At 65.3% G+C, this 56,677-nt stretch carries 52 protein-coding genes and 1 tRNA gene (2 of these 53 cut by a window edge); 26 read left to right on the top strand and 27 right to left on the bottom strand.

Going from position 1 to position 56,677, the window contains the following annotated elements; genetic code table 11:
- The 4 genes from adh to SBI20_RS13610 form a co-directional block, all read left to right on the top strand.
- Positions 1-502: the 3' end of an aldehyde dehydrogenase gene (gene adh / locus SBI20_RS13625; protein ID WP_317975534.1), read on the top strand. Its footprint begins 1,019 nt before the window's first position; only the last 502 of its 1,521 coding nucleotides appear in the window; its start codon lies beyond the left edge, outside the window; it ends in the stop codon at positions 500-502.
- 148 nt (positions 503-650) lie between these two features.
- Complete coding sequence (locus tag SBI20_RS13620) at positions 651-1,049, top strand: DUF779 domain-containing protein (RefSeq protein WP_317976143.1); 399 nt, start codon at positions 651-653, stop codon at positions 1,047-1,049.
- A gap of 191 nt (positions 1,050-1,240) precedes the next feature.
- A complete protein-coding gene (locus tag SBI20_RS13615) occupies positions 1,241-2,422 on the top strand; it encodes an FIST N-terminal domain-containing protein (RefSeq protein ID WP_317975533.1) in 1,182 nt (393 codons plus the stop codon).
- Positions 2,419-4,707, top strand: a complete 2,289-nt coding sequence (locus tag SBI20_RS13610; RefSeq protein WP_317975532.1) for a hybrid sensor histidine kinase/response regulator — start codon at positions 2,419-2,421, stop codon at positions 4,705-4,707. The genes SBI20_RS13615 and SBI20_RS13610 overlap by 4 nt, the downstream gene beginning before the upstream one ends.
- Before the next feature lie 70 nt (positions 4,708-4,777).
- Here SBI20_RS13610 and SBI20_RS13605 read toward each other — a convergent pair whose 3' ends face one another.
- The 4 genes from SBI20_RS13605 to pedF form a co-directional block, all read right to left on the bottom strand.
- Positions 4,778-5,470 (bottom strand): response regulator, encoded by a 693-nt coding sequence (locus SBI20_RS13605; protein WP_411911563.1) that lies wholly within the window; start codon positions 5,468-5,470, stop codon positions 4,778-4,780.
- A gap of 248 nt (positions 5,471-5,718) precedes the next feature.
- The gene (locus SBI20_RS13600; protein WP_411911527.1) at positions 5,719-7,482 is read right to left on the bottom strand and encodes a methanol/ethanol family PQQ-dependent dehydrogenase; all 1,764 of its coding nucleotides are present in this window, start codon (positions 7,480-7,482) and stop codon (positions 5,719-5,721) included.
- 257 nt (positions 7,483-7,739) lie between these two features.
- Entirely contained in the window at positions 7,740-8,624 is an 885-nt protein-coding gene (locus SBI20_RS13595; RefSeq protein ID WP_317975531.1) for a substrate-binding periplasmic protein, read from the bottom strand.
- A 5-nt stretch (positions 8,625-8,629) separates the two neighbouring features.
- Positions 8,630-9,067: a cytochrome c-550 PedF gene (pedF, locus tag SBI20_RS13590; RefSeq protein ID WP_317975530.1), complete on the bottom strand. Its 438-nt coding sequence runs from the start codon at positions 9,065-9,067 to the stop codon at positions 8,630-8,632.
- 181 nt (positions 9,068-9,248) lie between these two features.
- Between pedF and SBI20_RS13585 the strand changes: the two genes are divergently transcribed.
- Together SBI20_RS13585 and SBI20_RS13580 are read left to right on the top strand one after the other, a co-directional pair.
- Complete coding sequence (locus SBI20_RS13585) at positions 9,249-10,220, top strand: PQQ-dependent catabolism-associated beta-propeller protein (RefSeq protein ID WP_317975529.1); 972 nt, start codon at positions 9,249-9,251, stop codon at positions 10,218-10,220.
- A gap of 204 nt (positions 10,221-10,424) precedes the next feature.
- On the top strand, positions 10,425-11,822 hold the full coding sequence (locus SBI20_RS13580) for a porin (RefSeq protein ID WP_317976140.1): 1,398 nt from the start codon (positions 10,425-10,427) through the stop codon (positions 11,820-11,822).
- Positions 11,823-12,030: 208 nt separating this feature from the next.
- Here SBI20_RS13580 and SBI20_RS13575 read toward each other — a convergent pair whose 3' ends face one another.
- Positions 12,031-12,414, bottom strand: a complete 384-nt coding sequence (locus SBI20_RS13575) for a c-type cytochrome (RefSeq protein ID WP_317975528.1) — start codon at positions 12,412-12,414, stop codon at positions 12,031-12,033.
- A gap of 214 nt (positions 12,415-12,628) precedes the next feature.
- Here SBI20_RS13575 and SBI20_RS13570 point away from each other — a divergent pair, with 214 nt between their 5' ends.
- Positions 12,629-13,606 carry an NAD(P)H-dependent flavin oxidoreductase gene (locus SBI20_RS13570; RefSeq protein ID WP_317975527.1) on the top strand — a complete coding sequence of 326 codons (978 nt, stop codon included), beginning with the start codon at positions 12,629-12,631 and terminating at the stop codon, positions 13,604-13,606.
- A gap of 2 nt (positions 13,607-13,608) precedes the next feature.
- Here the strand turns inward: SBI20_RS13570 and SBI20_RS13565 are convergent, their stop codons facing one another.
- The 3 genes from SBI20_RS13565 to SBI20_RS13555 all read right to left on the bottom strand — a co-directional run bounded on the left by SBI20_RS13565 (position 13,609) and on the right by SBI20_RS13555 (position 14,941).
- Positions 13,609-14,136 (bottom strand): hypothetical protein, encoded by a 528-nt coding sequence (locus SBI20_RS13565; RefSeq protein ID WP_317975526.1) that lies wholly within the window; start codon positions 14,134-14,136, stop codon positions 13,609-13,611.
- Positions 14,136-14,570 carry an N-acetylmuramoyl-L-alanine amidase gene (locus SBI20_RS13560; protein WP_317975525.1) on the bottom strand — a complete coding sequence of 145 codons (435 nt, stop codon included), beginning with the start codon at positions 14,568-14,570 and terminating at the stop codon, positions 14,136-14,138. The genes SBI20_RS13565 and SBI20_RS13560 overlap by 1 nt, the downstream gene beginning before the upstream one ends.
- Positions 14,571-14,743: 173 nt before the next feature.
- Positions 14,744-14,941, bottom strand: a complete 198-nt coding sequence (locus SBI20_RS13555; protein WP_317975524.1) for a DUF1674 domain-containing protein — start codon at positions 14,939-14,941, stop codon at positions 14,744-14,746.
- 93 nt (positions 14,942-15,034) lie between these two features.
- On the opposite strand from SBI20_RS13555, the gene SBI20_RS13550 reads away from it, so the two are divergent.
- On the top strand, positions 15,035-16,321 hold the full coding sequence (locus SBI20_RS13550) for an RsmB/NOP family class I SAM-dependent RNA methyltransferase (RefSeq protein ID WP_317975523.1): 1,287 nt from the start codon (positions 15,035-15,037) through the stop codon (positions 16,319-16,321).
- A 133-nt stretch (positions 16,322-16,454) separates the two neighbouring features.
- Here SBI20_RS13550 and msrA read toward each other — a convergent pair whose 3' ends face one another.
- A complete protein-coding gene (gene msrA / locus SBI20_RS13545; RefSeq protein ID WP_317975522.1) occupies positions 16,455-16,982 on the bottom strand; it encodes a peptide-methionine (S)-S-oxide reductase MsrA in 528 nt (175 codons plus the stop codon).
- 160 nt (positions 16,983-17,142) lie between these two features.
- Here msrA and aguB point away from each other — a divergent pair, with 160 nt between their 5' ends.
- The 3 genes from aguB to SBI20_RS13530 all read left to right on the top strand — a co-directional run bounded on the left by aguB (position 17,143) and on the right by SBI20_RS13530 (position 18,607).
- Positions 17,143-17,997 carry an N-carbamoylputrescine amidase gene (gene aguB / locus SBI20_RS13540; protein WP_317975521.1) on the top strand — a complete coding sequence of 285 codons (855 nt, stop codon included), beginning with the start codon at positions 17,143-17,145 and terminating at the stop codon, positions 17,995-17,997.
- 3 nt (positions 17,998-18,000) lie between these two features.
- Entirely contained in the window at positions 18,001-18,498 is a 498-nt protein-coding gene (gene folK, locus SBI20_RS13535; protein ID WP_317975520.1) for a 2-amino-4-hydroxy-6-hydroxymethyldihydropteridine diphosphokinase, read from the top strand.
- 33 nt (positions 18,499-18,531) lie between these two features.
- Positions 18,532-18,607: transfer RNA gene (locus tag SBI20_RS13530), tRNA-Lys, on the top strand.
- Positions 18,608-18,732: 125 nt separating this feature from the next.
- Here the strand turns inward: SBI20_RS13530 and SBI20_RS13525 are convergent.
- Both SBI20_RS13525 and SBI20_RS13520 read right to left on the bottom strand, forming a co-directional pair.
- On the bottom strand, positions 18,733-19,278 hold the full coding sequence (locus SBI20_RS13525; RefSeq protein ID WP_317975519.1) for a GIY-YIG nuclease family protein: 546 nt from the start codon (positions 19,276-19,278) through the stop codon (positions 18,733-18,735).
- The gene (locus tag SBI20_RS13520) at positions 19,278-19,853 is read right to left on the bottom strand and encodes a restriction endonuclease subunit S domain-containing protein (protein ID WP_317975518.1); all 576 of its coding nucleotides are present in this window, start codon (positions 19,851-19,853) and stop codon (positions 19,278-19,280) included. The genes SBI20_RS13525 and SBI20_RS13520 overlap by 1 nt, the downstream gene beginning before the upstream one ends.
- 158 nt (positions 19,854-20,011) lie before the next feature.
- Between SBI20_RS13520 and SBI20_RS13515 the strand changes: the two genes are divergently transcribed.
- The 3 genes from SBI20_RS13515 to SBI20_RS13505 all read left to right on the top strand — a co-directional run bounded on the left by SBI20_RS13515 (position 20,012) and on the right by SBI20_RS13505 (position 23,600).
- Positions 20,012-21,214 (top strand): IS256 family transposase, encoded by a 1,203-nt coding sequence (locus SBI20_RS13515; protein WP_317973748.1) that lies wholly within the window; start codon positions 20,012-20,014, stop codon positions 21,212-21,214.
- A gap of 1,363 nt (positions 21,215-22,577) precedes the next feature.
- Complete coding sequence (locus SBI20_RS13510; protein WP_317975517.1) at positions 22,578-22,847, top strand: hypothetical protein; 270 nt, start codon at positions 22,578-22,580, stop codon at positions 22,845-22,847.
- A gap of 135 nt (positions 22,848-22,982) precedes the next feature.
- A complete protein-coding gene (locus SBI20_RS13505; RefSeq protein ID WP_317975516.1) occupies positions 22,983-23,600 on the top strand; it encodes a recombinase family protein in 618 nt (205 codons plus the stop codon).
- On the opposite strand, the gene SBI20_RS13500 is transcribed toward SBI20_RS13505, so the two are convergent.
- Positions 23,587-23,808 (bottom strand): hypothetical protein, encoded by a 222-nt coding sequence (locus SBI20_RS13500; protein ID WP_317975515.1) that lies wholly within the window; start codon positions 23,806-23,808, stop codon positions 23,587-23,589. The genes SBI20_RS13505 and SBI20_RS13500 overlap by 14 nt on opposite strands.
- 80 nt (positions 23,809-23,888) lie before the next feature.
- Here SBI20_RS13500 and SBI20_RS13495 point away from each other — a divergent pair, with 80 nt between their 5' ends.
- Positions 23,889-24,104: a hypothetical protein gene (locus tag SBI20_RS13495; RefSeq protein WP_317975514.1), complete on the top strand. Its 216-nt coding sequence runs from the start codon at positions 23,889-23,891 to the stop codon at positions 24,102-24,104.
- Between the two features lie 714 nt (positions 24,105-24,818).
- On the opposite strand, the gene SBI20_RS13490 is transcribed toward SBI20_RS13495, so the two are convergent.
- Positions 24,819-25,805, bottom strand: coding sequence for a TauD/TfdA family dioxygenase (locus SBI20_RS13490; RefSeq protein ID WP_317975513.1), 987 nt, complete (start codon positions 25,803-25,805; stop codon positions 24,819-24,821).
- A gap of 98 nt (positions 25,806-25,903) precedes the next feature.
- Here SBI20_RS13490 and SBI20_RS13485 point away from each other — a divergent pair, with 98 nt between their 5' ends.
- Positions 25,904-26,812 carry a LysR family transcriptional regulator gene (locus SBI20_RS13485; RefSeq protein WP_317975512.1) on the top strand — a complete coding sequence of 303 codons (909 nt, stop codon included), beginning with the start codon at positions 25,904-25,906 and terminating at the stop codon, positions 26,810-26,812.
- A 32-nt stretch (positions 26,813-26,844) separates the two neighbouring features.
- Here the strand turns inward: SBI20_RS13485 and SBI20_RS13480 are convergent, their stop codons facing one another.
- The gene (locus SBI20_RS13480; protein ID WP_317975511.1) at positions 26,845-27,504 is read right to left on the bottom strand and encodes a pyridoxamine 5'-phosphate oxidase family protein; all 660 of its coding nucleotides are present in this window, start codon (positions 27,502-27,504) and stop codon (positions 26,845-26,847) included.
- A gap of 88 nt (positions 27,505-27,592) precedes the next feature.
- Here SBI20_RS13480 and pdxR point away from each other — a divergent pair, with 88 nt between their 5' ends.
- From pdxR to SBI20_RS13445, 7 genes are all read left to right on the top strand, one after another.
- Positions 27,593-29,056, top strand: a complete 1,464-nt coding sequence (gene pdxR / locus SBI20_RS13475; RefSeq protein WP_317975510.1) for a MocR-like pyridoxine biosynthesis transcription factor PdxR — start codon at positions 27,593-27,595, stop codon at positions 29,054-29,056.
- Positions 29,057-29,345: 289 nt separating this feature from the next.
- Entirely contained in the window at positions 29,346-31,073 is a 1,728-nt protein-coding gene (locus SBI20_RS13470) for an ATP-binding cassette domain-containing protein (RefSeq protein WP_317975509.1), read from the top strand.
- Positions 31,074-31,099: 26 nt separating this feature from the next.
- A complete protein-coding gene (locus SBI20_RS13465) occupies positions 31,100-32,191 on the top strand; it encodes an HlyD family secretion protein (protein ID WP_317976139.1) in 1,092 nt (363 codons plus the stop codon).
- Positions 32,191-33,657, top strand: a complete 1,467-nt coding sequence (locus SBI20_RS13460) for a TolC family protein (RefSeq protein ID WP_317975508.1) — start codon at positions 32,191-32,193, stop codon at positions 33,655-33,657. Before SBI20_RS13465 ends, SBI20_RS13460 begins: the two co-directional genes overlap by 1 nt.
- A gap of 271 nt (positions 33,658-33,928) precedes the next feature.
- The gene (locus SBI20_RS13455; protein ID WP_317975507.1) at positions 33,929-36,145 is read left to right on the top strand and encodes a TonB-dependent siderophore receptor; all 2,217 of its coding nucleotides are present in this window, start codon (positions 33,929-33,931) and stop codon (positions 36,143-36,145) included.
- Positions 36,146-36,153: 8 nt separating this feature from the next.
- Positions 36,154-37,449 carry a PepSY-associated TM helix domain-containing protein gene (locus tag SBI20_RS13450; RefSeq protein WP_317975506.1) on the top strand — a complete coding sequence of 432 codons (1,296 nt, stop codon included), beginning with the start codon at positions 36,154-36,156 and terminating at the stop codon, positions 37,447-37,449.
- Between the two features lie 323 nt (positions 37,450-37,772).
- Complete coding sequence (locus SBI20_RS13445; RefSeq protein ID WP_317975505.1) at positions 37,773-39,128, top strand: NAD(P)/FAD-dependent oxidoreductase; 1,356 nt, start codon at positions 37,773-37,775, stop codon at positions 39,126-39,128.
- 179 nt (positions 39,129-39,307) lie between these two features.
- Here SBI20_RS13445 and SBI20_RS13440 read toward each other — a convergent pair whose 3' ends face one another.
- The 3 genes from SBI20_RS13440 to SBI20_RS13430 all read right to left on the bottom strand — a co-directional run bounded on the left by SBI20_RS13440 (position 39,308) and on the right by SBI20_RS13430 (position 43,328).
- Positions 39,308-40,291, bottom strand: coding sequence for a winged helix DNA-binding protein (locus tag SBI20_RS13440; protein ID WP_317975504.1), 984 nt, complete (start codon positions 40,289-40,291; stop codon positions 39,308-39,310).
- 444 nt (positions 40,292-40,735) lie between these two features.
- Positions 40,736-42,025 (bottom strand): adenylosuccinate synthase, encoded by a 1,290-nt coding sequence (locus SBI20_RS13435; protein ID WP_317975503.1) that lies wholly within the window; start codon positions 42,023-42,025, stop codon positions 40,736-40,738.
- A 175-nt stretch (positions 42,026-42,200) separates the two neighbouring features.
- Positions 42,201-43,328 (bottom strand): ATP phosphoribosyltransferase regulatory subunit, encoded by a 1,128-nt coding sequence (locus tag SBI20_RS13430; protein WP_317975502.1) that lies wholly within the window; start codon positions 43,326-43,328, stop codon positions 42,201-42,203.
- A gap of 164 nt (positions 43,329-43,492) precedes the next feature.
- Here SBI20_RS13430 and SBI20_RS13425 point away from each other — a divergent pair, with 164 nt between their 5' ends.
- Positions 43,493-43,672 (top strand): hypothetical protein, encoded by a 180-nt coding sequence (locus tag SBI20_RS13425; protein ID WP_317975501.1) that lies wholly within the window; start codon positions 43,493-43,495, stop codon positions 43,670-43,672.
- Here the strand turns inward: SBI20_RS13425 and SBI20_RS13420 are convergent.
- From SBI20_RS13420 to SBI20_RS13405, 4 genes are all read right to left on the bottom strand, one after another.
- Entirely contained in the window at positions 43,647-44,051 is a 405-nt protein-coding gene (locus tag SBI20_RS13420; protein ID WP_317975500.1) for a hypothetical protein, read from the bottom strand. The genes SBI20_RS13425 and SBI20_RS13420 overlap by 26 nt on opposite strands.
- Before the next feature lie 177 nt (positions 44,052-44,228).
- The gene (locus SBI20_RS13415) at positions 44,229-44,579 is read right to left on the bottom strand and encodes a YigZ family protein (protein ID WP_317975499.1); all 351 of its coding nucleotides are present in this window, start codon (positions 44,577-44,579) and stop codon (positions 44,229-44,231) included.
- 148 nt (positions 44,580-44,727) lie between these two features.
- Positions 44,728-46,311 (bottom strand): phosphoglycerate dehydrogenase, encoded by a 1,584-nt coding sequence (gene serA, locus SBI20_RS13410; protein WP_317975498.1) that lies wholly within the window; start codon positions 46,309-46,311, stop codon positions 44,728-44,730.
- Positions 46,312-46,457: 146 nt separating this feature from the next.
- On the bottom strand, positions 46,458-47,594 hold the full coding sequence (locus tag SBI20_RS13405) for a phosphoserine transaminase (RefSeq protein ID WP_317975497.1): 1,137 nt from the start codon (positions 47,592-47,594) through the stop codon (positions 46,458-46,460).
- A gap of 257 nt (positions 47,595-47,851) precedes the next feature.
- On the opposite strand from SBI20_RS13405, the gene SBI20_RS13400 reads away from it, so the two are divergent.
- Entirely contained in the window at positions 47,852-48,535 is a 684-nt protein-coding gene (locus tag SBI20_RS13400; protein WP_317975496.1) for an extensin family protein, read from the top strand.
- Between the two features lie 71 nt (positions 48,536-48,606).
- Here the strand turns inward: SBI20_RS13400 and SBI20_RS13395 are convergent, their stop codons facing one another.
- From SBI20_RS13395 to SBI20_RS13370, 6 genes are all read right to left on the bottom strand, one after another.
- On the bottom strand, positions 48,607-49,224 hold the full coding sequence (locus tag SBI20_RS13395) for a response regulator transcription factor (RefSeq protein WP_317975495.1): 618 nt from the start codon (positions 49,222-49,224) through the stop codon (positions 48,607-48,609).
- A gap of 294 nt (positions 49,225-49,518) precedes the next feature.
- A complete protein-coding gene (locus tag SBI20_RS13390) occupies positions 49,519-50,256 on the bottom strand; it encodes a proteasome-type protease (RefSeq protein WP_317975494.1) in 738 nt (245 codons plus the stop codon).
- Between the two features lie 199 nt (positions 50,257-50,455).
- On the bottom strand, positions 50,456-51,280 hold the full coding sequence (locus tag SBI20_RS13385) for a transglutaminase family protein (RefSeq protein WP_317975493.1): 825 nt from the start codon (positions 51,278-51,280) through the stop codon (positions 50,456-50,458).
- 20 nt (positions 51,281-51,300) lie between these two features.
- Complete coding sequence (locus SBI20_RS13380) at positions 51,301-52,248, bottom strand: alpha-E domain-containing protein (RefSeq protein WP_317975492.1); 948 nt, start codon at positions 52,246-52,248, stop codon at positions 51,301-51,303.
- Between the two features lie 22 nt (positions 52,249-52,270).
- Positions 52,271-53,704, bottom strand: a complete 1,434-nt coding sequence (locus tag SBI20_RS13375; RefSeq protein WP_317975491.1) for a circularly permuted type 2 ATP-grasp protein — start codon at positions 53,702-53,704, stop codon at positions 52,271-52,273.
- 208 nt (positions 53,705-53,912) lie between these two features.
- Positions 53,913-54,743: an esterase/lipase family protein gene (locus SBI20_RS13370; RefSeq protein WP_317975490.1), complete on the bottom strand. Its 831-nt coding sequence runs from the start codon at positions 54,741-54,743 to the stop codon at positions 53,913-53,915.
- 165 nt (positions 54,744-54,908) lie between these two features.
- On the opposite strand from SBI20_RS13370, the gene uvrB reads away from it, so the two are divergent.
- On the top strand, positions 54,909-56,677 hold the 5' portion of the coding sequence (gene uvrB, locus SBI20_RS13365; RefSeq protein ID WP_317975489.1) for an excinuclease ABC subunit UvrB. Its footprint extends 418 nt past the window's final position; only the first 1,769 of its 2,187 coding nucleotides appear in the window; the start codon lies at positions 54,909-54,911; its stop codon lies beyond the right edge, outside the window.

The following is a 56,677-nucleotide window of genomic DNA, read 5'->3' as shown; positions in this document are numbered from 1 at the left end:
CGGCGCCCAGGCTTCGAACGAACAGCTCGAAAAGATCCTGTCCTACATCGACATCGGCAAGAACGAAGGCGCCAAGGTCCTGACCGGCGGCAGCCGCGCTTCGCTCTCCGGCGATCTGGCCAGCGGCTACTACGTGACCCCGACCGTGATGGAAGGGCACAACAAGATGCGCATCTTCCAGGAAGAAATCTTCGGCCCGGTGCTTGCCGTCACCACCTTCAAGGACGAAGCCGAAGCCCTTGCCATCGCCAACGACACCCAGTTCGGTCTGGGCGCGGGCGTGTGGACCCGCAATGGCAACCGCGCCTATCGCTTCGGCCGCGAAATCCAGGCCGGCCGCGTCTGGACCAACTGCTACCACCTCTATCCGGCCCACGCCGCGTTCGGTGGCTACAAGCAGTCGGGCATCGGGCGTGAAACCCACAAGATGATGCTCGACCACTACCAGCAGACCAAGAACCTGCTGGTCAGCTACAGCACCAAGGCTCTCGGCTTCTTCTGAGCCCGGCTCGGAAAGCAACAGCGAAACGCGCCCCTGGCGGACACCGGGGCGCATTTCCGGGGCGGGTGTTTCAGGACATCCGCCCCGTTATTTTCAGGGCCTTTGCCGGGGCTGCATTGCGCGACAGGACAATCGCGACAGGACGATGATGACTGCCAACCTCCCTGCCCGCGTTGTCGCCACCAGCGAAGCCCTCGCCCTGATCGCCCGCCTGACCGCGCAGCACGGCCCGCTGATGTTTCATATCTCGGGCGGTTGCTGCGACGGATCGGCGCCGCTGTGCTTCGCGCGGGGGGAGTTCAAGGTCGGCAGGCAGGATTTCCTGCTGGGGCTGGTGGCAGGCGATGTGCCGGTGTGGATCGGTGAAAACACGTTTGCCTATTGGCGCCACACCCGCCTGATCCTCGACGCCGCACCCGGACGCGGCGCGGGCATGTCGCTCGAAACGCCCGAAGGCATGCGTTTCCTGGCCCTTTCCGAACTGCTGGACGATGCCGAGGCGGCCACGCTCGACGCCGCTGGCGAACCCACGCGCGGCGCGGATTGATCCGCTCCGTTCCTTTATTCCCGACACAGGCCCTCCCTGATCGCCCGCAAAAGCCAGATCACCAGCAAAAGATTGCGCGGAGATTGCCCGAATATTGCATTGTCCCCGCACCCCGTTAGAGACGAAGGGCTGCACACAGACAGCGGGCGGTTTTGGAGAGGACCGTGGATATTCGCAATTGCGAGGTTGGCGTGGCATCATCCCATGCATCCGATCCCTACGACGCCTTCGAGGAGATCACCCGTGCCATCGACCCGGCCACGCTGGCCGGGGCGCTGATGTTCTGCTCACACCGCTACGACCGCGAACGGCTGGCCCGCGCGGCGCGGCTGTGGTCGATGGAACGCTTCCCGATGATCGGCTGCACGAGTTCGGGCGAACTGACCGAGGCGGGCTATGACGAGGATTCGATCAGCCTGATCGGCTTTCCTTCCGACGAATTCCACATGGTCAGCCACCTGTTCGAAGACCTCACCCAGTTCGACGCAGGGGCCGCGCGCGCAGCCGTGCGCGATCTGGTGGCCCGCGCCGAACTGGGCAGCGCGAACTTGCGCCGCAAGGGCGGCGGGCCCGTCGATGCCCCGGTCAACCACGCCGCGCTGTTCCTCGTCGACGGGCTCTCGCACAGCGAGGAATTGCTGGCGATGACCGTACAGGAAGCGCTGGGCGAAATTCCACTGGTGGGCGGTTCTTCGGGCGACGGGATGCGCTTCAAGGAGACCGGGATCTTCTCGGACGGCGATTTTCACCCTGCCGTTGCCGCAGTCGCCATCCTCTCCACACGCCGCCCGCTCCATGTCTTCCGCCGCCAGCACTACAAGCCGGGCAAGCTCAAGATGGTGGTGACCGGCGCCGATCCGGGCGCGCGCTGCGTGACCGAGATCAACGCCGAACCGGCGGCGCAGGAATACCTGCGCCTTGCCGGTTCGCCCGACGCCGATGCCGCAGTGATCGCCGGGCCACTGGCCGATCCCTCGCGTCTCGACATGACGCTTTTTGCCGCCTGTCCGCCGATGGTACGCGCCGGGGGCGACTATCACGTCCGCGCTGTCCAGGCCGCCAATCCCGACGGCAGCCTCACGTTCTATTGCGCGATCGACGAAGGCATCGTGCTGACGCTGGGCGAACCGGTCGACCAGATCGAAAGCCTCAAGGCCACCATGGAGGACATTCGCGCCGCCGTGGGCGAGGTCGACCATATCATCGCCTTCGACTGCGTGCTCAACCGCATCAATGCCGAGCGCCGCCAGATCGGTCGGCTGGTCTCCGAAATCTACCGCCGCAATGGCGTCGTCGGCTTCAACACCTATGGCGAGCAGTTCCATGCGCTCCATGTGAACCAGACCTTCAGCGGGCTGGCCATCGGGCGATGACCGGCCAGCCTGCCCCCCGGCTTTCCGCTTCCGGCGCGCCCGCGCAACACGCCGATGCCCTCGCGCGGCTGGAATACGAGAACGCCAAGCTGCGCAAGATCAACGCCGCGCTGATCGACCGCGTCGAACGCTCGACCGACCTGTCGCATTCGGCCTTCTCGATGTTCGAGCGGGCGATCGCCCTCGAACAGCTCGTGCGCGACCGCACCCGCGAGCTGGAAGAGGCCATGTCCGAACTGGCTACGGTCAACGCCAAGCTCGCCAATGCCCACGCCAATGCCGAGGCCGCCGAGACCCGCCTGCGCGACGCCATCGAATCGATCAACGAAGGCTTCGCCCTGTTCGATGCCGAAGACCGCCTCGTCCTCTACAATGAAGCCTATGTCGGCTTCTGGCCCGCCGTGGCCGACCTGCTGGGCGAGCATCCCACGTTCGAACAGATCATCAGCCAGCTGGCCGAACGGCGCAGCCCGGTCAGCGCGCTGACCGCGCCCGACCGCTGGGCCTCCGACCGTCTGGCCCGCCATGCCATCGCCACGGGCGGCCACGTTCAGGCGCTGGCCGACGGGCGCTGGATCCAGATCAACGAGTTGCGCACCAGCGAAGGCGGCATCGTCGGCATCTATACCGACATTACCGAGGCCAAGGCCGAGGATGCCCGCGCCCGCGCGCGCGATCTGGCCGAACAGAACCTCGCGCTTCAGGCCCTGCTCGACAATCTGGTCGAGGGCGTGTGCATGTTCGACGCCGAGCGCAAGCTTACCGCGTGGAACGGGGCCTTGCAGCGCCTGCTGGGCATTGCCGGCGACGCGGGCCGCGAACTGCACCATCACGACGACCTCGTGCGGCTGTGCTCCACAACACTGGGGATGGACGGGGCCGAAGTCCTCGCCTGGCGTACCGAGGACGAAGTGGCGGTGCGCAACCGCCTGTGCCAGGTGGGCGACCGGATCTGGGAAGTGCGCACGACGGCCACCGCGCTGGGCGGGATGGTGGTGGGCCTGCTCGATGTGACCGAGCCGACCACCGCGCGCCAGTTGCTCCAGAACACCGCCGAAACCCTCGAACGGCGGGTAACCGAACGCACGACCGAACTCCTCTCGCTCAACCAGCGGCTGGCCTCCGAAGTGGCCGAACGCCGCGCGATCGAGGCCCAGTTGCTCGAAGCCAAGACCCTGGCCGAAGGCGCCAACCGCTCGAAGACGAGCTTTCTGGCCGCGGCCAGCCACGACCTGCTCCAGCCGCTCAACGCCGCGCGCCTGTTCATCGCCGCGCTCACCGAACGGCGCCTCGCGCTGCCCACGCGTGCGCTCGTCAACCAGGCCTCGACCTCGCTCAATTCGGTCGAGGACCTGCTCGAAACCCTGTTCGAGATCTCGCGGCTCGATGCCGGCGCGATCACGCCGGACCTCACCGACGTGAACCTGACCGCGCTGCTGGCCACGCTCCAGACCGAATTTGCCCCCACCGCGCGCTCGGCGGGCCTCGCCTTCGTGGTCGAACCGGCCAATGTCTGGGTGCGCAGCGATGCGCGCCTGCTGCGCCGCATCCTGCAAAACCTCGTCTCCAACGCGATCCGCTACACCGGGCATGGCGAAGTGCGCGTGAAGACCGACCACCCCGCCCCCGGACAGGTGCGGATCAGCGTGTGCGACACGGGGCCAGGCATCCCGCGCGACCAGCAGGAACGCATCTTCGAGGAATTCCGCCGCCTCGACACCAGCCACCGCATTCCGGGCAAGGGGCTGGGGCTGGCCATCGTGCGCCGCGCCACGGCGATGTTGCAGCATCCGCTCGAACTCGTGTCCGATGCGGGCCAGGGCGCGTGCTTCATGGTCACTGTCCCGCAAGGGGAGAGCCGGGCCGATACCACCCCGGCGCTGAGCAAGCCCACCCGCGACCGCGCGATCCAGGGCCGCCGCATCCTCGTCGTCGACAACGAAACACAAATCCAGCTGGGCATGGAAACGCTGTTGAGCGGGTGGGGCTGTCAGGTCATGGCCGCAGGCAGCGGCGCGGCCGCGCTTGCCCGGCTGGGCGACGAGCAGCCCGGCGTGATTCCCGATGTGATCATTGCCGATTTCCACCTCGACAATGGCGAAACCGGCGATCAGGCGGTTCACGAAATCCGCACGAAGCTGGGGCGCACGGTCCCCGCGATCATCATCTCGGCCGACCGCAGCGAAGAACTCAAGGCGCGCCTGTCAGGGCAAAAGCTGCCCCTGCTGGGCAAGCCGGTCAAACCGGCGCAATTGCGCGCCCTGCTGCAAACGATGATGCACTAAAGCCGCAATCCTTCGGCGCCCCGGACACGATCCGGGGCTCCGCGCGGCAAGGCCACCAACCAAAAAACCGTCAGTCGAAATGAATCCGGTTGGCCAGAATCACCGCCTGGGTGCGGCTGAACACGCCCAGCTTTTGCAGGATCGCCGAGACATGCGCCTTGACCGTGGTGAGCGAGACATCAAGATCGTGGGCGATCTGCTTGTTGAGCCGGCCATGGACCAGATGATGCAGCACGACCTTTTGCTGCGGGGTCAGCGTGTCGATCCGGGCGCGGATCTGGGCTTCTTCCTCGCTGACCGGGCTCTCTTCGAGCGCGATGTCGGGAATGTAGATTTCGCCCGACATGACCATGTGGAGCGCATCGACGATGGCCGCGCGCTTCATCGACTTGGGCAGGAAGCCTGCCGCACCAGCCGAGAGCGCCTCCTGCACGAGGGCGCGGTCGAAGCTGCCCGAGACCATCATCACCGGCACCATCGGGAAAGTCTGGCGCAATTGCACCAGCCCCGAAAGGCGCGTGGCATCGGGCATGTTGAGATCGAGCAGCACGAGATCGCATTCGCCATGCTGCGCCAGAACCGAGCAGGCCTCGGCGACACCGGCCGCTTCGAGAATGTCGCAATCCTCGAAAGTCACGGCCAGAAGACTGCGGAGCCCGTCGCGGACCAGCGGATGATCGTCGACGACGAGAATACGTTCAGGAGTGGCAGTTGCGGCCATCCCCGCACTATCCCCAGCCTTGCCCGAAAGGCAAGCGCCCATCGTGCGCGAACGCGAGGAGCCGCCCTTGCTGCGCACAGGACTTGCAAAAACCGGAGCGGCGAAGACCGGAGCGGCAAAGACCGGAGCAGCAAAAGCCGGGTCCGGGAAAAACGAAGGGTCGGAAAGATGTGCTGAAAACATGCTCTCTTCCCGACCCTGCGCGCCATAGGGGGGCCAGGCCGAAACCTGACCCGGAGCGTGGGGGCCGGTCGGAGGGACGGCGCCCTCCCTGTTCCAGCCCCGCGCCATCACTTGGGCAGCTTGAACACCCAGAGCGCACCGCCCTGGCTGATTTCCTTGAAGGTCTTGGCGACTTCACCGCCCCACAGCGGCACGGCGCCACCCCAGCCCGACATCACGGCGACGTACTGTTCGCCATCCTGTTCCCAGGTGATGGGCGAGCCGACCACGCCCGAACCGGTGTTGAACTTCCACAGTTCCTGGCCGGTCTTGGCGTCGAAGGCCTTGAGGTAGCCTTCGGGGGTGCCGGTGAACACGAGGTTGCCGCCCGTGGTCATCACGCCGCCCCAGAGCGGAGCCTTGTTCTTGTATTCCCAGACGATCTTGCCGGTCTTGGGGTCCATCGCGCGCAGGGCGCCGATGTGATCCTCGGCGATCGGCTTGATCGTGAAGCTGGCGCCCAGATAGGCCGCGCCCTTCTTGTAGGCGATCGGCGTGTTCCAGATGTCCATGCCCCAGTCGTTCGAGGGGATGTAGAACAGGCCCGACTGGTCCGAATAGGCCATCGGCATCCAGTTCTTGCCGCCCAGGAACGAGGGGCTGGCAAACACGGTCTTGCCCTTGGCTTCCGAGCCACCGGCCATGTCGGGCGCGCCCGGACGGTTGGCGTCGATGTAGTTGGGACGGCCGGTCTTGGGGTTGATGCCGTTGGCCCAGGTCGTCTGCATGACGAACTTGTTGGCGCTGATGAACTTGCCGTTCGTGCGGTCGAGCACGAAGAAGTAGCCGTTGCGGTCGGCCTTGGCGCCCAGCTTCATCGGCTTGCCGTTGATGGTGGCGTCAAACGGGATGAACTCGTTCACGCCGTCGAAGTCCCAGCCATCGTGCGGGGTGGTCTGGTAGTGCCAGACGATCTGCCCGTTGTCGGGATTGATGGCGAGAGTCGAGGAGGTGTAGAGGTTGTCGCCGGGGCGCAGGTGGCTGTTCCACGGGGCCGGGTTGCCGGTGCCGAAGAAGAGCAGGTTGGTTTCCGGGTCATAGGTCCCGCCCAGCCAGGTGGCGCCGCCGCCGGTCTTCCACAGGTCGCCCTGCCAGGTGGCGTTGGTCTTGCCGGTGATGCCGTTGGGCTTGCCGTGGAGCGTGCCCATGTGACCTTCGATCACCGGGCGCGTCCACACCAGCTCGCCGGTGTTCACGTCGCGCGCCTCGACCGAGCCGACGACGCCGAATTCACCGCCCGACGTGCCGGTGATGACCATGCCCTTGACGATGATCGGCGCGGCCGTCTGGCTGTAGCCGGCCTGGTAGTCGGCGGCGGTCTTGTTCCAGACGACCTTGCCGGTCTTGCGGTTGAGCGCGATGACGTGGGCATCGAGCGTGCCGAAGATGATCTTGTCGCCATAGATGGCCGCGCCGCGGTTCACCACGTCGCAGCAGGGCATGATGCCGTCGGGCAGGCGGGCGTCATATTCCCACAGCTTGTCGCCGGTGTGGGCATCGAAGGCGAAAACGCGCGAGTAGGAGCCGGTGACATAGATCACGCCGTCGTAGACGATCGGCTGGGCTTCCTGGCCGCGCTGCTTTTCACCGCCGAGCGAGGCGGCGAAAGCCGGGACCAGCTTGGCGACGTTGCCGCTGTTGATCTGGTTGAGCGGGCTGAAACGGTGCGCCTGCGGGCCCATGCCATAGGTGAGCACGTCGCCCGTGGTCTTGGCGTCAGCCATGAGGTCGGCGTCCCCCGGACCGGCAGCCTGGCCATCAGCAAGGGCAGGAGCCGCTACGGCCAGAGCCAGCACACAGGCTGCCGTAGCCTTCAAAAATCCCTTCATCATCACACCTCCGATTGAACGTTCGGCCTCTTGCCGGGCCGATCACGCTGGATCGCCATCGACGGGGGGCCACAGGGGGGCATGGAAGCTGGATACGGTCGGCGCCCCCCTTGCCCGCCCACCATGCATTGCAGACTATTGCCTCACCGCGCCCCGGCAATTGGACCTTGGCACTAAGTCTGGGGCACTAAGTCCGAAGCCTTACGTTCGAAGCCGAAGCGCCCGTTCACACCTTCGCAACCCGGTTTTCCGGCCGATCCTCAGCCCGCTGCCAGCGGGGCCGTCCAGGCCACGCCATAGGGCTTGCACAAGGCGGCCATGCGGCCATCCTTCTGCATGTCGGTCACGATGGATTCGAGCGCGTCGCCCAGCGTGCGGCTGGCCTCCTTCACGGCCATGCCCACGTCCCAGCCGGGCGCATTGAGTTGGGGAAGCGGCCCCTTGCGTTGCGCGAACTCCGAACCATGGTCGCGCAGGCCGAATTCGAGCTGGGCTCGCGTCGCCAGTGCCGCATCGGCATCGCCCTTGACCAGCGCCGAAACCGCCGCCGCCCCATTGGGAAAATGCACGACATCCTTGGCCAAAGCGCCGCCGAACTGCCCCATCAGGTAGTAATCGGGCACTGTCGCCAGTTCGACCGCGAGCTTGTGCCCACGGAACGCGAGCGGGGCAGCCTCGCACTGGAGGCCCTTGCCCGTGGCACAGGCCAGGCCGAACCCCTCGCGCACATAAGGCGCCACGATCGCGACCTGATCCTGCTGCGCGGCAAAGGCCGGATCGAACGGGACATGGAGCATGACATCGGCGGCCTGGAACCCCAGCAACCCGCCGCGCCACACGGCATTGCGCAGATCGTCCTCGACGCTTTCATCGGCAGGAAAAATGGCCAGATCGGCCCTCACCCCGAGCGCCTGCGCCAGGGCCCGGCCCAGATCGGCGTCGATACCCCGGATCTGCCCGCCCTCGTCCCACGACCAGGGCGCGTTGTCCTGATAGATCGCCACGCGCAACACGCCATTGGCCTTGACCTTGGCGAGCGGCGCGGCCTGAACCCCGGCGGGGGCGAGAGCCATGGCGCCAGTCGCCAGAGCCCCGCCCAGAAGGGCACGCCGGGTTACCGCCGCCGTGCCTTCTTTACGCGCCATCGGGATCACTCCTGATGGACAGTTTCGAGCCAGGCACGGATCGCCCAGCCAGCCTTCTGGCCCAGCACCTCGCCCATCGGCGGCATGTAGACCTTGCCGTCGCGGACCGAACCGTGGTGGTAGCGCTGCACGAACCATTCGTCGCCGCTGTCGCCCAGTTCGAGATAGCGCAAGTCGGGCGCGATCCCGCCCGAGATCGCCTCGATCCCGTGGCAGCGCGCGCAGTTCTGCGCATAGGCATGTTCGCCGATCTTGATCGCCTCGGCATTGCCGCGATAGGGGTTGTGCTCGATCCAGGTGTCGTTGTTGGGCTGGATGTCGGGAAGAGCGCTCGTATCGACAGCCTGCGGCGTCACGTCGCCATGGGCAAAGAGATGAGGCGCGCCGGCCAGGGCAAGCACCCCGGCTGAGGCTGCCAGCGCCAGTCGTCCGGTGATCTTCATCGCGTAATTCCCTTTTCCTCGAATCTTCTGCTCTGGTCAGTCCCTGACCCCCTGATGGCCCACTGGTGGCACACCCGAAATTGACCTTTGGTCGAATGCCCCCAAGGATTTGTGCTTATTAGGGTGGGATTCGGGACCAGAGCACGGCGGCCGATGGCCGCGACACGAGAGGACGACGGACATGCGCTTGATCACGAAACTGGCCCTGGGCGCGCTCACGGCTCTCATGGCGCCTGCCGCCGCCGGCGCGCAGACCGTCTATGTCAGCAACGAGCGCGGCAATTCGGTCACCGTGATCGACGGCGCGGCGGGCAAGGTTCTGGCGACATGGCCGGTGGGCGAACGCCCGCGCGGGATCACCCTCACCCGCGACGGGCGCTTCGTGCTGGTCTGCGTGAGCAACGACAACGCGGTCAAGGTGATCGACCGCCAGACCGGCAAAATCCTGCGCGAGATCGGCGCCGGACAGGACCCGGAACAGTTCTTCCCGGCCATCGACGGCAAGACCGTGTTCGTCGCCAACGAGAACGATGCCGCCGTCAGCGCCATCGATCTGGAAACCGGGCGCGTGGCCTTCCAGATCCCGGTCGGCAAGGAACCCGAAGGCGTGGCGCAGAGCCCGGACGGCAAATGGCTGGTGGTGACCTCCGAGGACGACAGCACGATCGCCTGGATCGATCTGGCCACGCGGCAGGTCGTCTCGACGATGGAAACCGAAAAGCGCCCCCGCCATGTCGAATTCACCGCCGACGGACGCGAACTGTGGATCGCGGCCGAAGTGGGCGGCGTGATCCAGATCGCCGATCCGCGCACGCGCGCGATCACCGCGACCATCCCGTTCTCGATTCCCGGCGTTCAGGGCTACAAGATCCTGCCCTGCGGCATCCGTTTCACCCCCGATGGCAAGACCGCCGTGGTCGCGCTGGGCCGGGCCGACCGCATCGCGCTGATCGATGTTGCCACCCGCAAGGTCCGCGCGACGATCCCCGTGGGCAAGCGCGTGTGGCATCTGGCGCTCAGCCCCGACGGCACCCGCGCCTACACCGCCAATGGCCTGTCCAACGACGTTTCCGTGGTCGATCTGGTGGCCGGGAAGACCGTGGCGACCGTTCCGGCGGGAATCGCGCCCTGGGGCGCCGTTGCCGCGCCCTGAGCAAAATGCGCGGCCACAGGCCCCTGTTTTTGCAATAATGCGCAATCGTGCGTAGTTCCTTGGAACGAGAACCATAGTCCAATTTCGCGCATCCCCTGCCACGCGCATCGTCGCCTGAGCCTCCGCGAGGGGCATCAGAACATATCAGGGGATGGAACAATGAAGGCTCACAAGAAGCTCGTGAACACGCCGCTGTCGAGCGTGATGCTCGCGGGCATGATCACCCTGGGGATGACACTGGGCGCCACGCCCGCCATGGCCGGAACCTCGGCCGCGCTGCTCAAGCGCCTCCATGAAAAGGGCATTCTTTCCGATGAGGAATACGAACAGCTCGTCCACGAGGATGAAGCCGAAAACGCACCGCCCACCCCGGCGACTGCCGTGGAAACGCCTGCCTCGGCCCCGCCCGCCCAAGTAGCCGACTCCGAGCGCTTCGTGCGCCGCACGGCGAGCGGCGTGGGCCTTGAGGTCGGCGATGTCACGCTCAAGTTCTCGGGCTCGGTCAACGGCTTCTATGTCCACGACAACCCGCAGGCGCCCAATGCCACGTCGAGCGTGGCGGGCGGCGTCGTCAACGTGGGCGGCAATACCTCGGCGGTCCGCAACGGCCTGCTCCCCGGCTTCCTCAAGATCGAGGCGACCACCCAGCAGGGCGGTTGGGACGTGGGCGCCCACTTCGGCATGTATCCGGGCATCAACAGCGCCGCCTGGGGCGCGCTGGGCGCCAACAACGGTGGCCAGCCGACCGGCCTTGCCACCTCGGGCATCGACTTCCGCCAGACGTACCTGACCGTGGGCCGTGCCGGCTATGGCGAACTGAAGATCGGCCGCGACATCGGCCTGTTCGGGTCGGACGCCATCCTCAACGACATCACGCTGCTCTCGCCCGGCTCGCCCGGCGGCAACGTGGCCCCGGCCAACACCACGCTGGGCCGCATCGGCGTTGGCTATATCTACACCGACTTCCAGCCGCAGATCACCTACACGACGCCTGATTTCAAGGGCTTCAAGGTTGCTGGCGGCGTGTTCCAGCCGCTCCACTCGCTCACCGGCCCTGCCGAAACCAACAGCGAGCCCGGCTTCCAGGCCAAGATCACCTACGACACCAAGGTCGGCCCGGTCGGCGCCCACCTGTGGGTTTCGGGGATCACCCAGAAGCATGACACCGTCACCAGCAGCCTGTCCTACACCGGCAAGGGCATCGACTTCGGCGCCAAGCTCAACAGCGGCCCGGTCACCGTGGTCGGCTACTACTACACCGCCTCGGGCCTGGGCACGACCGCGCTCAACCTGTTCGACAGCGATGGCCTTGGCAATGCGCGTGACAGCCAGGGCTTCTATGCACAGGCCACCGCCACTTTCGGCAAGTTCACCCTGGGCGGCAGCTATGGCGAAAGCCGCCTGAGCTATGCCAACGCGCTCGACGCCTCGGCCAACCCCACGCTGGTCAAGGTGAACAGCAGCTGGGTCGGCCAGGTGCGCTATGGCCTGACCAGCTGGGTCACGCTGATCGGCGAATATGTCTCGACCAAGGCGGTCGCCCACAACGGCAACCGCGCCAAGTCCGATACCCTGGCAATCGGCGGCATCCTCTTCTTCTGAGTCAGGTTCAGTGCCCCGGCGTCCGCTCCTGACGCCGGGGCCCCTTGCCGGGCAGCCCTGCGTGGCTGTCCGGTTTTTTCATGCCCCCATCAGAAAGCTCCAACGGAAAAAGGCCGGGCAGCCACTGGGCTGTCCGGCCTTTTCCTGTCGGTTTCTGTTGGAGCCTTCGCAGCGCCCCGCAACGAACAGGGCCTGCAAACGCAGCCGCTTACTTGAGCTTGGTCAGGTAGCCGACCAGTTCGGCGCGCTTGGCCGGGTCCTTGATGCCGGGGAACGACATCATCGTGCCGGGAACGAGCGCGCGGGGGTTTTCGATCCACTTGTCGAGCGTGGCCGCATTCCAGGTCAGGGCCGACTTCTTGAGCCCGTCGGAATACTTGAAGCCCGCCGCATGGGTGCCGGCCTTCTTGCCGACCACGCCATAGAGGTTGGGGCCGATCTTGTTGGGGCCACCCTTGCTGGCATCGTGGCAGGCCGCACAGCGCGCCCAGGTCGCGGGGGCTGCGGGCGCCGCAGGCGCGGCATGAGCAGCAGCAGAGGCGGCAAAACCCGCCAGCAGGGCGGAACCGACGGCAATCAGGCGCTTCGACATAACTTCTCCACTCAACGTCTTTGTGCAAGCTCCTGCCATGCCTTCGCGCGCGAGAATATTGGACTATCGGACAGTCGGGAGCCTTGCGGAGCAACAGGGTTAATCCCCAACCGGCCCGCAAGCCGGGCAGGCCGATTGACAGCGGCAGGCCCAGCGGCGATCCTGCCTGAAAGGCCCGGAAAAAAAGGGCCGGATACAGAGGATGCCACCCCAGATGATCACGACGCGTTTCACGCAATTGTTCGGTGTCGAACACCCCATCGCCCAGGGCGGCATGCAATGGGTCGGCACGGCAGACCTCGTCGCGGCGGTCGCCAATGCGGGCGCGCTCGGCTTCCTCACCGCGCTCACCCAGCCCAGCCCCGAGGCGCTCACCCGCGAAATCGCGCGCTGCCGCGGGTTGACCGACAAACCCTTCGGCGTGAACCTCACGATCCTGCCCTCGATCAATCCGCCCCCTTATGCCGAATATCGGCAGGCGATCATCGAGGCCGGGATCACCGCCGTCGAAACCGCCGGCTATCGGCCCGACGAACACGTCGCCGCCTTCAAGGCCCATGGCGTGAAAGTGATCCACAAGTGTACCGCCGTGCGCCATGCGCTCTCGGCCCAGCGCATGGGCGCCGACGCGATCTCGATCGACGGCTTCGAATGCGCGGGCCATCCGGGCGAGGACGACATCCCCGGCCTCGTGCTGATCCCCGCGACGGCAGACAAGGTGACCATCCCGATCATCGCTTCGGGCGGCTTTGCCGACGGGCGCGGACTCGTCGCCGCGCTGGCGCTGGGCGCAGAAGGCATCAACATGGGCACGCGCTTTTGCGCCACGCAGGAAGCCCCGATCCACGAAGGCATCAAGCAGGCCATCCTCGCCAACGACGAACGCGCAACCGCGCTGCTGTTCCGGTCCTATCGCAACACCGCGCGCGTGGCGCGCAACAGCGTGGCGCAGGAAGCCATCGCCATCGAACAGTCCGGCCAGCCGTTCGAGGCCATCGCCCACCTCGTGAAAGGCGCGCGGGGCCGCGAAGGCCTGATCAGCGGCGACCCGGAACACGGCATCTGGACCGCAGGCCTCGTCCAGGGCCTGATCCACGACATCCCCCCCGTAGCCACCCTGGTCAGCCGCATCGTGGCGCAAGCCGAAGCGATCATCGCCCAGAGGCTGGGCGCGATGATCGCTTCGGCCTGATTTCAGCGCTGCTCTCGCGGGTCGAGAGAGGCATCAGCCACCCCCACCGCCCATTCACGCAGCGACAGGGCATAGGCGGTCACTTCGGAGCAGGCTTGCACGTCCGCGTCGGATACCACGACACCAGCGGCGGGCAGGCCTTCGCGAAGTCCGGCAGGGGCAGGCGCGGGGGCGGCAGGGGCTGGGCCGGGCGCACCGCCAAGGGCTTGCCCGTGCAGGCGGTAAGCATCGGCATAGGCAGCGCCAGCAGCGCGAGCGGCAGAAAGGTCGGCTTCATGGGCGGTATCCTGCTGGGCGGCCTTCATCCGGTAGACCGCTTCCTGATGGTGGATCGCTTCGGCAGACAGGCGCGTGGCCTCGGCCTGGGCGGCGACATAGCTGGCGCGGTCGGCGGCACGCCCGGTCCGTTCGGCGCGCAAGGCCCCGCGATAATGAAGGGCCGCCGCGCCCAGCCCGGTGAAGGCCAGCAGTCCGGCCAGCGCCAGCCCCCATTTCCAGCGCGACAGCAGCGGGATGAGCATTTCGAGCATCACGCGCGCTCCTCGGGGGCGTGCGCCAGCCATGCGGCCACGTCGAAGCTCGGGCAGGCCTTGGCCACCCCCGGCCAGTCGCGATGGCCGCGCACGACAAGATCGGGAAAGCGCGCCCGATAGGCCGCTACCAGCGCGCGCAGGGCCATGGTCTGGGCCGGGGTGCGGGTGTCCTTGGGCCTGCCCGCCTTGTCGACCCCGCCGACATAGCAGACCCCGAGGTTGCCGGTGTTCCTGCCCCCGACATGCGCGCCCTTGAGCGTATCGGGGAGGGTCGCATGGACCGAACCGTCCAGCTCGATCACATAGTGATACGACACCTGCCCGAACTTGGCGGTATCCCAACTGCTGATCGTTTCGGCGGCCACATCGCGCCCCTCGGGCGTGGCGGCACAATGAATCGTGAGAAACCGGATCGGACCGAGCGGGGGCATGGCAGGCACCTCGTGCTGGAGAGTGCCCAAAAAGTGCCCATAGCCCCGCCCCCTTTGAATCGGCAGTTGCCACGCCCGGCGCAGCGCCCAAACACTGCCCCATCCAAAGCTCATGGGGTGAAGGGGGCCCTGCCCCCTTCGTTATCTCTTCTTCTTCCTGAAAAATTCAGCCGTCAAAAATCGATGGCAATCCCGTTCTTCTCCCAATCCCCAAAACGCGTGGGATCAAGGCCATCGGGATCATCCCCCCGCTCCACCGCGCGCGGTTCGGGCACGGGGCCATCGGGCCAGTGGTCGGGCTTGGCAAAGGGGGCCGGGCGCTGTGTAGCGCGCTGGAAACCGGCCGGTGCGGTCGAGTGCGGCTTATCCATGGCCCAGCCCTTGCGCCTTTGCGCGCCCGGACGCAATCGGGAAACCGCGCACCAAGATTGCCAAAACCCGCGAGAGGCGCGATAGGCCGGGCAATGGCCCGTTCCCCACAGACCCGCAAGCCCGCCCCTTCCCAGAGCCCGGAGGCAATTCCCGGCGTGCCCGCGCGGCGTGCCGCCTTGCGCCTGCTCGATGCCGTGCTGCGCCGGGGCGAGCCGCTCGACCAGATCGCGCCGCCGATCCTGCGCCCGATCGAGCGCGCCGACGACCGCGCGCTGGCGCTGGCCATCGTGAGCGAGGCCTTGCGCTGGCTGGGCGACATCGACGCCCTGATCGACAGCGCCACCCAGCAGAACCTTCCCGAAGATGCCAAGGCGCGCGGCGTGCTCCAGATCATGCTGGCCCAGGCCCTGCGGCTCGACCTGCCGCCCCATGCGGTAATCGCCACGGGCCTGCCGCTGCTGATGGGCGGCCCGCGCCGTCTGGCCCATGGGGTGTTCTCGGCCCTGCTCAAGCGGGGGGCCACCCTGCCCGAAGCGCCGAGCCTGCCCGCCGCTGCCGCTACGCGCTGGGACGAAGCATGGCCGGGCCGCGTGCCCGCCATCGCCGCCGGGATCGCCACGCCCCCGCCGCTCGACCTCACCTTGCGCGATGCCACGCAAACCGCGCTGTGGGCCGAGCGTCTGGGCGGGATCTCGCTGATGCCCGGCCATGTCCGCCTGCCGCGCGGCAGCGCGGTGGAAAGCCTGCCCGGCTTTGCCGAAGGGGCCTGGTGGGTTCAGGATCTGGCCGCGAGCCTGCCCGCGCGCCTGCTCGGCGCAGGCCATGGCGCCCGCGCGCTCGACTTGTGCGCCGCGCCGGGCGGCAAGACCATGCAGCTTGCCGCGATGGGCTGGGACGTGACCGCGCTCGACAAGTCGGCCCGCCGCCTCGAACGCCTGTCGGCCAACCTCGCGCGCACCGGCCTTTCAGCCCGGATCGTGGCTGCCGACGCGCTGACATGGGAGCCCGAAGCCCCGTTCGACGCCATTCTGGTCGATGCGCCGTGCAGCGCCACGGGCACCTGCCGCCGACACCCCGACGTGCTTCACCGGATCGCCCAGATCGACGAGCTGGCCACGCTGCAAGCCGCCATGCTCGCCCGTGCGGCGGGCTGGCTGCGTCCGGGCGGACGCCTCGTCTACGCCACCTGCTCGCTCGAACCGGCCGAGGGCGAGGACCAGGCCAAGGCCTTCACCGCGCTCACCCCCGCCCCGCTCGACCAGACCGAACTGCCCGAAGGCATCGCCCCCACCGCGCAAGGCTGGCTGCGCAGCGATCCGGGCATGCTGGCCTCATCAGGCGGCATCGACGGCTTCTTCGCCGCCCGCTGGACCGCCTGACCGAACAGGCGGGGGAAGCGCCCTTCCCCCGCCTGTTCGCAATTTCTGATCCGAAACTATCGTTTCGGATCGTTCGGCACCGGCCCGCTCCAGAACCGAAATTCGCCCCTTCGGCGAATTTCGAATCAGACCCTCAAGCCTTGACCTTGCCCGCAAAGCTCTTGCGCAGCTTCATCAGCTTGGGCGGAATCACCGCCAGACAATAGGGATTGCGCTGGCCTTCGCCTTCCCAATAGTCCTGATGATAGTCCTCGGCCGGATACCACGGCGCCACCGGCTCGATGGTGGTCACGACAGGCTCGGCCCGCTCGGCCTGTGCGCGCGCAATGGCCAGACGGGCTTCCTCCTCCTGCCCCTCGTCGAGCGGGAACAGCGCCGAGCGATACTGGGTGCCCACATCGTTGCCCTGACGGTTGAGCTGCGTCGGATCGTGGGTCGCAAAGAAGATGTCAAGCAACTGGCCATAGGCGATGACTTCGGGATCGAACGTCACCCGGATGGCTTCGGCATGGCCGGTCGATCCGGTGCAAACCAGCTTGTAGCTCGGGTTTTCAACCGTCCCGCCAATATAGCCGCTCTCGACCTGCGACACGCCGATCACGTCATGAAACACCGCCTCGGTGCACCAGAAGCAACCGCCGGCAAGAATGGCTTGGGCCATGATGGGATCCTTGTCGTTCAAAAGAATGTTGTTCAGAGGAATATCGTGCCCGCCAGATAGGAAGCCGAACGCCGCCTGTCATCCTCCGCGCCCGTTCCTGCCCACGATTGTCATGCTGCTGTCGTTGAATTGCACGCCTCAAAAGCATAAGTGCGCAGGCATGACCCAGCTGACCGTCGCCGCGCTGCAACTTGCGCTCGCCTCGCCCGATCCGGCCGACAACATCGCCGCCGTTGCCGCCCAGGTGGAGGCCGCCGCCGCGCAAGGCGCGCAAGTGATCCTGCCGCCCGAACTGTTCGCCGGTCCCTATTTCTGCGTGACCGAGGACGAGGCGCGCTTTGCCCTCGCCCACACACTGGAGGAAGACGCCTCGGTCAAGGCCATGCAGCGCCTCGCCAAGGCGCTGGGCGTGGCGATCCCCACCAGCTTCTTTGAGCGCGAAGGCCCGCACTACTACAACACCCTCGCCATGATCGACGCGCAGGGCGAAATCATGGGCATCTACCGCAAGAGCCACATCCCCGATGGCCCCGGTTACGAGGAAAAGTACTATTTCCGCCCCGGCAACACCGGCTTCAAGGTCTGGGACGTATTCGGCACGCGCATCGGCGTGGGCGTCTGCTGGGACCAGTGGTATCCCGAATGCGCGCGCGCGATGGCCCTGATGGGCGCGCAAGTTCTGTTCTACCCCACCGCCATCGGCAGCGAACCCTATGACGCCGATCTCGACACCAGCCGGGTCTGGCGCCGCGCAATGCTCGGCCATGCCGCGTCCAACTGCATGCCGGTCGTTGCGGCCAACCGCATCGGTGTCGAGGAAAACGGGCAGGCCTTCTATGGCCACAGCTTCATCGCCAACCAGTGGGGCGATTTCCTGGCCGAGTATGGCGCTCAGGAAACCGGCGTTCTGGTCGCCACGCTCGATCTGGAAGAAGCCGCCCGCCACCGCGCCGGCATGGGCTTCTTCCGCGATCGCCGCCCGCAACTCTATGGCCGCCTCGCACAAGACATCTGAGCGATGCATCGCTATCTGATCGCGCTGGGCTCCAACGTGCGCCACCCGCGCCACGGAGCCCCGCGCGAAGTGCTGCGCGCCGCCGCGCGCGCGCTCGACAGCGCGGGTATGGACCTTGAGGTGCTCTCCCCGATCATCGCGAGCGCCCCGCTCGGCCCCTCGCGCCGCCGCTATGCCAATGCCTGCGCGCTGGTCTCCAGCCCGCTCGCCCCGGCAGCCCTGCTTTCCCGCCTCCAGTCCATCGAGCACACCTTTGGCCGCGTCCGTCGCGGCTCGCCCTGGCGCGCCCGCACGCTCGATCTCGACATCGTGCTGTGGTCAGGCGGCGCACTGGCCGACATCGAAGCCAACCTCGTCATCCCCCACCCGGCCTACCGCACGCGCCCCTTCGTGCTCGGCCCCGCCACGACCATCGCCCCCGACTGGCGCGACCCACTCACAGGTTTGGCCACAAAACACCTGGCTTCCCGCTTGACCCGCCGCCGCCCCACGCCTAGGTGACCAGCCCAACCACGCGCCAAACCGGCGCCACGGGGGCCCTTAGCTCAGTCGGTAGAGCAACTGACTTTTAATCAGTAGGTCGCTGGTTCGAACCCAGCAGGGCTCACCATATTGCTTTCAAACGCTTTTTTGGCGTTGAGCAGGTCCCGAAATTCTGGGCACTTTCAGCTTGCAGTAAGCACCGGGTAAGCACGGGCGCGATTCATTTTACCGGTAAAGCAGCCTTGCCTGCGTTCAATTGCCGATGCGCGAACTGCGGGCCTGGGCGGCGCAGGCCGCACGAAGGGCCTTCAAGGCGGCTCTTTGCGGATTGGGCCAGCCGGTGAGGTTCAGAGGCGGCTCAAGCGAGGCGATCAGGTCTTTCTCGATCCGCGCGAGATCGCCGGGGAGCGCCATCTGCGCGATCAGCAGATGACGCTCCATCCAGGCTGTCAGCGCCCGTTCGCCTTCATCGGGAAAACGATAGTTCTGGACATTGGATTTCGAGGCACCGGGGCCGCGCGGGATCGCGGAAAGGCCCAGATCGCTGGCCAGAATGGCGCCCAGGCTGCGACGAAAGGTGGAAAAACCGCTGTGCGCATGCCGGAAATGGTTGCGCGCCTCCAGCGTGGCGCCGGTCATGCCAAGATAGAGCACCCCCTCGCGCCCGACCGCCACGCCGGGCAGGGCATCGGGGGCCGCCAGCAGGATGGCATAGACACCCGGCGCGCCGATCGGCCTTGCCGCCGAAGGTGCCACGGCCGAGGCGAGGAAGGCCTTTTCGTCATATTGGCCGAGCATCACGCGTTCTCCTTCGCCTTCCGCCCCCGCCTGGCCTTGGGGGCGGCGGCGCGCGTGGCGCGGATGCGGGCGAGGAGAGCGCTGGCAGGTTCGTCGGCGGGGTCCTGGGGGACCAGTTCGCCCCGGAACGCCCTGGCGAGCAGCGCGGCCTCCAGACGATCAATCAGCGCGCGGGCGTGGGCAGCTTCGGCTTCCATGCGGTCGGCCCGGGCGAATGCATTCTCCAAAAATGCTAGAACGGCATCCCACATTTCAGCGGGTGGGATCGCGACAACCATATTTTTTAGAGTTTTCCCGCTAATTTTAGGCATGTTGCCCGCTGTTCCCGTAGCGTTTTCTCGGAAATACTGCCGCGTGGATTTGGAGTTCAGCCTGTACCACATAAGGCGTGTCAGCCGTGGATCGTCGAACCTCACACGCATCATTAGGTCAGGATAAATGAAGGTCTTAACCGGTCCATCGAAGATGGCGGTTGCTCCCACATGCTCCAAGGCGTTTGCACGTTGAATCAATAAATCACCCGGACACAACCAAAGGCTAGATGCATCATCTGGAACTTCGTCGATTCTCTTCACAGGGTCGCGTCCCGGGACGTGGTGTAGGTTCTGACGGTAGCGCTGCTGGCCGGGCGCGCGCTTTCCATATAGCGCTGTAGCGTCCGGCCAGCAGCGCGGGTGGTCACCGCGATTTTCGGATAGGTTTGGGTTGCAAAGCTCGAACCTGGAGAACCACGATGACCGATTCCATGATGCACTTGCGCACGCTGGTCGAGAAGGCCCCTGACGCGGATATTTTGCGCGAGATGATCTCGTTTGCCGCCGGGCGGCTGATGGAGATGGAGGTGGGAGGCCTGACTGGTGCCGGTCACGGCGAGAAGTCTGCCGACCGGCTCGTCCAGCGCAACGGCTATCGCAACCGCGACTGGCACACCCGCGCCGGCACGGTCGAACTGCGCATCCCCAAGTTGCGTAAAGGCAGCTATTTTCCTGGATTTCTGGAGCCGCGCCGGATGGCCGAACGGGCGCTGACGGCGGTCATCCAGGAAGCCTACGTGCATGGCATCTCGACGCGCTCGGTCGATGACCTGGTCAAAGCGCTGGGCATGGATGGCATCTCCAAAAGCCAGGTCAGCCGCCTGTGCGAAGAGCTCGACCAAAAGGTGCATGCCTTCCTCGATCGCCCGATCGAGGGCGACTGGCCCTACCTGTGGATCGACGCCACCTATGTCAAAGTCCGCCAGAATGGCCGGATCGTATCCGTTGCGGTGATCATTGCGGTGGGCGTCAACAGCGACGGTCGCCGCGAAGTGCTGGGTATGGACATCGGCCCATCGGAGGCTGAGCCATTTTGGACGGCCTTTCTGCGCAAGTTGACGCGCCGGGGCCTGCGCGGCGTGAAGCTGGTGATCTCCGATGCGCATGAGGGCATCAAGGCGGCGGTCTCCAAGCTGCTGTGCGCGACATGGCAGCGTTGCCGCGTCCACTTCATGCGCAATGCCCTGGCCCATGCCGGCAAGAGCGGTCGCCGGGTCGTCTCGGCCTTCATCGGCACCGCCTTCGCACAGGAAACGCCCGAGGCAGCCAGCCAGCAATGGCGCTCTGTCGCCGACCAGATGCGTCCGAAGCTCCCAAAACTCGCCACCTTGATGGACGATGCCGAACCCGACGTGCTGGCCTACATGACCTTCCCAAAGGAGCACCGCGCCAAGTTGCACAGCACGAATCCCATCGAGCGGCTGAACGGCGAAATCAAACGCCGCACCGAGGTTGTCGGCATCTTCCCGAACGAGGCTGCGATCACCCGCCTCATCGGCGCCATTCTCATGGAACAGTCCGATGAATGGGCCGTCCAGCGTGGACGATACATGTCGCTTGAAACCATGGCGCCGGTGAGCGACAATCCCATCGTCGTGCTCTCGGCTGTGCCAGGCGCATGATCGGCTCAAGCTGATGCCGAATTTGGCGGTGGCCCAGATAAGCTACACCATGCCGTGGGACACGATCCTCGGTTGCGGCCTCGTTGATATCCGCCTCCAGTTCATGAAATGAGCTCTTCCTCTCCGTAATAAACAAAACCTTGCACGTATTGTTGCAAATATTTCGAATTGATCTTCTTGTCTTTCCCATTCCTGCTGGTGACTCGTCGCAATATACCTTCATCCACATACCTTTTGTATTGAAGGCTTAATATAATTCACCTACTTCATATCACGCAATATTTATTTGTCCTTTCGCAGATCTAAAATCTGTCCGAGAAAACTCTGTAATACATATGAAGTTTACTTCGGACACCGACACCCCCCCAACTCCCTGCTTCATCTCTGCCGAAGGTGTTTGCTCGACCTTTCTGGTGTGGCCTTGCGCCCGCCAGAAAGGTCGAGCAAACATCAAGGGCTCAAGCGCGGTTTGCCGCGCGCTGTTCACCTTCCTTGGTGTATTGAGGCGTCGTCCTCGCCGTTCCCGCAAGCGGTCACGCCTCGCCCACCGCGAACAGGTTCGCCGCCCCGACATCTGAGATGTCGATGCGGTTCCCTGTTCGGTTTTGGACACAAATGGATTGGCGCCGACCCGTTGTCCCCTGTTCGGACGATGACTATACCCGGTGTCGGTATGCCCGATCTACTCGTTATATGGGGTTCGGGGCGACAGCCCCGCTAGAACTGCGAACGGACATGACCAAATGCCCCCTGAGGGGCGGCGGGCCTCATTCCAATACCCCCCCGATATCGCAGGCCCAAAACTGGCGGAATTCCGTGCCTGCCAACCGCCCATTTCGGCCATTCCCAAACCAGTTGATTGGGGAACGAACCACCAACCCGCCTGAACACGAAGATGATCGACCGCGAGGTGCTGCCCAAATGCCATTGATATCAACAGAGCCTCACTGCACCGTGGTACTTTTTGCCCCCGACAGGGGTGGCCTCTGCGCCGACCCCATATTTTGAAAATACGCGACATGGTACCGGAAAACAGGTTTGGGCTCCGTCAGGGGCGGCCTCTTCGCCGTCCCCATATTTTGAAAATACGCGAGCGTGATACCGGGAAACGGGTGTGGGCCACGACAGGGGCGGCCTCTGCGCCGTCCCCATATTGAAAATTCGCGAACATGATCCCGGAAACAGGTTTTGCCCCCGACAGGGGCGGCCTCTTCGCCGTCCCCGCATTTTGAAAATATGCGAAAGTAATTATTGCGGGATTCTCCTATGGAATGGTAAATTTCGTTCGTCGGTAAGTTTTAATAAGCGCAAAGAAAGGATTCTGCAATTTATATGGAAAGAGTTGATATCTTAAAAATATGCGGTGATCATCATGGCTAGGCGCTTTAACTGGGATGCCCACCGTTACAGGAAGCGCAACGGCCCTCTTATTAGTAAAGAGGAGGACCGTGATAATAAGTTGAAGGCGCAGAAGCTTAAAGAAAGGGTGGCCAAAGGGCACAAATCGCCCCAAGCGCACCTCCACGGGCCAGTCCGCCATCTCTCTCCTGAAGAAATCGCCGCATGGGCTGCGGAAAATGGCTATACTGTGAAATCCCCCAAGGGCCCGGCCAATGACAATCCTTCGGGATGATTTGCCGCCTTGGTGAGGGCTGCAAAACGATTTCAAGGCTGGGGCATTCGGACTGTGTCCCAGTCGTGGATTCTTTAAATTATTCAATCAAAATAAATGCTTGATTCATTTTTGGACTAAGGAGATTATCCCTGAATGATCAAACGCATTGCCATCTACACGCGCGTCTCAACGGACCAGCAGACCACCGAGAACCAGCGCCGCGAACTGCTCACCGTGGCTGAACGCAATGGCTGGGAAGTGGTCGCCGAGTTCACCGATCAAGGGATCAGCGGTGCAAAAGGAAGGGAACAGCGTCCCGGGTACGATGCCCTCATGAAGGCTATCGCCCGCAAAGAAATTGATATGGTGGCAAGCTGGGCCGTGGATCGTCTGGGACGCTCATTGCAAAACCTCGTTGGCTTTCTCACTGAGATCAACGCCAAAGGGGTGGACCTTTACCTGCACCAGCAAGCCCTTGATACAAGCACGCCCAGCGGACGTGCCATGTTCGGCATGCTGTCCGTGTTCGCCGACTTCGAACGCGAGATGATCCGCAGCAGGATCATGGCAGGCCTTCAGCGCAGTACCAAGAAGGCTGGCCGTAAACCACTCGATCCCGAGAAGGTCGCCCGGATCAAGCGTTCCCTCATCGACAAAATTTCTATCAACGAAACGGCACGGAAACTCCGGGTCGGTGTTGGTACCGTACATCGTATCAAGGTCCAGATGTGTGCCGAAGCCTCCGCCGGGGTGGAGGTCAGGCCGGGCTGATCTCCTCGTTCACCTCGACACCGGCATTTCTCTCCCGATGATCAAGGGCCTCTTCCAGCAACAGGCGGATAAAATCACCCTGACGCATCTTACCGCGCAGGGCGTCGATACGCGCCTTGGTGCCTTCGCGCGCCCGGAAGTGGATGGCTTCATCAAAGATCTTGGGTTTCGTCACGTAGAAACGAATAGCGGTATCGGTTTCTATCATCCAGCCCTCATCGATACGAGATTGACGCGCATAAGTGATACCGCTTATCCTTAAGCGATACCGCTTAAGGAAGGCAAGGCATGACCGATGATCCCCACCTCAATCTGTCCGATGATATGATCCGCGAGCTTGCACAGAGACTTGCTGACCACCTGCGTGTGGAACTGGGGGATCGGTTGATCCCCTTCCAGCGGGCATATGCCACGGCCCGCGATCTCGAACGCCAATATCAAAAAAATATCGAAGGCGATGCCGAGGCCCTGCTCGGCCCCTTCGCCAGTCCTAGGAAGCGCTGAAACGGAAAAAATGTTCGCCCCATGCCCAGCCTTCACAAGGCCATGATCCAGCCGAGGATATCATTCCTGCCCCCAAATCACTTGCGTGGAGATCAACGCCCCGGTCTCTGCCGGAAGGCCTATGGCAAAAATTATGGGCCAGCAGTGACCCGGAATCATCGCAAGCGCTGGATCATACCGCCAAGGGCAGCGATGATCCCGATCAGATATCCCGAAGCCATGCGATGAACTGATCGGCGGTCATGGGCTCGGATGGGGCAGCCGCACCAGCCTGCCCGATCAAAGAAACCAAATCTTCCGGCAGTTCGACGCCCTGACAGATCGGGCAGTCTGAACCTTCGTTCCTTGCGCACATCGTTCCACTCCCGCTCCCCTGAGCGCCTCCCCATCATGCCCCATGGTCGTAGCCCGTTTATGCCCTTGCGGGCCTATGCCACCATCGAGTCCATGACCAACCATAACGCTGATCCGGACGCCATAATGACCGACTTCGCATCATCCTCAAAACCCTTCCCGGATCGCCAAAAAACGATGCCCAAAAGGGGCAAAAATGATCCGGTTCAAGGAGTTGCTTTCTCGAACCCAGCAGGGCTCACCACCACCACCTCAGAACGGCACAATTTGCTCGCCGGGAAGCGAAACAATTTCTGCCTTCGGGGGAACTGCGGGCTGGCACAGGTATGCCCGCAGTTCACATGAGATTGGCCGGGCGCGTCAGGCGGGAACGGCCACCCGGGCCGCGATTCCGTTTCGTCCGGGAAAGTCCGGGGCAAGTTCGCGAGGCTCGGCCATCTTCAGCCAGAGGCGCAGCAACTTGCGCCGTTCATGCGGCGTTTCGTGGTCCTCGAAACCCGTGCGCGAGTGGAGCACCGCGTAGTTGTTCGCAAACTGGATGTCGCCTGCTTCCAGAAGCATATCGAGGCGCAAGTCCGGCTCCGCAAGGATGCTGTCGAACAGATCGAGCGCTTCCATTTCGATCCGCGACAGCGGAAGACCGCGCAGATCATGCCCCAGTTCGATATATTGGCGCATGTAGCGGCAGCTCAGCTTGCCGGCGTTGTACGAGAATATCGGCGAAAGGCTGGGAAGCGCCTCGCCCAGGTGCGCAAAATAGAACGGCTTGTAGAACAGCGCGAGGTATTCCGGGTAATCCCGCAGGATCCGGTTGTAGATTGCCGCGACGCTGATGAGGCTGCTCACCCCGCCTTCCTTCGCTTTTCTGAGTGAAAGCAGGCCGACGACGTCCGAAAGGTCCGAATGATAGGGAAGGTAGGCGTTGGTCTGATAGACGCGCGTCTTGCGGTCCCCCTTGTCGCCCACGTTGATCACTTCGGCGATCAGTTCTCCGCCTTCATTCTGGGTGACCGGAATCCCCATGTGCAGGCCCATGCCATAGTACACGATGGCCATCTCGTCTTCGCTGTACCGTTCGGCGGGCAGGCCGCGAAGCGCCAGAAAGCCCTGACCATGCTGCAATTCGGCGACATAGGTGGAAAGCTCATCCTCGACGCCGTGGAGAGGGAAGTCCGCCTTGCCGAAGCCGGGCGCCCGCAGGCCTCTGGCCTTCACATGCTCAAGCGCGCCCTGCAAGGCAGCCAGCAATCGGGGGGAAAGGAAACGCAAGTAGCCGCGCGCATTCAGCTCAGCGCCGGTCCACGCTTCAGCCCCCAGGATCGGTTTCTTGAGAAGAAGGCTCGTCATTGGTCACCTGTGTCGGAAGTTTTCGGAGCCGCATCATGCTTCGATAAGAAGAATGGTTTCCAATAGCGAAATTTTCGATTGCATTATAAGACCAGTTTATGATGCCAGACCTCAACCTCCTGCTGGTGTTCGATGCGCTGATGCTTGAGCAGCACGTTGGGCGTGCCGCGCGCCGTCTGCATCGCTCGCAACCCGCGGTCAGCCAGGCCCTCGCGCGTCTGCGCGACTTGTTCGGAGACCCGCTGTTCACCCGCCATGCACGCGGCCTGACCGCGACTGCGCGCGCGAAACAGCTCTGGGCCGAAATTCAGCCCCCCTTGCAACGCCTGAACGATTCTCTCTCGCCCCAGACGTTCGATCCGTCAAACGCCCGGCTGAACCTGACGTTCGGCGCGGCCGAAGACGTGGAATTGCTGTTGCTTCCCGAACTGATGGCCGAATTGCGCCAGAAGGCACCCGATGCGCGTTTCGATGTGCAGCCCACTGATTGGCAAGTCGTTGACGATGATCTCCTGCGCGGCAAGTTCGACATCGCCTTCACCATCGCGCCGGACGGTCCGGCCGGAATTCGGCGCGAGTCCCTCATGGTCACGGGGTTTTCCTGCCTCTACGATCCGGTCGAGGTGACGCCTCCCGATCCCGCCCTGAACTGGTACCTTGGATCAGAGCATGTGATTGTCACTTTCTCCGATGCAAGGCCGACTTTCATCAGCGATTATTTCCGCAGTATCGGGCGCCCGCGCCTCAGGGCCGTTTCGACGCGCAACATCCTCGCCACGCCATACTATGTCGCCGGAAGCAAGGCGGTAGCGACAATGCCGACACCGCTCGCTACCCTCTTTGCCGCACAATTCGGTCTGGCGACCATCCCCCTGCCACTGGCTGCGTGGCAGATCGATTATTCGATGCTCTGGCCCCAAAGGCGGGCTGCGGATCGCAGCTTTCAATGGGTGCTCGACGAGATACGCCGGTGGGCCTTGCTGCGGGAGGGCCAGACCACGGCCTGAACAGGCCGCTTCATCCTGCCTCCCCCGCCTCGTCATTCGGCGAATTTGCGGCGGGCGGCGGCCAGGGAGGCCGGTTCGGGCAGGCCTTCGGGGGTATGGTTGTCGGCGATGCCGCGGCCAAGAGCCGTTACGACCGGAACCACGCCAGACCACAGCCCCAGGGTCAGGTCGTCTTCGTCGTCGACCGGGGGGCCGGTGCGGATCTTGGCGGAAGCGGTCTCGATTTCCAGGGCGACAACGCCGGTGGCCTTGCGTTCCTTGGGCAGCATGGGGCGCACTTCGCCGTAGCGGCCCGGCAGGAGATGTTCGGTGATCAGTTGCAGCGCGTGGTCGTGCTCGGCGGCATCCTCAACGGCCCGTGCATGGCCATGGACAATCGCGCAACGATAATTGACCGAATGGTGAAAGGCCGACCGCGCGGCCACGATGCCGTCGAGGATCGTCACCGACAGGCACAAGGGCGCCGCATCGCGGCACAGCTTGACGAAGCGCGTCTTCGAGGCCCCGTGCAGGTAGAGGCATGCCCCATCGCGGGCATAGGCCAGCGGTACCGTCATCGGGCGGCCATCGGCAATGAACGACAAGTGACCGACCAGCCCCGCATCCAGAATCGCATGGACAGTGGGGGCATCGTAGTGAGCACGCATAGAATAGCGGATGCGGGCGTAGGCGGGAAGCGGGTCGGTGGCCATGCGGGTCTCCAATGCAGCAAGCGGCTTGATGAAGCCCGGTGATGCCGCCTAACCTGGTATTCCGTAAGATCCACAAACTGGCATTTTCATGGAACCACTTACTCTCCTCCAGTTCACCCGCCCCGATCCCGGACGGACCGAAACACTGGTCAGCCAGATCTATGCCGATTTGCGCACGGGGATGACCAGCGGCGCGATCCCCGTCGGCACGCGCCTGCCATCCAGTCGGCGGGCTGCCGCTATTCTGGGGGTTTCGCGCAACACGGTGAACACCGCCTACGACCTGTTGCGCGCCGAAGGGCTGGTCGAGATCGCCCTCCAGCGGCGCCCTGTGGTAACGGGCGGATCGGCCATGCCGGTGGTCGACATGCGCGCAGCACCTCTCGCGCCCACGCCCCCTCGTGTGGCCTCGAACTGGACCTGCGACCATCGCGAGCCCTGTTTCATCGACCGCAATGGCGCGATGGCGCCCGGTCGGCCCGATCCGGCGCTGTTCCCGCATGAAGCCTGGGCGCGCACCTTGCGCCGCGCCTCGCGCCATAGGCTGGCGGCGGGGGATTTCGCCCCCCCTTCCTCCCCGCCCTCCCCCTCCCTGCCAGCCCTGCGCGAGGAACTCGCCCGTGGACTTGCCCGCGACCGCGGGATGACGGTCGATCCCTCGCAGATCATCATCACTGGCGGCACGCAGGCTTCACTCGCGCTCGTTGCGCTGGTGCTGGCACGGCCGGGCGACAGGGTGTTGATGGAAGACCCCGGCTACATGGGCGCTCGGGCCGCAATGCTCGGCGCGGGACTTGTCCCCGAACCGATGCCACTCGACGAGGAAGGCGCGCGCGTGCCGCCAGCAGGCGACAGGGCCAGGCTCGTCTACCTCACCCCGTCGAACCAGTATCCGCTCGGGCACAGGCTGTCGCTGGCGCGGCGCCTTGCCTTCATCGACCATGCCCGGCGCACGGGCGCGATCATCCTCGAAGACGATTACGACAGCGAGTTCCACTGGCGCGGGCGCGAGATCGCCGCGATGCATGCCCTGGGCTCCGGGCGAGAGGTCATCTATCTGGGTACGACCTCAAAGGCGCTCGCCCCGACCCTGCATCTGGCCTGGATGGTCGTTCCGACCGAACTGGTAAAACCGTTCACGCAGGCGCAGCGCAATCTGGGCATGATGGCCAATCTCCAGATACAGGCCGCCTATGGCGACTGGCTGGCCAGCGGCGAGTACCGCGCCCACTTGCGCCGGATAAGCCGCTGTTATGCCCGGCGCGGAGCCATGCTGGCCGAGCGGCTGCGAGAGGCCTTTGGCAAGAGAGTCTCGCTGCATGGGCCTGACGGTGGCCTGCAACTGGCGCTGGTGTTCCGGGCCGGACAGGACGAGGACGCTGCGCTTCAGGCGCTGCATGCCGCCGGATTTTCACCATCCCGGTTATCCGCCTTGTGCCTTCAGGCCGGGATGACCGGGCTGGTGATCGGCTTTGCCGATGCGACGGAGCAGAAAATCACGCGCTTTTGCGACACGCTGGCCGCCAGTTTTGCCGGGGCAGAAACACCCTGAAACCGGCCATCCCGTCCGCATCTGTGGGCGGACAGAAGCCCCCTGCCCGCGTGCTCTGCCTCGCGCGTTCTACCTCGCGCGCCCTGCCTCGCCACCACCACCCAAACGGCCTTGTGTGTCCTGCCAGACATGGAACGTGATCGTTGCGTAAGCAAAGACGTCTGCATTTTTGGCGTCTGGTGAAGAAGTGTTGCTGGCCAGCACAGCGTGCCATCCCGGTTTGCATCGCCCCCGGAATTGTGGCTGACCGGGCCCATGCGGATGAAATGGATTGAAACAGGGGCGCGCCGTGGCGAGTGAGAACATCGGCCTGCGTCAGGCGGTCGCCTGGCTGAGGGAGATCGTCGGGCCTGACCGGGCCTATATCAACTTGTGCATCGTCTATTCGATGGCGATCAGCCTGCTCTCGCTGGCCACGCCCATCTCGGTGCAACTGCTGATCAATTCGGTGGCGCGCACCGCGCTGGTGGCGCCCTTGTGGATCCTCTCGGGGGTTCTGCTGGCACTGCTGCTGGTGGTGGCCGGGCTCAGTTCGATGCGGCTCTATATCCTTGCCCTGTTCGAGCGGCGCCTGTTCGCCCGCGTCGTGGCCGAGATCACCGTGCGCACGGTCCATGCCCAGAACCCGTTCTTCGTGGACGAAAGCCGCAGCAGCTTGTTCAACCGCTATTTCGACACCGCGATCATCCAGAAATCGGTGCCCAGTCTGGTGATCGGCGCCTTTACCATCGTGCTGCAAGGCGCGGTGGGGCTGATGGTGACGAGTTTCTACCACCCGTTCTTCCTCGCCTTCAACCTGATCCTCGTGCTCGCGTGCCTGGCGATCTGGCTGATCTGGCGCCGGGGGGCGATTGCCGGCTCGGTCGGGGTCAGCCATGCCAAGCACAATGCCGCGCAGTGGCTGGAAAGTCTGGGCGGCTCCAACGGCTTCTACAAGTCGGCCCGCCACTTCGACTTTGCGATGGACCGCTCCGAAGCGGTGACCGCCGACTATATCCGCGCGCATCGCTGCTTCTTCCGCTACAGCTTTGCCCAGACGCTCGCCTATTTCCTCGTCTATGCCTTTGCCGCCTCCGCGCTGCTGGCGCTGGGGGGCAATCTCATTCTGGCGGGCGAGCTGTCGATCGGCCAGCTGGTCGCCGCCGAGCTGATCCTGTCGGGCGTGTTCTACGGGATCTACCAGCTCGGCTCCTACCTCGACGTGTTCTACGATCTGGTGGCCAGCGCCGAGGAACTGTCGCAAGTCTTCGCGATCCCGCAGGAACGCAGCGGCGGCAGCGGGCAGGCCCCGGCCGACGGCGCGGTGCGCTTCCGCGAGGTCGAGATCGGCGAGAACAGGATCGGTCTCGCCCGCCTCGACTTCGAGATCGCCAGCGGCGAACAGATCGTCTTTGCCGCAGCACCGGGCATCGAGAACGAGGTCGCCCTGCTGCTCAAGCGCCATCACACACCCCATGCCGGGATCGTCTCGATCGGCGGCAGCGAACTGGGCAGCCTCGATTCCTACCTGCTGCGCTCGGCGGTCACCGTGCTCAGCCGCCCGACCATCGTCGACATCACCATCCGCGAATTCCTCGCCCTGGCCTGCGGCGGCACCCCGGACAGCGTGCGGATCATGCAGGCGCTCGATCTGGTCGGGCTGGGCAGCCGCATTGCCAGCCTGCCCACCGGGCTCGACACCCGCCTTGCCGCCTCCGGCTCGCCCCTTTCGATTGTCGAGGTCATGCAGCTCAAGCTTGCCAATGCCGTGCTCGCGCGGCCCCATGTCCTGCTGCTTTCGCCGCTCTACGACATGATGCCCATCGCCGCGCTCCGGGCCACGCTGGACGAATTCCGGGCCATGGGAACGACCGTCCTGCTCAGCACCGGGCGCCCCGAAGCCCTCGATACCGATGGCCACGCCGACGGCGGAAAGGGCCCCGACGCCTGGTACTGGCTGGGCAGACACGCCCAGCACCGCTTCACCAGCCGGGCCGATCTCGCCCGCTTCCTCGCCGAACGGGAGCGCCGCGCATGACCGGCCAGAACAGCACGAGCTCCGAAATGCCGCTCGAAGCCGCGCAGATGGCGCACTTCCCCTCACTCGCCCGGCTCCGTCCGCCGCGCATCATCAGGACGGTCGCCTGGCTGATCGTGCTGGGAATCGCGCTGGCCATCGCGATCCTGTTCGTGCCCTGGCTCCAGACCGCCGAAGGGCGAGGGCAAGTGACAACCCTCAACGCCGACGACCGCGCCCGGCAGGTCTCCTCGCTGGTGAGCGGGCGCGTCGAGGAATTTTACGTGCAGGATGGCGATTTCGTCAAAAAGGGCGATCCCATCGTCCGCGTGGTCGATGTCGACCCCGACCTGCTCGACCGGCTGGCGGGTGAAAAGGCGCAAGTCGAGGCCCAGATCGCCGCCGTCGAACAGGCCCGCTCGACCGCCGCGATCGACGTGGCGCGCACCCTGCAACTCTATCGCGAGGGGCTGGCCGCCCGCCGCGACTACGAACAGACGCTGATCAAGGTCGCCGATGCGGGGGCCAAGCTTGCCGAATCGCGTGCCAAGCTCCAGCAGATCAAGGTCAAGCTCGCGCAGAGTTCCGCCCAGCTCGTCCGCGCGCCGCGTGACGGTCGCGTGCAGAACCTCAACGCCGCCTCGGGGGGCGCGCTGATTGGGTCGGGCACCGTACTGGCCACGATTGCGCCCGAACATGTCGAGCGCGCGGTCGAACTCTATGTCGATGGCCGCGACATCCCGCTGGTCGAGGCCGGACGCGCCGTCCGCCTCGAATTCGAAGGCTTCCCGGCGATCCAGTTCAGCGGCTGGCCCTCGTTCGCGGTGGGGATCTATGATGGCCGCGTGCGCGCGGTCGATCCGACCCCGCGCGGCGACGGCCTGTTCCGCGTGCTGGTCGAACCCGCGCCGGGCAAGACCCCGTGGCCCGACCTGCGCTTCGTGCGTCAGGGCGGCAAGGTGCTGGGCTGGATTCAGGGCGACACGGTGACGGTCGGCTACGAACTCTGGCGCCAGCTCAACGACTTCCCGCTCAACTTCGGGCAGGAAAAAGTCGGCTACGGGCAAGACCAGAAGGCGGGCGGCGCCAAGGCCGATGGCGGCAGCAAGGGCGCAGGCACGGGCGAGAAGAAGAAGTGATGATGCTTCCAGCCCGCTTCCTCCCCCTGCTGGCGCTGTCCGCGAGCCTCTGCCTTGCGCCCGCGCAGGCCGAAACCATCCCGGCTGTCCTGCCCGGTGGCGAACTCGTGGCCACCCCCGGCCAGAGCGCCACGCCGCTCCTGCTCGACGAAGTGCTGGCCTCTTCGGCCCGCGCCACGCCCGACATCATCGCCGCGCTGGCCCGCACCCGGCAGGCCGAAGGGCGCTCGCTGACCGCCGACGGCGCCTTCGACACCGTGTTTTCAGTCGATGCCCGCAGCCGCGTAGCAGGCTATTACGACGGCACCGAGGTCACCGGCCTTGCCGACACCCCGTTTGCCAACAACGGCGGCCATTTCTACGGCCAGTACCGCAATTCGCGCGGCGCGTTTCCGGTCTACGAGGACAAGGCCTACACCAACGAGGCGGGTGAATTCAAAGTCGGCGTACTCTATTCGCTGATGCGCGACCGCCTGATCGACGCCCGCCGCGCCGGGCGCAGCATGGCCGCCAACGACATCGACATCGCCCGCTTCGAAGCCCGCGCCACCAGCATCGGCGTTCAGGCCCGCGCCACGCAGGCCTACCAGAAATGGGTCGCCACGGGGCTGAAACTCAAGGCCTATCAGGCGCTCTACGATCTGGCCGCCCGGCGGGGCCGGGGCATCGGCCGTCAGGTCGTACTGGGCGCCAAGCCCGACATCCTGCTGACCGAAAACGAAGCCAACATGGTCAAGCGCGAGGCGCTCGTGCTCGCTGCCCGTCAGGACTTCCTCGACGCGGCCAACAAGCTCTCGCTCTACTTCCGCGACGATCAGGGCGCGCCGGTGATCGTCGATGCCAGCCGCCTCCCCCCCGATGCCAGCGCCTTTTCCGGCCTGCGCCTCGACCCGGTGTTCACCATCGAGAACCGGCCCGATTTCGGCATCCTGATGGAAGAAATCGATCAGGCCGGGATCAAGCTGGCGCTCGCCCGCAACGAATTGCGCCCCAAGCTCGACCTCAAGGGCGAAATCGCCAAGGACATCGGCCCCGAGGGACTGGGCGGCCACAGCCGCACCGCCACCGAAGTGATCATGGGCATCAGCCTCAAGATCCCGCTGCAAAACCGCAAGGCCAGGGGCAAGCTCGCCGAAACGCAAGCCAAGCTCGACGAGCTTTCGATCAAGCAGCGCTATCTCGGCGAAAAGATCCGCGCCGAAGTGGCGGGCATCGGCATCGAGGTCGAAACCGCGCGCAAGCTCGTCGACACGACCCTGCGCCAGCGCGACCTTGCCGGGAAACTGGCGCAGGCCGAGCGCCGCCGCTTCGAGCTGGGATCGAGCGACTTCTTCCTCGTCAACCAGCGCGAGGAAGCCTCCACCGACGCCGAAGTCAAGCTGATCGAGGCCCGCGCGCGCATCGCTGCCGCCCATGCGGAACTGGCCGCCGCGACCGCCGACGAAGGCGCGCTCAGGCTGCAATAGCGGTCTGTTTTCAGAGACAAACAGAAAAAGGGATATCGAAGGGGGCATCGCCCCCTTCACCCCATTATCTTTGGCTGGCGCCGTGCCATGGGCCACGGCGGGTTTCGCAGCGGGCATCTGTCACTGGAGCGTGCCTTTCCGTTTATGACTTGCACATGAGAATGACTCTCATTAGTTGACCTGCCATTCAGGCAGCCGGGCACCGCCACGGCATCCCTTCATCGCGGATCAAGGCGCGATGCAACGGGACAAGGTTGACAAGGACAAGATCATGCACGCTCGTTTGAGGGGTTTCGGGAAAATTGGCGCCGGCCTGATGCTGTCGGCCTCGCTGCTGGCGCTCGGCGCTCCTGCGCGCGCCGCAGAATCCTCCGATGCAGCCAGCCCCGAAAGCGCCTCGGGCGACAGTGAAGGCCAGATCGTCGTGCGCGGGCTTCACGATGACATGGAATCGCTCGCCGCTACCAAGTCTCCCCTCCCCATCGCCGAAACCCCGCAATCGATCAGCGTGGTCACCGCCGACGACATTGCCCGGCTGGGCCTTGCCAATCTCAACCAGTCTTTGCGTTATGTCGCCGGGATCACCCCCGAAACGCGCGGGGCCAGCGCCGAAGTCTACGACCAGTTCAAGCTGCGCGGCTTCGATGCGCCGGTCTATCTCGACGGGCTGAAGCAATTCGCCAGCGCCTCGGGCTATGCCTCGCCGCAAGTCGACATGTCGCGCCTCGATTCCATCGAGGTGGTCAAGGGGCCCGCCTCCGCGCTCTATGGCCAGTCGAGCCCCGGCGGTCTCGTGGCGATGAGCAGCAAGCTCCCGCTCGACGAGGCGTTCTATGGCGCGGCTTCGGCCACGTATGGGTCCTACAACCTCTATCGCGTCGATGCCGATGTCGGCGGCAAGCTGTCCGATGCGGTCAGCGTGCGCCTCTATGGCAGCGCCAACGGCGCCGATACCCAGCAATATTACGGCAGCCGCGCACGCCAGACGCTCAGCGGCGCGGTCACCTTCAAAATCGACCCGGCCACCACCCTGACCGTGCTCGGCGCATGGTCGCACGATCCCAAGAACGGCAACTACAGCGGCGCGCCCGGCTATGGCACGCTGTTCGACAACCCCAACGGCAAGATCGACACCCGCTATGCCGATGGCGAACCGAGCAACTATTTCCGCCGCAATCAGGAAGCGGGAACCTACATCCTGACCCACGATTTCGGCGCCAGCTGGCATTTCCGGGCCAGTGGCCGCTACCAGCATGTCGATACCGATCTGGGCGCGATCTATGAAACCGGCGTTCCGGCCGATGCGGCCATGGCGCAATTTGCCCGCGCCAGCTACGCCACCCACGAAACCCTCGACAACTGGACCTTCGACCACCAGCTTTCGGGCACGTTCACAACCGGCCCGGTCCGGCACGCGTTGCTCGTCGGCGTCGATTACCAGACCGCCCACTCGTTCGAGGCCGCCGCCTTCGGCACCGCGCAGCCGATCAATGCCTATGATCCGGTCTATGGCACCCAGCAGGCGCCCACCTCGCCCTACACCGTGCCCGGCTACACCCCCGGCGCCTATGCCGACGTCACCACTTACAACATCCGCCAGCACCAGACCGGCATCTATGCCCAGGACACGATGAGCTGGGGCGGCCTGCGCCTGATGCTCTCGGGCCGTCACGACTGGGCCAGCATCCGCAGCGGCACCGACAGCCAGACCGACCGCAAGTTCACCGGGCGCGCGGGCCTGCTCTACAAGACCTCCTTCGGCCTCGCGCCCTATGTCAGCTATGCCACCTCGTTCGAGCCGCAAAGTGCCAGACTCGCCACCGGGGGCCTTGCCCGCCCCTCGCTGGGCAAGCAGGTCGAAGTCGGCGCCAAGTTCCAGCCCAATGGCTCCGCGATCCTCGTCACTGCGGCCTGGTTCCACATCGAGCAGACCGGCGTCGTCACCACCAATCCGGTCACCTTCCTCTCTTCGCAAAGCGGCAAGTATCGCTCCGAAGGCTTCGAGATCGAAGCCAGGGCCCCGCTGCCCTATGGCTTTGCCCTGCGCGCGGCCTACAGCCACCAGCGCGTGCGCGACGTGGCCGACGATGACGCGCGCTATGTCGGCGGCGGCCTGATCGGCGCGGGCGACGGCAATCTGGCGGTCAACCTCGACTGGACGGCGCGCAGCGGCCCGCTCAAGGGCCTGAATCTGGGCGCGGGCCTGCGCCATGTCGACGGGGTCTATGGCGGGGTCTTCGACCAGACGCTGACCGGCAATGCCTATCGCCAGTACTACACCCCGTCCTACACCCTCATCGACGCCATGGCCCACTACGATCTGGCCAACCTCGATCCGCGCCTGCAAGGCCTAAACCTTGCGCTCAACGTCACCAACCTGTTCAACAAGAAGTACCTGACCAGCTGCTATCTCTATCCGGCCTACAGCGCGTGGTGCTGGTATGGCCAGCGCCGCACGATCCAGGGCACCATCAGCTTCCGCTGGTGAGCACGGCAATGACGCGCGCGCTGCCATCGCGAAAGGTCTGGGTGCTCGTCCATCGCTGGGCGGGCCTGAGCCTTGCGCTGTTCCTGGCCATCGCCGGGCTGACCGGCATGGCGCTGGCCTGGGAAGACGAACTGGAAGCCTGGAGTGCGCCGGGCCTGCTGCTGGCCGCGCCACCCGTGCCCGGCGCACGCGCGCACGATCCCGTCGAACTGCGGGCGCTGGCTCTGACCCGCCACCCCGGCATGGTCGCCGATTTCCTGCCGCTCACGATCGAACCGGGCCACAGCCTGCGCCTGCGCGTCAGTTGGCGCGATCCGGCCCATGCACAGGGGTGGGACGAACTCTTCATCGATCCCTACACCACGCGCGAACTCGGCCATCGCCACTGGGGCGACATCACCGAAGGGCAGGTCAACCTGCTGCCTTTCCTCTATCTGCTGCACTATACCCTGCTGCTCGGGCCGACAGGCAGGCTGGTGATGGGGCTGGCTGCGCTGGTGTGGACGCTCGACTGTTTCGTGGGCTTCTATCTCACGCTGCCCGTGCGCCTGAAAAAGCCGCCTGTTCCAATCCCGCGCCCGGTCCGCCGGACCAATACGCCGCCCGGCTGGTGGAAGCGCTGGAAACCCTCGTGGCAGGTGCGCTGGCGCGCGAGCGGCCACAAGCTGACCTTCGACCTCCACCGCGCGGGCGGCCTGTGGATCTGGCTCGCCCTGCTGGTCTTCGCCTGGTCGAGCGTCTCGTTCAACTTGCGCCCGGTCTATACCACGGTGATGGGCGTGATGGGCGCGAGCGACCGCCGCGCCGATCTGGCCAGCCTTGCCGCCAGTCGCCCCGTCCTGCCCCGCCCGATGCCCGCGCTCTCCTTTGCCCAGGCCGCCGCCCGCGGCGCGCAACTGGCCCGGAACGAGGATGCCCTGCCCCACGCCGGCGCCCGCTGGCTCTGGCACGTGCCGGCCAGCGGCGTCTATGTCTATGGCTTCACCACGCGCGCCGACATCCCCGACGAAGGCGGCGGATCGCAGATCGCCTTCGACGATCGCACGGGCGTCCTGCGCCTCGCCCGCCCGGCCGCCCGTGCCAATCTGGCTGATCGCCTGACCGACTGGATCGTGGCGCTGCACATGGCGCGCGTCTGGGGATCGGTCTGGCAGGTTCTGGTAACGATCATCGGGGCCTGTGTCACCATGCTGAGCGTAACCGGTGTCCTGATCTGGTGGAAAAAGCGGCAGGCCCGCGAAACCGCACGCATCAAGACGCGCCTCAGGACGGGGCCAAACACGGAGACCATCCGACCGGACTGACCACCGGCGCTCGCCCACGCCCCCTTTCTTCCAGGAAACCTGTCCGACCGATCCGGGCAGCGAAATGGTCGGAAAAATAGCCGCGAAACACCGAAATGGCTTTCATCTTGCGACAAAGTGCGCTTGCAAGGTCATGTGCTGCGGCTGCGCGCCTGAGGATGCCCCCCATCGCATCACCCTCATCCCCGCGCAGCCGGCCCCCATTGGTGAGTTTACGATTAAATGTCGCATCCTGTCGCTTCCCGCTCCGCGCGCCTTCGCTTCATGTCCTTCATCACGACCTCCATCCTGCTGCCCACCCCGCTGATCGCAGGGGGTGAGGCATGACGACCGGACAGGACACCGCCCCCTCCCCGCTCGTGACGGAAGGCGGCAAGACCCAGATCGTGATCGTGGGCGGCGGCGCTGCCGGTCTCGAACTGGCGGCCAAGCTCGGCGCGCGCTACGGGCGCAAGAAGCACGACATCATCCTCGTCGACCGTAACCGCACCCACATCTGGAAGCCCCTGCTCCACGAAGTGGCCACCGGTTCGCTCGACGCCAACCTCGACGAGACCGGCTATCGCAGCCACTGCCGCCGCTGGGGCTATCGCTATTTCCACGGCTCGCTCGAATCGGTTGATCCGCAGCGCCGCCAGGTCATTCTTGCCCCGCTGCTCGACGATGACGGCAGCGAGATCTTCGGTCGCCATGCCATCCGCTACGACTATCTGGTCATGGCGACCGGATCGGTCACCAACGATTTCGGCACGCCGGGGGTGGCCCAGAACTGCCTGTTCCTCGACGGACGCCACCAGGCCGACCGCTTCCGCACCAAGCTGCTCAACCACTGCCTGCGCGTCTCGCGCGAGATGAGCGCCAACCCGTCCGCCGATTCGCGCGTGCGCGTGGCCATCGTGGGCGCCGGGGCGACCGGGGTCGAACTGTCTGCCGAACTGTTCAACGCCGCCGAGGCGCTGAGCTATTATGGCCTCGAAGTGTTCGATGCCAGCCGCCTCGAAGTCACCCTGATCGAGGCGGGCCCACGCATCCTGCCCGCCCTGCCCGAGCGCCTCGCCGCCGCCGCCCATGCCGAACTGACCGCGCTGGGCGTGCGCGTGGCCACTGGCACGCAAGTTGTCGAAGTGACCAAGGATGCCATCATCACCCGCGATGGCGAAGTGATCGAGGCCGATCTCAAGGTCTGGGCCGCCGGGGTCAAGGGCACGCCGATTGCAGGCGGGCTGGGCAATCTCGAACTGTCGCGCAATGGCCAGATCGTGGTGCGCCCCACGTTGCAGACCACGACCGATGATCGCATCTTCGCGATGGGCGACTGCTGCTCGTGCATCCTGCCAGGCAGCGAACGCCCGGTCCCCCCGCGCGCGCAGGCGGCCCACCAGATGGCCGATACCGTCGCGGAGAACCTCACCCGCATGATGAAGGGCCAGCCGCTCAAGGACTTCGTCTATCACGACCACGGCTCGCTGGTCTCGCTCAGCCGGTTCTCGACCGTGGGCAGCCTGATGGGCAATCTGGTCGGCGGGCGCATGGCCGTCGAAGGGCGCCTCGCCCGCTTCGTCTATACCTCGCTCTACCGGATGCACATCATCGCCATCCACGGCTGGGTAAAGGGGCTTGCCATGATCGCCATTGGCCGCGTCAACGCGATCATCCGCCCCCGCCTCAAACTGCACTGATCGCCCGAGCGTTGAAGAACAAGGAATACCGCAGGGGGCAAAGCCCCCTGCCCTCCATGAGCTTTGGAGAGGGCAATGCCTGCTGCCATGCCCGGCATGGCCAATGGCGCAACGACAGCCAAAGATAATGGGGTGAAGGGGGCCCTGCCCCCTTCGTCATCCCTTTTCTTCAGCCGCGATCAGACCAGCGTCCCACTGCCCGAGCCCAACTCGGCGAAATAGCGGGCCATGGCGTCCGCAGCCTTGTCGGTCAGGGTGATGAAGGCGCGGCGGCGGTCGGTTTCATCGTCCACCCGTTGCAGCAGGCCTGCCTCGGTCATCTGGCCGATCCAGCGCAGCGCGGTCGTCGGCGGGACGCCTGAGGCGATGCACAGCGAGGTGACCGATACGCGCACATGTTCGACCCGCGCGGCGGTGAGGTCGAGCAGCATGTCCCAGGCCGGATCGGCAAAGAGATCGCCCTCGAAATAGCGGGCGCGCACCTGACGCTGGCGGATGATCTTGCGGATCAGACGCGGATCGGGCAGCGGCGGGCGCGCGGTGCGGACCAGACGGTCTGACCCTTCGTCGACACGCGGCGCGCTGTCCGCCTCGCCCTGAAAGCGGAAGGCCGAGGGGCTTTCGACATCGGCCCCGCCCAACGAGAGTTGTTCGAGGCGCGCGGCGATGGTGGTGACCTGCTCGGTCAGGCGCAGCAGGGTGAGCCGGTCTTCCTCGCCCAGTTCGCGCACGCGGTTGCCCGTCCGGGCCAGCATGCGGCCCAGCGCGATCACCCGCTCGGCCCGGCTGGGGTTGACCAGAATCTGTGCCTCGGACTGGTCGAGACAGCCGAACACATCGTCGAGCGCGCCGATACTGGTGGAGACCACCAGTTGCGCCCCGCGCTGCCCCACATGCATCGCCAGCCACGCCAGCGCGGCCAGCCCCGCGCCCTCGATCACCGGGCAATCGACCAGCACCAGATCCCCCGGCACGAGCGCATCGGGCCCCCGGTCGTTGGAAGGCGCACCGAGCCCCCCGTTTGCAGCGCCACCACGATCATTGTCGGGGCTGCGTTCGAGCAGGCTTTCCAGCGTGGACGACCGGGCCACATGCAGACCCGCAGCGGTGGCATCTTCGGCGATTTCGGCCCGCAGATAGCCCCTGTCGGCAAAAATCGACACCGCGACCGCGGCCATCCCCGGCCCCCGGCCATAGGCGCCGTCCCCGCCCGGCGTGGAGCCCCAATCCTGCCCCCATGCGCCTTCAAGGGCCCGAGGCGACGAACCGCCGCCCGACACAGGGCCTGAAATCAGGGAATTGGCCTGACCAAAATCGAAACGCGCCGCAGACTGCCCCATTGTCCCCACACTCCGTAAAATCGCGTATGCGAACACTTGCGGAACAAATCAGGATCAGGTCAACGCCAGATACTTCGATTCTGGATCAAGGATCGGTGCGTTTTGGTCCTACCCCGCCAGAGCGCTCGCATATTTACTCGATTTCGGAGGAGATCGGTCGGCACGCCGGGAAAGCCGCCCGGCTCTCGGTTCACAGACAACAAACAAAAGCGGCGGCAGCGCCAGAAGCGCCACCGCCGCCTTGCAAGCAAGCCTGTCCTGCCGCGATCAGTCCACGAAGGGATCGCGCACGAGGATGGTATCTTCACGCTCGGGCGAGGTGCTGACGAGCGCCACCGGGGTCTCGATCAGTTCCTGCACGCGCTGGATGTACTTGATCGCCTGGGCGGGCAAATCGGCCCACGAGCGCGCACCGGCGGTGGTGCCTTGCCAGCCGTCCATTTCCTCGTAGATCGGCTCGACCGCGGCCTGGTCGGCAGCGTGGCTGGGGAAGTAGTCGATCACCTTGCCGTTGAGGCGGTAGCCGATGCAGATCTTCACCTTGTCGAAGCCGTCGAGCACGTCGAGCTTGGTCAGCGCGATGCCGGTCACGCCCGAAATGGCGCAGGACTGGCGGGTGAGCACGGCGTCGAACCAGCCGCAGCGGCGCTTGCGCCCCGTGACGGTGCCGAATTCATGGCCGCGTTCACCAAGGCGCTGGCCCACTTCGTCTTCCAGTTCGGTCGGGAACGGGCCCGAGCCGACGCGCGTGGTATAGGCCTTGACGATGCCCAGCACGAAGCCGGTCGCCGCCGGGCCAAGGCCGGAACCCGAAGCCGCCGTGCCCGAAACCGTGTTCGACGAAGTGACGAACGGATACGTCCCGTGGTCGACGTCGAGCAGGACGCCCTGCGCGCCTTCGAACAGGATGCGCGCGCCGGCCTTGCGCACGGCGTTCAGGCGCTTCCACACCGGCTGGGCGAACTGAAGCACGAAAGGCGCAATTTCGCGCAGTTCGGCCAGCATCGCCTCGCGGTCGACCGGCGGCTGGCCGAAACCGGCGCGCAGCGCATCGTGGTGGGCACACAGGCGGTCGAGCTGGGCGTCGAGCGCGTCGAGGTGGGCCAGATCGCACACGCGGATCGCGCGGCGGCCAACCTTGTCTTCATAGGCCGGGCCGATGCCGCGACCGGTCGTGCCGATCTTGCCAGCGCCAGCGGCGGTTTCGCGCAGGCCATCGAGGTCGCGGTGCATGGGCAGGATCAGCGGGCAATTGTCGGCAATCGCGAAATTGTCGGCGTTGATTTCCACGCCCTGGCCCGAAAGCTTCTCGATTTCGGCCTTGAGCGCCCAGGGATCGAGCACCACGCCATTGCCGATGATCGACAGCGTGCCGGTGACGATGCCCGAGGGCAGCAGCGAGAGCTTGTAGACCTGCTCGCCCACGACAAGGGTGTGGCCGGCATTGTGCCCGCCCTGAAAACGCACGACGGCGTCGGCCCGGCTGGCGAGCCAGTCGACGATCTTGCCTTTGCCTTCATCGCCCCACTGGGCGCCGATCACGGTTACATTGGCCATAGATACACTCCTCCACCCTGCCAGGTGGATCCAGACAACGCCCTTCGACAGGACTCGGCGTAGTGGATGGTCAGATGGACGCGCACGGGCGCCCGAGGTGCGGGTGGCGCCCTAGGGGGAGCGCCACCGTAAAGTCAAGCCGGGACGGCCAGATTCTAGGCGCTCAGAGCGCCGCTCAGAGCGCCTCTGGGCCATCGGCACCCAGCACATGGCTGCATCCGAGCGTTGCGGCCTCGTCCGCCTCGCTCAGCGCGGCCACCGTGCGCCAGCCGATCGCGCGCAGGCGCTCGGCGGCCTGCGCATCGTGGCCGAGCGGCAGGAACAGCTTGTCGGGCGCGGGTTCGCTGCCCGCCAGAAGATCGATCAGCGCATCGGGATAGAGCGAGAAGCCGGTGGCCACTTCGCCGTGTTCCATACCACCGGGAACGGCGATGCGATAGGTGCCGCCCCGGCCCAGCGCGCCGCGCACGCCTTCGGCATAGAGCACGAAACCGAACCACGACTGATATTCGAAGCCATGGCGCTCGGCCGGATCGAGCGTGAGCCGCGCCCGCCCGCCCAGACGCGCGGCAATCGCGCGCAAGGCATCGATACGGCCCGCCAGAACCCCGCCCGCGTCGATCGCCGCGAGCTTCTCGATGGCCGTCTCGAAATCGCCGGTTGCATAGAGCAGCGGGACATAGGCCTCCCCGCCTGCCTCGACGAGACCACCCGCGTCCTTGGTATCGAGTTCGCGGCGCACCGCGTCGATCTGGCCCGGCGCCAGCGGCAGGGCCTTTTCGGCCAGCGTATCAACCAGATCGGGCAGCGTGAAATCGACGCTCACCCCGCGCGCGCCGGCTGCCTGAAGCGCCTCGATGGCAACGGCCACCACTTCGGCGGCAGCGGCCACGTTGTCGACGCCGATCAGTTCGGCCCCGCACTGAAGCTTTTCACGCGCCGGATCGAGCCCGGCGCCCTTGATCGTGACCACCTGCCCCGCATAGCACAGGCGCAGCGGACGCGGCGCGCTGGCCAGCCGGGTACCCGCGATGCGGCCGATCTGCGGCGTGATGTCGCTGCGCAGGGCCATCATCCGCAGCGACTGCGGATCGACGAAGCGGAACATCCGGCGCGAGCTGATCCCGGCCATGCGGCTGGCGAGCGAGCGTTCGAACTCGATCATCGGGGGCAGCACGCGGTCGTAGCCATGGCCCTCCATCACGCCATGGATCGTGCGCATGACACGCGTGGCGGTGGCCGCCGCACGCGGGAGACGGTCTTCGAGGCCTTCTGGCAGGAGATCGGGATCGCTGGTGTCCATGGGCCGGGCCTTTAGCGGCAATAGGCGCGGGGGGACAGGGGGAAACCGCGCAGACCATACCTTCTTCGGGCCAGAATCGCCCCGGTTCGCCCCCTGTTCGCCCCCCTGTTCGCCCCCCTGCTCGCTCAGCCCCGGTTCACCCGGCGCGCGCCAGAGCAAAGGTCATGGTTGTCGTCGGTTGTCTCGCCCTGCTCGTCTTTCCCATCCTCGGCCTGATCGCCGGAGGCCTGATCGCCGGGCGCACAGGGGCCGAATGGGGGGCTGGCGTGGGCCTGATCCTGGCCCTCGCACTCTGTGGAACGACCGGCTCGATGCTGATCAAGGCCGCCCGGAAACGGGTCTGATCCGCCCGCGATTCCCGTGCGAGAGACGGCGCAGGTTGGAGCGCACCTTGCGGCGATAGAGCCGCACGACCCGCGTGGCCTGCTGCTCGGCCCCGGGGAACGCACGGGTGCCCCAGGCCGCCTGCCAGTTCGCATCGGCCAGATGCCACCAGACTTCGCCCAGCGCCTCGACCTTTTCGGCCACCATGCGCCCGCTTTCATCGCCCACGCGCGGATCGCCCGCCGCGATCATCATCAGGCGCGCGGCAATCACGCCCGCCGCCTCGCTGCACAAAAGGGCCTGTTCGCTCCACAACCGGATCATCCGGCTGGCCTGCGCCGTAACCTGGGCACGGGCTTCGCCAAAGCTGGCGGCGGGATCAGAGGTAATGCAGAACATCAAAGGCCTCGCAAACGCGGATCGGCATGGTCACACGGGCCGACAGGCACGTGGAAGAACAGGCGATTCCCGAAGCCTCATACCACGGCAGACATGCCCGCGCGCCTCGGTTTTTTGCAGTGCAGCGAAATTGGACGCAAGTCGCCCAAAGTGTGACATTCCGGCCTGCCCGTCCCCTCAGGGCCTGCTGTCGAGATAGGCCCGAACCGCATCCTGGACATGGCGAAAACGGTCTCCGCCCAGATGCTTGCCGCCATACCAGCGGGTGACGACGACGAGGTGGTCGTCCACCCCCTCGCGTTCGAGCATGCGCAGGATGATCATGCCCGCCCCGCTCTCGCCATCGTCGTTCTTGACGGGCCCGGCAGCACACCGCAGCCCCCAGGAATTGTGCGTGGCACGCGCAAACTTCTTGTTGGTCTTGAGCGCGGCAACCAGCGCGCGGGCTTCCTCCACGCTCGTACACGGCGCGCCCGACACCGCATATTTCGAGCCCCGGTCGCTCAGGATATTGTCCAGCGTGCGCATGGGCGGGCCATAGCCGCACCGGGCATGAATGCAAGAAAAGGGGCGGCCCCGCGCATGCGCGGAACCGCCCCTCCCTCAACAGTCTTCAATGGGCAGCCCCCCAACGGGCCGCCCCCGAGAGACCGGCAAGATCAAAAGGCCGGCAAGATCAGAACTTGAGGGCCTTGATCACGCGCACGCCGGGAATCTCGCGCGCGGAAGCCAGCACCGCCTCGCTGACCGGGCTGTCGACCGAGAGCAGCAGCACGGCCTCGCCACCGGCTTCGCGGCGACCGAGGTGGAACGTGCCGATGTTGATGCCCGACTGGCCCAGCAGGGTGCCGATCGAACCGATGAAGCCGGGCGCGTCGGTGTTGACGATGTAGAGCATGTCGCCATCGAGGTCGGCCTCGATGCCGATGCCGAAGATCTCGACCAGACGCGGCTGGCCATTGCCGAACAGCGTGCCGGCCACCGAACGGTCGCCCTGGCTGGTGCTGACGGTCACGCGGACCAGCGTGCGGTATTCGCCTTCGCGGTCATGGCGCACTTCGCGCACGTCAAGGCCGCGTTCCTTGGCCAGGAACGGCGCGTTGACCATGTTCACGGTGTCCGAATACTGCTTCATCACGCCGGTCAGGACCGCCGCGGTGATCGGCTTCTGGTTGAGCTGGGCGGCAGCACCTTCGACCTCGATGGCGATCTTGGTCAGGTTGTCGTGGGCCAGCTGGCCGACCAGGGTGCCCAGCTTTTCGGCCAGCGCCATGTAGGGCTTGAGCTTGGGGGCTTCTTCAGCCGAGAGCGAGGGCATGTTGAGCGCGTTGGTCACGCCGCCGGTCACGAGGAAGTCGGCCATCTGCTCGGCAACCTGAAGCGCAACGTTGACCTGTGCTTCGGTGGTCGAGGCGCCCAGGTGCGGGGTGCAGATGAAGTTGGGGGTGCCGAACAGCGGGCTTTCCTTGGCCGGTTCGGTTTCGAACACGTCGAGCGCGGCGCCCGCGATGTGGCCCGAGTCGAGCAGATCCTTGAGCGCCTTCTCGTCGATCAGGCCGCCACGCGCACAGTTGACGATGCGCACGCCCTTCTTGGTCTTGGCGAGGTTTTCCGCCGAGAGGATGTTGCGGGTCTGGTCGGTCAGCGGGGTGTGGAGGGTGATGAAGTCGGCCTTGGCGAGCAGCGTGTCGAGGTCGGCCTTTTCAACGCCCATTTCCACGGCGCGCTCGGGCGTCAGGAAGGGATCGAACGCCACGACCTTCATGCGCAGGCCCAGCGCGCGGCTGGCAACGATCGAGCCGATGTTGCCCGCGCCGATCAGGCCGAGCGTCTTGCCGGTCACTTCCACGCCCATGAAGCGGTTCTTTTCCCACTTGCCGGCCTGGGTCGAGGCGTCGGCCTCGGGCAGCTGGCGGGCAAGCGCGAACATCAGCGCGATGGCGTGTTCGGCAGTGGTGATCGAGTTGCCGAACGGGGTGTTCATCACCACCACGCCCTTGGCCGAGGCTGCCGGGATGTCGACATTGTCCACGCCGATGCCGGCGCGGCCGACGACCTTGAGGTTGGTGGCCGCTTCAAGGATTTCCTTGGTCACCTTGGTCGACGAACGGATGGCGAGGCCATCGTACTGGCCGATGATCGCCTTGAGTTCTTCCGGGGTCTTGCCGGTGATCACGTCCACGTCGCAGCCGCGCTCCTGGAAGATGCGGGCGGCGTTGGGATCCATCTTGTCGGAAATCAGAACCTTGGGCTTGGTCATGGTCTTGGCTCCATACCCCCGGACACAAGGGGGCGCAGCGGCACGCGCAACGACGCGGCCACGGGAAAAACGGGAAAGAAGAAGGATGGTGTATGGCAGCTCCCGCTATCCGTCCGCAGGACGGACAGCGGGACTTGTCTGCAGGATCAGGCTTCGGCCTTGGCGGTCAGCTGGGCATAGGCCCAGTCGAGCCAGGGGCCGAGCGCCTCGATATCCGCCGTGTCGACCGTGGCGCCGCACCAGATGCGCAGGCCAGCGGGCGCATCGCGATAGCCCGCGATGTCGTAGGCGGCGTCTTCCTTTTCGAGGAGGGCGGCGAACTTCTTGATGAAGTCGGCGTCCGCGCCTTCGACAGTCAGGCAGACCGAGGTCTTCGAGCGGGTGCCGCTGTCGACCGCGAGGTGGCCCAGCCACGAACGCTCGGCCACGATCTTGTCGAGCGCATGGGCGTTGGCGTTGGAGCGCGCCTTGAGACCTTCGAGGCCACCGACCGACTTGGCCCATTCGAGCGCGAAGATCGCGTCTTCGACGGCCAGCATCGAGGGGGTGTTGATGGTTTCACCCTTGAAGATGCCTTCGGCAAGCTTGCCCTTGGCCATCAGGCGGAACACCTTGGGAAGCGGCCAGGACGGGGTGTAGGTTTCGAGGCGTTCGACCGCACGGGGGCCGAGGATGAGCACGCCATGAGCGCCTTCGCCGCCCAGAACCTTCTGCCACGAGAACGTGGCAACGTCGATCTTGTCCCACGGAATGTCGTAGGCGAAGACGGCGCTGGTCGCGTCGGCAAAGGTCAGGCCTTCGCGATTGTCAGGGATCCACTCGCCATCGGGAACGCGCACGCCGCTGGTGGTGCCGTTCCAGGTGAACAGCACGTCGTCGGCGAAATCGACCTTGTCGAGGTCGGGAAGCTGGCCGTAATCGGCACGCATGACGGTCGGTTCGAGCTTGAGCTGCTTGACCGCGTCGGTCACCCAGCCTTCACCAAAGCTTTCCCAGGCCAGCGTGGTCACGCCGCGGGCGCCCAGCATCGTCCACATCGCCATTTCGAAAGCGCCGGTGTCCGAACCGGGCACGATGCCGATGCGGTGCGTGTCGGGCAGCTGGAGCACTTCGCGCATCAGGTCGATGGCAAGCTGAAGGCGAGCCTTGCCGATCTTGGCGCGGTGCGAGCGGCCGAGCGAGACAGTGGCGAGTTTTTCGGGGGCGTAGCCCGGCGGCTTGGCGCACGGACCCGAGGAAAAGAAGGGACGCGCCGGCTTGGCGGCGGGAATACCAACAGTCATGTAAAACTCTCCTCACAGAGAGCACGCGCGGCGTTGGGACCGCGTGGCCCGATGGCGTTCATAAGCTCAGCTGATGGCTTGTCAATCGACCTTTTGCACTATGCCGAGTGATGGGCTGGGTGATGGTCTGCGTGATGGCTGCATGATGGGCCGTACAGCGGGCGGCGCAGCGGTTCGTCGCAAAAAACCACGCATCGCGCCTTTGCGGGCTTTCCATTTACCACCGGGTAACCAAACATCGCGCAGGTTTCATCCCCATGGCACATCGGAAATTTCTTGCCTGGGCCATGCTTCCGGTGGTGACACTTGCCGGTTGCGTCGATGCCCCGCAGGCCACGCACCGCCGCCCGGCGCGGATGGTCTCGCGCCCGGTGGTCCAGCCCCTGCCCAGTGCCGCCGCCACGCGCGCCTGCATGGTCAGCCTGCGCCGCGACGCCATCGGCTATACCCGCGTTCCCGACCAGTCCTATGGCGCAGGGTGCAGCACGCTGGGCAGTGTGCGGCTGGCCTATCTGCGCAGCGACCGCGCGCAACTGGGCCTTGCCAATGCCGGTCCGGTCACCTGCCAGCTGGCCAGTTCGCTGCAAGGCTGGGCACGCTTTGGTGTCGACCGCGCGGCACAGCAGATCATGGGCAGCCCGCTGGTCAAGATCGAGACGATGGGCAGCTACAACTGCCGCAACGTGGCCGGAACCGGCCATCGCTCGGCCCATGCCACGGCCAATGCCATCGATGTTTCCGGATTTCTGCTGGCCGACGGGCGGCGAATCACGGTTCTGCGCGACTGGCGCGATAATGACCCGCAAGTGCGCGCCTTCCTGCGCACGGTGCGCGAGAGCGCCTGCAAGCGATTCGGCACGGTCCTGAGCCCCGATTACAACGCGGCCCACCGCGACCATCTGCATCTGGAAGTAGGCTCCAGCCGGCCATTCTGCCGCTGAGGATAGTGTTTCGCAGAAGGCTCCCGCCAGAAACCGGCCTGAAATTCAGGACCACCCCAAACGGCGTCTTTTCAGGCCGCATCCCCCAGCCCGGTGGCCTCGATCCGCAGGCGCACGGCCTCGGCGGCATGGCGGGCGCCGAGCTTGCCCATCATCTTCATCCGGTGGATTTCCACGGTGCGCGGGCTGATGTCGAGGTCGCGGGCGATGGCCTTGTTGCTGCACCCTTCGGCGAGGCGGTCGAGCACCTCGCGTTCGCGCAGCGAGAGACGGGCGATTCGCTGCCGGGCCTCGGCAGCGCGGGCGCGCTGGACTCGGTGCGATTCGGCCTCCTGCGAAGCACGGGCAATGGCATCGTTGAGCGGAGCGATCTGGGTGGGAATGGCCAGATAATCGAGCGCGCCAGCCTTGATCGTGCGGACCACGGCCCAGGTATCGGGCGCATCGCCAATGGCAATGACGGGGAGCCAGTGCCCGGCCCGCATCATCGCGCCGATCAGCGCGGGAACCCCCTCCCCCGGTGGTTCGTCATGCGCGAGCAGCAGGCCGGTGCCGGGTGCATGGGCCAGCAGTTCCTCCGTCGTGCCGTAGATCTCGGCATGATGCCCGGCGGCAAAGGCGAGACGAGCGAGCTGGGCCCGGCGGGCGGAGTCGCTATCGAGGATGTGGAGTGTGACACGTTCGACCATAGGGTTGAAGTAACCACTCTCGCCCCTTGCCGCGCCATGCGCGAAAGCTTCGTTCTGAACACTTCCGGCAGGTTCCACCGGGGTGACATCCCCAATTCCCTTAGGGATTTCGGCTCCGAACCGGAGCCGATAATTCAGACGGAGTTCATCGATATGTGTTGGTTCTTGTCCCATGCAACCAGCATGAAGACAGGGTGTGTTTCAAATATTTGCAAACATGATTGACCGATCAGCCAGCGCATCTAGAAGAATGTGCGTAGTATTATTACGTAGCATTCATGCGCAGACAGGCCCTCACTCAAACGAATAGTCGGGCAACTGGTGGAAGGCATTGCGCAACGCCTCGCTCCAACCTGAGGAAATCGCCTTGAAATAGGGATCGTCGGCGCGAATCCGGCGCTGGTGAAGCGGCGCGAACGTGTCGCGCTCGATCACCATCAGGTCGAACGGCAGGCCCACCGACAGGTTGGCCGCCACGGTCGAATCGAACGAGACCATCAGCAGCTTGACCGCCTGCTCGAAATCGAGCCCCTTGTCATAGCCGCGCAAAAGGATCGGGCGCCCGTACTTGGTTTCACCGATCTGGAAAAACGGGGTGTCAAAGCTGGCCTCGATGAAATTGCCTTCGGGATAGATCATGAACAGGCGCGGTTCGCCGCCCTTGATCTGGCCGGCCACGATCATCGTGGCGGTAAAGCGCGCGCCCTCGCCCTGAACCGGCCCCGACTGGCGCCGCTCGATCACCGTGCGCAAGAGGTTGCCGACATGGGTGGCCACCTGGAACATCGTGGCCTCTTCGAGAACCGACGGGCGGCGCTCGTCGGGCGCCTTGTTGCGCTCCTCCAGCTGGCTGATCACCGACTGGGTCGTGGCCAGATTGCCCGCGGTCATGATCGTGATGATGCGTTCGCCCGGCACCGACCAGGTGAACATCTTGCGGAACACCGAAATGTTGTCGACGCCCGAATTGGTGCGGGTGTCGCTCATCAGGACAAGCCCCTTGTCGAGCATCATCCCCACGCAATACGTCATCGTCTGTTCCTGTACCGTCTGTTCCTGCCCGGCCCTGCCTGGGCGACACCCCTCACCCGGCAGGCACTTCAAACGCCTGACCGACAGGGACTCGCACATGTGCAGATGTGAACACAGGCTCATGCCGCCGATGGCCGGGGACCGCAAGCGGTTCCGCTGCCGTTGTCTCCAATCGAGACGCGGCACCATCCCGGCGGCGTTACTGTTCGACGCGCTGCTGCTCCACCGCGAGCGAAACCTCCATCGCCTCGTCGCGCGCGCCATAGCCGATGCCGGTGATCGGCGCGGCGGCGGTATAGTCGCTTCCGGTCGCCAGATGGACATAGCGCGCATCCGGGCAGATCGCATTGGCCACGTCGAAGCCCACCCAGCCCAGCCCGGCGACATAGGCCTCGGCCCAGGCATGGCTGGCGTCCTGTTCGACCCGGTCGTCCATCATCAGGTAGCCGCTGGCATAACGCGCGGGGATACCCAGCATCCGCGCCGCGCCGATGAAGACATGGGCCTGATCCTGGCAGACCCCACGCCCGGCTTCGAGCACCTGCTCGGCGGTGCTGGCCACGTCGGTATGGCCCGGTTCATAGACGACCGCCTCGCGCACTCGGTCCGAAAGGGCGTGAAGCCGTGCCAGCGTATCCTCGCCCGCCGCAAGCCCTTCCTGCAACGCCGCAACCAGTGCCTTCATCCGCGCGCCCCCGCGCGTGAGGCGCGTCTGTTCGGTGAAATGCCACAAGGGCAGGTGCCCGCGCTGCTTGCCCACGATCCCGGCATTGTCCGCCGTGAGGACCACGCCCTTGCAGGCAATGACCACCTCGCGCACGCCCGGCACGAACGAGATCAGCGTCACATGGTTGCCGTTCTCGTCGTCGTAGGATGCCTCGTGGCGGGCGCCCTCCAGATCGATCGCCCAGGATTCCACGCTTTGCCCGCCCCACGAGAGCGGGGTCAGGCGCAGACGCTGAAGCCCATGGGCGACCGGCCCGGAAAAAGTGTAGCGCGTGGTATGGCTGATCGCGAGGCGCATGGCGAAGCTCCCCTCTTTCCTTATTCGACGAAGCGGTAATCGCGCTGGATCTGCTGCGCGAGATGGTTGTTGCGGGCGATGAACTGGCTGATCGTCTGGTGCAGGCCCTGCTCGAACACCGTCTCGATGGTCTGGGCATTGAGCCATTCATGGGTCTGCGCGACGATGGCGTGGGTCTCCAGTCGCTCGCCATATTCGGCACCCAGCCGGTCGAGGCAATCGTGCAACTGGGTGTAGCAAAAGGCCAGCCCGCGCGGAAAACGCGAATCGAGCATGAGGAACTCGGCGATCCCGCGCGCGTCCATCCGCCCGGCATTGAGCCAGCGATAGGCGCGATCCCCGGCCACTGCGCGCAGGACATTCTCCCACTGCACATTGTCGAGGCTCGACCCCACATACGAGACCGAGGGCAGCAGGACATAGTACTTCACGTCGAGCAGCCGCGCGGTGTTGTCCGCCCGCTCGATGAAGCAACCCGCGCGCGCGAAATAGTAGATCTCGTTGCGCAGCATCGTGCCTTCCATCGCCCCGCGCACCAGCGCAGACTGGCGGCGGATGATGTCGAGCACGGTGCCCAGCCGCGTCTCGGCGACGGGGTGGGCCAGCTCCTCCTTGAGGATCATCCAGCTTTCGTTGACCGCTTCCCACACCTCGCGCGTGATCCCGGTGCGCACCATGCGGGCATTGTGGCGCGCCTGCTCCACGATGCTCAGCACATTGCCGGGGTTGTCGCGGTCGCGCAGCACGAAGTTGAATACATTGGTGCCGGCATAATCGGCACCGAACTTGGCCTCATAGGCCGCCTGCTGCCCCATCGTGACGATGACCGAGCGCCATTCGTCGCTGGCATCGGAGGCATCGCGGGTCAGCGCCATGCGGAAACCCGCCTCGATCAGGCGCGCGGTATTCTCGGCCCTTTCGAGATAGCGGAACAGCCAGAAAGTGCCATTTGCGGAACGTCCGAGCATCGTGTTGTCTTTCCCTTCCGGCTCAGTCGTCCAGAACCCAGCTGTCCTTGGTGCCCCCGCCCTGCGAGGAATTGACCACCAGCGACCCCTTCTTGAGCGCCACGCGCGTCAATCCGCCCGGCGTGATGTCGATCCCCTGGGGTGAGACCAGCACGAAGGGCCGCAAGTCGACATGGCGCGGGGCCAGCCCGGCCTTGGTGAAGATCGGCACGGTCGAGAGCGAGAGCGTGGGCTGCGCGATGTAGTTATCGGGGTTGGCGCGCAGTTTTTCGGCGAACATGGCGATCTCGCGGCGCGACGAGGTCGGCCCGATCAGCATGCCATAGCCACCCGAGCCATGGACTTCCTTGACCACCAGATCGGCCAGATTGTCGAGCACATAGGCCAGGCTGTCGGCCTCCGAGCAGCGCCAGGTTGGCACATTGGCCAGAATCGGCTTCTCGCCGGTGTAGAACTCGACGATCTCGGGCATGAAGCTGTAGATCGCCTTGTCATCGGCAATGCCCGTGCCCGGCGCATTGGCGATGGTGATCCCGCCCGCGCGATAGACATCCATGATCCCCGACACGCCCAGCACGCTTTCGGGCTTGAAGGTGAGCGGATCGAGATAATCATCATCAACCCGGCGATAGAGCACGTCGATCGCCTGCCAGCCGCGCGTGGTGCGCATGGCCACGCGCCCGTTCTCGACCCGCAGATCGCTGCCCTCGACCAGTTCGGCCCCCATCTGGTCGGCCAGGAACGCGTGTTCGTAATAGGCGCTGTTGAAGGTGCCGGGCGTGAGCACGGCGACCACCGGCTTGTGCCCGCTGGCCGCAGGCGGCGCGCAGGCGGCAAGGCTGCGCGCAAGGCGGCGCGGATAGTCCGACACCTCGCGCACGCGCACCTTGGTGAACAGCTCGGGGAACATCGCCATCATGGTTTCGCGGTTTTCGAGCATGTACGACACGCCCGAAGGCGTGCGGGCATTGTCTTCGAGAACCATGAACTCGTCCTCGCCCGTGCGCACGAGGTCGATCCCCACGATATGGGTATAGACCCCGCCGGGCGGGGTGAACCCGGCCATCTGCGGCAGGAACGCCGAATTGCCCTTGAGCACCCGCTCGGGCAGGCGCCCGGCCCGCACGATTTCCTGACGGTGATAGAGATCGTGGAGGAAGGCGTTGAGCGCGCGCACGCGCTGTTCGATGCCTTTGGACAGCCGCCGCCATTGCGCCGCGCTGATGATCCGGGGAACCATATCGAAAGGAATCAGACGCTCTTCGGCGTCCTCGCTGCCGTACACATTGAAGGTGATACCGGTCTTGCGGAAAAAGGCCTCGGCCTCCCCTGATTTCCGCCGCAACAATTCGGGTGGCTGTTCTTTGAGCCACTCGCAATAGCCGCTGTAAGCGGCACGCGTGGAGCCATCGGCTTCAAGCATCTCGTCATAGGACGAGAGCGAGGATTTTGTCATGCAGAACCTCCCGTCTGGCCTATTGCTTGCACACGATCGGCCCCACCGCAAGCGTGGATGCCGCAGTTGCGAAACAATTGTTCCTCTAGGTGATTCTGGCTTGCGGAAGGGCTTCCCCGACGGGCGCGCCACGAGATCCGGATTCGGAACAGCCCCCGGCGCAAAATGACGGTAAATCAGTTATTAAGCACGGCTACCCCATGCCCGCTCAATGCTGTGCGATCAGGTCCACCAGCGTGCGCGCCACTTGCGGGTGGGCGGCAAAGCCCAGATGCGTGCACCGCAGCGCCACCGCCAGATCGCGCTCGCCCGGCCATCCGGCGGCACAGCGCGGGGCGATGAACCCGTCGCGCGGGCTCCACAGCGCCACCGTGGGCACCGGCGGCTTGACGGCCAGATCCTCGCCCATCGGCGCCTCGTCGACACTGTGCCCGGCCACCAGTTGATAGGCCCGCCAGGCATTGTTGGCGCGCCGGTCGCCCGAAAAGGGCGTGCCCATGGTGATGACCAGCCCGACCTGTTCGGGCACGGCCTTGGCCAACTGGCGCGCGAACAGCCCGCCCAGGCTCCACCCCACCAGCACCAGCGGCTCGCCCTCGCGCCGGGCCATGACCTCGACCCGCTCGGCCAGCCGGGCAAAACGGTCCTCGCTCGGCCCGAAATTGAAGCCCAGCCCCCAGTCGCTCACCCGGTGCCCGGCCGCTTCGAGCGCCGTGGCCAGAGGCTTCATCCGCACCGGATGCGTGCCAAAACCGGGCAGCAGCATGACCGCGCGCGACCCTGCGGGCCGCTCTGGCGCCGCCGGTTGCAGATCAGACTGGTGTAGATCAGATTGGCGGGAGGCCTGCCAATGCTCGATCGGCGTGCCCAGTTCACCCAGCAGGCGCGGCCAGGCTGGCCCGTGCACACCGCGCGGACGCGGCGCAAAGGCCAGCGCCCGCCGCCGCGCCAGTTCGGTGCCCAGCGTTTCAAGCTGCTGCCCGAACTGCTGCCAACCACGGCGCGGGGCAAGAGATGCCAGAGAAGAGTGCCAGACCATCGATTTCATCCTGCCACCTATGAAGCCCCGCCAGCCACAATGCCAATAAAGTCGCCGGGCTTCACAAAACTGTCACATGACACCTGAACCCTCGCTGTCATGTGCAGGGGGCGGCATTTGCAGGGGCCGATTGCATCGCCGGGCAATGTTCCCCATATGTTGCCCATGGCCGAAATCATCATCCGCCGGGGTCTCGAAGAACCCGACACCTCGGGCACCTTCGTTCCCCACAAGCCCGTGCGCCCCGAAAAGCTGGAGCCGGGCCGCCCGTTCAGGGTGGTGTCCGACTATCACCCGGCGGGCGACCAGCCGACCGCGATCGCCGCCCTCGTGGCGGGCGCGCAGGAGGCCGAGAAAACGCAGGTGCTGCTCGGCGTCACCGGCTCGGGCAAGACCTTCACGATGGCCAAGGTGATCGAGGAATTGCAGCGCCCGGCGCTGATCCTCGCGCCCAACAAGATCCTCGCGGCCCAGCTCTATGGCGAGATGAAAAGCTTCTTCCCCGAGAACGCGGTCGAATATTTCGTCTCGTACTACGATTATTACCAGCCCGAAGCCTATGTGCCCCGGTCCGATACCTACATCGAGAAGGAAAGCTCGGTGAACGAGGCCATCGACCGGATGCGCCACTCGGCCACGCGCGCGCTGCTCGAACGCGACGACGTGATCATCGTCGCCTCGGTCTCGTGCCTCTATGGCATCGGCTCGGTCGAGACTTATTCGGCGATGGTCTTCGACCTCAAGGTGGGGGAGAGCGTCGACCAGGGCGAGATCGTGCGCAAGCTGGTCGCCCTGCAATACAAGCGCAACGACCACGCGTTCCAGCGTGGCACCTTCCGCGTGCGGGGCGACAACCTCGAAATCTTCCCCTCGCACTATGAAGACACGGCCTGGCGCGTCACCTTCTTTGGCGACGAGATCGAGGAAATCGCCGAGTTCGATCCGCTGACCGGCAAGGCGGGCACGCGCCTGCAAAACGTGCGTGTCTATGCCAATTCACACCACGTCACCCCCGGCCCGACGCTGATGCAGGCGCGCGAGGCGATCAAGTTCGAGCTGGCCGAGCGGCTGAAGGAACTCAACGCCGAGGGCAAGCTGCTCGAAGCCCAGCGGCTGGAGCAGCGCACGCACTTCGACCTCGAAATGATGGCCGCTACCGGCTCGTGCGCGGGGATCGAGAACTATTCGCGCTTCCTGACCGGGCGCATGCCCGGCGAACCGCCGCCGACCCTGTTCGAATACCTGCCCGACAACGCGCTGCTGTTCGTCGATGAAAGCCACCAGACGATCCCCCAGATCGGCGCGATGGCGCGCGGCGACCATCGCCGCAAGATGACGCTGGCCGAATATGGCTTCCGCCTGCCCAGTTGCATCGACAACCGCCCGCTGCGCTTCAACGAGTGGGATGCGATGCGCCCGCAGACATTTGCCGTCTCGGCCACGCCCGGCCACTGGGAAATGGAACAGTCGGGCGGCGTCTTTGCCGAACAGGTCATCCGCCCGACCGGGCTGATCGACCCGCCCGTGCTGATCCGCCCGACCGAGGACCAGGTGCAGGACTGCATCGCCGCCTGCCGCGAGGCCGCCGCGCAAGGCTATCGCACGCTGGTCACCACGCTGACCAAGCGCATGGCCGAAGACCTCACCGAATTCATGCACGAGGCGGGCCTGCGCGTGCGCTACATGCATTCGGATGTCGAGACGCTCGAACGCATCGAACTGATCCGCGATCTTCGCCTTGGCGTCTACGACGTGCTGGTGGGGATCAACCTGCTGCGCGAGGGGCTCGACATTCCCGAATGCGGCCTTGTCTGCATTCTCGACGCCGACAAGGAAGGGTTCCTGCGCTCGGAAACCTCGCTGATCCAGACCATCGGCCGCGCCGCGCGCAACGTGGACGGGCGCGTGATCCTCTATGCCGACCGCATGACCGG

Source organism: Novosphingobium sp. IK01 (assembly GCF_033242265.1).
GTDB lineage: Bacteria > Pseudomonadota > Alphaproteobacteria > Sphingomonadales > Sphingomonadaceae > Novosphingobium > Novosphingobium pituita.
The sequence above is the reverse complement of the archived record's forward strand: the minus strand, read 5'-3'. Positions and strand labels throughout refer to the sequence as shown.

Coding starts and splice junctions, on each gene's coding strand:
- SBI20_RS13375 (WP_317975491.1), bottom strand. CDS start 53,704: ATGACAAAATCCTCGCTCTCGTCCTATGACGAGATGCTTGAAGCCGAT.
- SBI20_RS13400 (WP_317975496.1), top strand. CDS start 47,852: ATGGCACATCGGAAATTTCTTGCCTGGGCCATGCTTCCGGTGGTGACA.
- SBI20_RS13600 (WP_411911527.1), bottom strand. CDS start 7,482: ATGATGAAGGGATTTTTGAAGGCTACGGCAGCCTGTGTGCTGGCTCTG.
- SBI20_RS13595 (WP_317975531.1), bottom strand. CDS start 8,624: ATGGCGCGTAAAGAAGGCACGGCGGCGGTAACCCGGCGTGCCCTTCTG.
- SBI20_RS13555 (WP_317975524.1), bottom strand. CDS start 14,941: ATGGATAAGCCGCACTCGACCGCACCGGCCGGTTTCCAGCGCGCTACA.
- SBI20_RS13430 (WP_317975502.1), bottom strand. CDS start 43,328: ATGGACACCAGCGATCCCGATCTCCTGCCAGAAGGCCTCGAAGACCGT.
- SBI20_RS13435 (WP_317975503.1), bottom strand. CDS start 42,025: ATGGCCAATGTAACCGTGATCGGCGCCCAGTGGGGCGATGAAGGCAAA.
- SBI20_RS13575 (WP_317975528.1), bottom strand. CDS start 12,414: ATGTCGAAGCGCCTGATTGCCGTCGGTTCCGCCCTGCTGGCGGGTTTT.
- SBI20_RS13550 (WP_317975523.1), top strand. CDS start 15,035: ATGGCCCGTTCCCCACAGACCCGCAAGCCCGCCCCTTCCCAGAGCCCG.
- msrA (WP_317975522.1), bottom strand. CDS start 16,982: ATGGCCCAAGCCATTCTTGCCGGCGGTTGCTTCTGGTGCACCGAGGCG.
- SBI20_RS13525 (WP_317975519.1), bottom strand. CDS start 19,278: ATGCTCGGCCAATATGACGAAAAGGCCTTCCTCGCCTCGGCCGTGGCA.
- SBI20_RS13500 (WP_317975515.1), bottom strand. CDS start 23,808: ATGATAGAAACCGATACCGCTATTCGTTTCTACGTGACGAAACCCAAG.
- SBI20_RS13580 (WP_317976140.1), top strand. CDS start 10,425: ATGCTCGCGGGCATGATCACCCTGGGGATGACACTGGGCGCCACGCCC.
- pdxR (WP_317975510.1), top strand. CDS start 27,593: ATGGAACCACTTACTCTCCTCCAGTTCACCCGCCCCGATCCCGGACGG.
- SBI20_RS13515 (WP_317973748.1), top strand. CDS start 20,012: ATGACCGATTCCATGATGCACTTGCGCACGCTGGTCGAGAAGGCCCCT.
- SBI20_RS13465 (WP_317976139.1), top strand. CDS start 31,100: ATGCCGCTCGAAGCCGCGCAGATGGCGCACTTCCCCTCACTCGCCCGG.
- SBI20_RS13460 (WP_317975508.1), top strand. CDS start 32,191: ATGATGCTTCCAGCCCGCTTCCTCCCCCTGCTGGCGCTGTCCGCGAGC.
- SBI20_RS13565 (WP_317975526.1), bottom strand. CDS start 14,136: ATGCTCGAAATGCTCATCCCGCTGCTGTCGCGCTGGAAATGGGGGCTG.
- folK (WP_317975520.1), top strand. CDS start 18,001: ATGCATCGCTATCTGATCGCGCTGGGCTCCAACGTGCGCCACCCGCGC.
- SBI20_RS13380 (WP_317975492.1), bottom strand. CDS start 52,248: ATGCTCGGACGTTCCGCAAATGGCACTTTCTGGCTGTTCCGCTATCTC.
- SBI20_RS13480 (WP_317975511.1), bottom strand. CDS start 27,504: ATGGCCACCGACCCGCTTCCCGCCTACGCCCGCATCCGCTATTCTATG.
- SBI20_RS13495 (WP_317975514.1), top strand. CDS start 23,889: ATGACCGATGATCCCCACCTCAATCTGTCCGATGATATGATCCGCGAG.
- SBI20_RS13585 (WP_317975529.1), top strand. CDS start 9,249: ATGCGCTTGATCACGAAACTGGCCCTGGGCGCGCTCACGGCTCTCATG.
- SBI20_RS13455 (WP_317975507.1), top strand. CDS start 33,929: ATGCACGCTCGTTTGAGGGGTTTCGGGAAAATTGGCGCCGGCCTGATG.
- SBI20_RS13450 (WP_317975506.1), top strand. CDS start 36,154: ATGACGCGCGCGCTGCCATCGCGAAAGGTCTGGGTGCTCGTCCATCGC.
- aguB (WP_317975521.1), top strand. CDS start 17,143: ATGACCCAGCTGACCGTCGCCGCGCTGCAACTTGCGCTCGCCTCGCCC.
- SBI20_RS13605 (WP_411911563.1), bottom strand. CDS start 5,470: ATGGGCGCTTGCCTTTCGGGCAAGGCTGGGGATAGTGCGGGGATGGCC.
- SBI20_RS13405 (WP_317975497.1), bottom strand. CDS start 47,594: ATGACTGTTGGTATTCCCGCCGCCAAGCCGGCGCGTCCCTTCTTTTCC.
- SBI20_RS13620 (WP_317976143.1), top strand. CDS start 651: ATGACTGCCAACCTCCCTGCCCGCGTTGTCGCCACCAGCGAAGCCCTC.
- SBI20_RS13560 (WP_317975525.1), bottom strand. CDS start 14,570: ATGCCCCCGCTCGGTCCGATCCGGTTTCTCACGATTCATTGTGCCGCC.
- pedF (WP_317975530.1), bottom strand. CDS start 9,067: ATGAAGATCACCGGACGACTGGCGCTGGCAGCCTCAGCCGGGGTGCTT.
- serA (WP_317975498.1), bottom strand. CDS start 46,311: ATGACCAAGCCCAAGGTTCTGATTTCCGACAAGATGGATCCCAACGCC.
- SBI20_RS13505 (WP_317975516.1), top strand. CDS start 22,983: ATGATCAAACGCATTGCCATCTACACGCGCGTCTCAACGGACCAGCAG.
- SBI20_RS13415 (WP_317975499.1), bottom strand. CDS start 44,579: ATGCGCACGCTGGACAATATCCTGAGCGACCGGGGCTCGAAATATGCG.
- SBI20_RS13390 (WP_317975494.1), bottom strand. CDS start 50,256: ATGACGTATTGCGTGGGGATGATGCTCGACAAGGGGCTTGTCCTGATG.
- SBI20_RS13395 (WP_317975495.1), bottom strand. CDS start 49,224: ATGGTCGAACGTGTCACACTCCACATCCTCGATAGCGACTCCGCCCGC.
- SBI20_RS13420 (WP_317975500.1), bottom strand. CDS start 44,051: ATGTTCTGCATTACCTCTGATCCCGCCGCCAGCTTTGGCGAAGCCCGT.
- SBI20_RS13385 (WP_317975493.1), bottom strand. CDS start 51,280: ATGCGCCTCGCGATCAGCCATACCACGCGCTACACTTTTTCCGGGCCG.
- SBI20_RS13485 (WP_317975512.1), top strand. CDS start 25,904: ATGATGCCAGACCTCAACCTCCTGCTGGTGTTCGATGCGCTGATGCTT.
- SBI20_RS13610 (WP_317975532.1), top strand. CDS start 2,419: ATGACCGGCCAGCCTGCCCCCCGGCTTTCCGCTTCCGGCGCGCCCGCG.
- SBI20_RS13490 (WP_317975513.1), bottom strand. CDS start 25,805: ATGACGAGCCTTCTTCTCAAGAAACCGATCCTGGGGGCTGAAGCGTGG.
- SBI20_RS13370 (WP_317975490.1), bottom strand. CDS start 54,743: ATGGTCTGGCACTCTTCTCTGGCATCTCTTGCCCCGCGCCGTGGTTGG.
- SBI20_RS13425 (WP_317975501.1), top strand. CDS start 43,493: ATGGTTGTCGTCGGTTGTCTCGCCCTGCTCGTCTTTCCCATCCTCGGC.
- SBI20_RS13445 (WP_317975505.1), top strand. CDS start 37,773: ATGACGACCGGACAGGACACCGCCCCCTCCCCGCTCGTGACGGAAGGC.
- SBI20_RS13570 (WP_317975527.1), top strand. CDS start 12,629: ATGATCACGACGCGTTTCACGCAATTGTTCGGTGTCGAACACCCCATC.